This is a genomic window from Sphingopyxis flava, assembly GCF_900168005.1.
Taxonomy (GTDB): Bacteria; Pseudomonadota; Alphaproteobacteria; order Sphingomonadales; family Sphingomonadaceae; genus Sphingopyxis; species Sphingopyxis flava.
In genome coordinates this window covers 137,501-195,171 of record NZ_FUYP01000004.1, presented here as the reverse complement: position 1 = coordinate 195,171, position 57,671 = coordinate 137,501, and the positions used below count along the sequence as shown (strand labels likewise).

The following is a 57,671-nucleotide window of genomic DNA, read 5'->3' as shown; positions in this document are numbered from 1 at the left end:
GAACTGGACGAGCGCGAGACGCTTCATCAGCGGCGGCATCCCTGCGAAATCGCCGACGATGCTCGACAGCATATTTGCCGTATTGCCCCGCCGCGCGAGCGCGATCGCAATCATCGAGGCGAGACCGTAAGCCGCGAGCAACGCGCCGAGCAGCAAAATTTCGCGGAGCAGCGAAAAGCGCATCTGGACGAAGGCGACGAGGATACCGCTGGCGATCCACGCGAGGCTCGCACCATAGTCGCGCGAGGCGAGCGCGCGCTGTGCGGGCGCCGCCGCTTCGGCACGCGCGGCCTCGAACGCCGTCATCTGTTCGGGGCTATATTCGCTGGTGGAGACGACGGTCCACAGCACCGCGAGGAAGAGCGCGACCCCGCCGAACCAGAAAGCGTAGCGTACCGTGTCGGGAATCTGCCCCGGCGGCGCCACATTGGCGACTCCCATTGCCTCCATCAGCGCGGGAAACAGCGATCCGACCACCGCGCCCGCGCCAATGAACGCGGTCTGCACGGCATAGCCGGCGCTGTGCTGATCCTTGCGCAGCATGTCGCCGACGAAGGCACGGAAGGGTTCCATCGAGATATTGAGCGAGGCGTCGAGCAGCCACAGCATCACCGCCGCGAACCAGACCGCGGGGCTTTCGGGCATCACGAACAGCGCCACCGCGGCGAGGATGGCACCGCCCAGAAAATAGGGGCGCCGGCGGCCGAGACGGCCGAGCCAGGTGCGGTCGCTCATATGGCCGATCACCGGCTGGACCAGCAGCCCGGTGAGCGGCGCCGCGACCCACAGGCCGGGCAGTTTCTCGATATCCTCCCCGAGCGACTGGAAGATGCGGCTCATATTGGCGTTCTGCAGCGCAAAGCCGATCTGGATGCCGAAAAAGCCGAAGCTGATGTTCCACAGGCCGGCAAGGCTCTGTCGCGGCTTCTCCATTGCCTCTCCCTCTTTCTGGCCGCCGGTGCGGCTCGCGCTCGGGCGGACTCTGCCGTGCGGCGCGGAACGGGGCAAGCGGGCCGGGGTGGGTATACGAATGCGTTTGCCTGGCCCCTCCCCTTCAGGGGAGGGGTTGGGCGGGGTTCCGAACCCTTGCGCAAGACCGATGGACCCCACCCCGTTCGACCAGGGCGCGGCTGACGCCGGGCCAATCGTTTAAACTGTCGTGCTCTGCCGCCTGATCAGCCGCGCGGGGAGCATGGTGCGGTCGGCCGCCTCGCCGTCGATGCGGCGGAGCAATGCGTCGACGAGCAGTTCGCCCGCGCCCTTCATGTCCTGCATCAAGGTGGTCAGCGTCGGCGAGGTCTGGCTGGCTGCGGGAATGTCGTCGAAGCCGATCAGCGCAACATCCTGCGGGCAGCCCAGCCCGGCTTCGGCGAGCGCGCGCATCGCGCCGATCGCGATCAGGTCGCTGCCCGCGAAGATGGCGTCGAATGCCTTGCCGCGTGCGAGCAGCGCCTTTGCGGCGGCGTAGCCCGAATCCTCGGACGAAACCGCGTCCTGCTGGAGCGTGGGGTCCGCCGTGAGGCCTGCTGCGGCCAGGGCGCGGCAGAGACCGGTGTAGCGGTCCTGAAATTCGGGCGCATGATCCGACGCATCGCCGAGAAAGGCGATATGCCGCCGCCCGATCTCGACCAGATGTTCGCCTGCCAGCTCGCCCGCGCCGAGATTGTCCGACCCGACGGTCAGCCCGATACTGTCGTCCGACACCGAGCCCCAGCGAACAAACTTGGTCCCCATTTCCACCAGATGCTCGAGCTTTGCGCGGTACAGCTGATAGTCGCCATAGCCCAGCAGGATGATGCCGTCCGACCGGTGGCTGTCCTGATAGGCAACGTGCCAGTCGTTGTGCATCTGCTGGAAACTGATGAGCAGGTCATAGCCCCTCAGCGCACACTGCCGCGTGATCGAACCCAGCATCGACAGGAAGAAAGGGTTGATCATCGAATCGTCGGGGTTCGGGTCCTCGAAGAAGAGCAGCGCCAGCGTATGGGTGCGCTGCGAGCGCAAGCTCGACGCATTTTTGTCGACCGTATAGTTGAGCTCGCGCGCGATGCGCTCGATGTTCGCACGGGTCGCGGCGCTCACCGATTTGCTGCCGCGCAGCGCGCGCGACACGGTCGGCTGCGACACGCCCGCCAGATAGGCGATGTCGAACGACGTCGGCTTGGACGAGGGCGGCGGTCCCATGTTCCTCTCCTGCCTCGCAGCCTTTCCGAAGGCTGCGCGCGCCCCCGAATCTAGCGGGTGGCAGGCGCCGCGCAAGGCTTCGCATCGGGACCTGCGCGGCGCGAAGCAGGCTGTGACATTTTGGTACCAAGCACCGCGGCCGCATAATATGCGTATACGTATACCCTATGGCCGCCGCTGCCGATTGGTCTCAATTGCAGGGCGAAGACGGGAACACCCGCGTGTCGGAGAGGAGCCTGGCGGATGAGCGCCGCCCCTCGACCGATGCGCGGCAAGACTGCCCGTCCGAGTCAGGGGAGCCTTTTCATGACCATGCCGACCATATTCCGCCGCGGCGCCAGCGCGATCGCGCTGGGCCTTGCCTTGACCGCTATCGTGCCGGGCAGCGCGATGGCGCAGAACGCAGGAGCCGCGCCGCTCGACGACGCTGCAGCCGGCGTCGAGGGGGAAATCGTCGTCACCGGCATTCGCGGCGCAATCAACAATTCGGTTCAGGCGAAGAAGGAAAATACGTCGATCGTCGAGGTCGTCTCCGCCGAAGACATCGGCAAGCTGCCGGACCTGTCGATTGCCGAATCGCTGTCGCGCCTTCCCGGCCTTGCAACGCAGCGCCTCGACGGCCGCGCCAATGTCGTGTCGATCCGCGGTCTGGCGCCCGATTTCACTACCACATTGCTCAACGGCCGCGAACAGGTGTCGGCGAGCAACAATCGCGGGGTCGAACTCGACCAATATCCCTCGGAGCTTCTGAACGGCGCCATCGTCTACAAGACCCCCGACGCCTCGCTGATCGGGCAGGCGCTGGGCGGTACGATCGACATGCGGACGGTGCGCCCCCTTGCCTATGGGAAGCGGGCGATCGCGGTCGGCGCCCGCTTCGAGATCAACGACCTCGGCAAGCTCAACCCCGACATTTCGGACAAAGGCTATCGCGCCAATATCTCCTATATCGACCAGAATGCCGACGGGACGCTCGGCTGGGCGATCGGCTACGCCCGCATGCAGTCGCCGACCGCCGAGGAGCGATTCAACGCCTGGGGCTATCCCGAGGTGAGCGACGGCACCAACACCGCGTTCCTGATCGGCGGCGCCAAGCCTTATGTGAAATCGAACGAGTTGAAGCGCGACGGTGTGATGGCCGTGCTCGAATGGGAGCCGAGCGAGAAGTTCCATACGACGCTCGACGGCTATTGGTCGAAGTTCAAGGACGTGCAGCGTCTGCGCGGTATCGAATTGCCGCTGGCGTGGGGCAATTCGACGCTGCTGCCCGGCTTCACCATCGAGAACGGGCTCGTAACGCGGGGCACCTGGTCGGGAACCGAGGCCGTGATGCGCAACGACGTCGTCCACCGCGATTCGACGATCATTGCGGGCGGCTGGAACACCCAGTTCAAGCCCAATGAAAAGCTGACGCTCGAACTCGATCTCGGCTATTCGCGGCTCAAGAAAACCGAGGAGAATCTGGAGATCTATCTCGGCACCGGGCGCGGCGCGGGCGTGGGTGCGCGCGAGACGGCGCTGGGATTCGAGATGCGGCCGAAGGGCGGTATCATCCTCGACGCCTCGCTCGACTATGCCGACCCCAATCTGTTCGTGATCACCGACCCGCAGGGGTGGAACAGCTGCGGCGGTGCGGTGCCCAACTGTCAGGACGGCTTCGTCAACATGCCCAAGATCCGCGACGAGCTCAAGTCGCTGCGTCTGCAGGCGACGCAGGAGCTGGGCGGCGTTTTCAGCAGCCTGCGCGTGGGCGCCAATTATTCGGACCGCGAGAAGAGCCTCGACGACCGTGGCTTCGTGCTGACCAGCACCGATTACCCGGCCAACACCCCGGTGCCTTCGGACTATCTGTTCGACCCGGTCTCGCTCGACTTCATCGGCATCCCCGGCATGGTCGCGTTCGACAGCTGGCGCTATTACAGCGACGGCAATTATACGCTGACCGACGAGGCCGGCTGGACCCCGGGGCGCATCTTCAACGACTATAAGGTTCGCGAAAAGGTGCTGACGGGCTTCGTTCAGGCCAATTTCGACACCGACGCCGGCGGCACGCCGGTCCGGGGCAACGTCGGGGTGCAGATCGTCCACACCGACCAGTCGGCCTCCAGCTTCTATGCCCAGGTCGTGAACGGGCAGACCCAGTCGACTCCCGTCACTGACGGCGTCAAATATACCGAGATTCTCCCCAGCCTGAACCTGACGGTCGAGTTTGCCGACAACAGCTTCCTGCGCTTCGGGGCGGCGCGCATGCTGGCGCGGGCGCGGATGGATCAGCTGAAGCCCGGCGGCGGCGTCAATTTCGACGCGTCGAAGCGCAACAACACCGACATCAACGCCTCCCCCTGGTCGCTCGACCTCGGCAACGCGAAGCTGCGGCCGCTGATGGCCGAAGCCGTCGATGTCGCGGTCGAGAAATATTTCGGACAGGGCGCCTATGTGTCGCTGGGTGGATTCTACAAATATCTCGAGAACTATATCTATCGCCAGAGCGACGCGTTCGATTTCACCGGCTTTGAAATTCCCGACGGCGGCACGGTCGCCACCTATCAAGGCATCGCGAATCAGTGGCGGAACGGGACCGGCGGCCACCTCTATGGCGCCGAAGCCTCGCTCTCGCTGCCCTTTGCGACCTTCACCCGCGCGCTCGACGGCTTCGGTGTGCTCGCCAGCGGCTCCTATACCAAGAGCCGCGTCCGCGAAGGCGGTGCCGCACCGATCGCCATGCCGGGCCTGTCGCGCTGGGTCGTCAACGGAACCGCCTATTTCGAAAAGGCGGGGTTCCAGGCGCGAGTGTCGGGCCGCTATCGCTCCAAATTCCTCGCGGAGGTTTCGGGGCTGAGCCTCGTTCGCGACAAGGTGATGGCGAAGAGCGAATTCGTGGTCGACGCGCAGATCGGCTATACGTTCCAGAGCGGTACGCTCGAAGGACTGGGCATCCTGCTCCAGGCGTCGAACCTGACGAACGAGCCGTTCGTTACCTATTACAACAACGACCCCCGCCAGATCCGCGACTATCAGAATTACGGCCGCAACTTCATGGCGGGCATCACCTACAAATTCTGAGTTGAACGGCGGGCCGGATGGCATGTCCGGCCCCCCGTGGCGGGGCGAGCGGTCCCCGGACGGCATGCACGAGAGGGAAGGGGAAGAGTGAGCGACAGTCGCATCACAAAGGTGGTGATCGTCGGCGGCGGAACGGCGGGCTGGATGGCGGCCGCGGCGCTGTCCCGCACGATGGACGGCCTGTCGATCCGGCTGGTCGAGAGCGAGGAAATCGGCACCGTGGGGGTGGGCGAGGCGGCGATTCCGTCGATCCGCCTGTTCAACGCGCTGATCGGCATCGACGAGGATGATTTCGTCCGCGAGACGCGCGGATCGTTCAAACTGGGGATCGAGTTCCAGAACTGGGGGCGCATCGGCGATGTCTATATGCACGCCTTCGGGCAGATCGGGCGCAGCCTCGGCATGCTGCCGTTCCAGCAATTTTGGCTGCGCGGCCGGGCAGAGGGCGTCGCGGGCCGCTTCGGCACCTATTCGCTGAACGAGACGGCGGCGCTTCAGAACCGCTTTGCCCGGCTTCCCCATATCCCGAACACGGGCCTCGACGGCATCGCCTATGCCTTTCACTTCGACGCGGCGCTCTATGCGGCCTATTTGCGCCGGATCGCCGAAGCTGCCGGGGTAGATCGCACGGAAGGCAAGATCGCCGAGGTCCGGTGGGACGGCGAGAGCGGCCATGTAGAAGCGGTCGTCCTCGAAGACGGAACCGCGATCGACGGCGAGCTTTTCATCGACTGCTCGGGCTTTCGCGCGCTGCTGATCGAGAGCGCTCTCCAAACCGGTTTTGAGGACTGGACGCATTGGCTTCCGTGCGACCGCGCGATTGCCGTGCCCAGCGAAAATATCGGCCCAGCGCGGCCCTATACGCAGGCAATCGCACACCAGAGCGGCTGGCAATGGCGCATCCCGCTCCAGCACCGCACGGGAAACGGCCATGTCTTTTGCAGCGACTTCATCAGCGAGGACGAGGCGGCCGCGGTGCTGCTCGCCCATATCGGAGGGCGGCTGCTCGCCGAACCGCGGACGCTGCGTTTCCGGACCGGAATGCGCAGCCGGGCCTGGAGCGGCAATGTCGTCGCGCTGGGCCTTGCCTCGGGCTTCCTCGAACCCCTCGAATCGACGAGCATCCATCTGATCCAGAACGGTATCGCGCGGCTGCTCGCGCATTTTCCGGGCCGCGATTTCGATGCCGCCAATGTCGACGCCTACAACCGGCGGGTTCGCTTCGATTATGAGCGCATCCGCGACTTCATCATCCTGCACTATCATGCCAATCAGCGCACCGATTCCGCGTTCTGGACGCGGTGCCGCGAGATGGCGATCCCCGAGACACTGATGCAAAAGATCGATCTGTTTCGAAGCCAGGGGCGGATCGTTCGCGAGGGCGACGAGCTGTTCGTGGAGATCGGCTGGTTCCAGGTGCTCACCGGGCAGAATGTCGCGCCGCGCGCCTATCACCCTATGGCTGATCAACTGAGCCGCGACGAGCTGTCGGGCTTTTTCGGCGATATCAAAACGATCGTGGCAGGCACCGCGTCGCGGCTTCCCACCCATGACGATTTCATCGCGCAGCATTGCGCGGCAGGAGTGACCGTATGAGCCTTTTTACGTCGCTCGTGGCGCTGAGCATGGCGGGCACCACGCCCGCCGCCGCGCCTGCAGAAGATTATCGTCAGCGGCGGCCGGAAGACGAAATCATCTATTTCCTGCTGCCCGACCGGTTTGAAAATGGCGACCCGTCGAACGACCGGGGCGGACTGGAGGGCGACCGGCTGATGACGGGTTACGACCCGAGCGCCAAAGGCTTTTTCCACGGCGGGGATCTTCAGGGCGTGATCCAGCGGCTCGACTATATCCAGTCGCTCGGTGCAACCGCGATCTGGCTGTCGCCGGTGTTCAAGAACAAGGTGGTGCAGGGGCCGAAGGGGCGGGAGAGCGCGGGCTATCACGGCTATTGGGTGACCGATTTTACCCGGGTCGACCCGCATTTGGGCACCAATGCCGATTTCAAGGCGCTGGTCGATGCTGCGCATGCGCGCGGGATGAAGGTCTATATGGACATTCTCATCAACCATACCGCCGACGTCATCGAGATGGCCGAATGCGACGGCTATGACTGCCCCTATCGCAGCCGCGCCGACTATCCCTATTTGCGCCGCGCCGCCGACGGGGCGCCGATCAACAGCGGTTTCGCGGGCGATGCCGTCCCCTCGGTGGAGAATTTCGCCCGGCTGACCGATCCGAACTTCGCCTATACGGTCAAAATCGATCCGCGCGAAGAGGACATCAAGGTCCCCGCGTGGCTCAACGATCCCATCTATTACCACAATCGCGGCAATTCGACCTTCACCGGCGAAAGCGCGACGATGGGCGATTTCGTGGGGCTGGACGATCTGATGACCGAAGATCCTCGCGTGGTTCAGGGGTTCATCGACATTTATGGCGACTGGATCGACACCTATAAGGTCGACGGGTTCCGCATCGACACCGCCAAGCATGTAAATCCGGAGTTCTGGCGGGTGTTCACGCCCGCCATGCTCGACCGCGCGGCGGAGAACGGCATCCCCCATTTCCATATCTTCGGCGAATATGCGACGGGCGACATGGATCCGACAATCACCGCGCAGGGCACGCGCGTCGCAGGATTGCCTGCGAGCCTCGACTTTCCCTTCTTCGCCGCGGTCCGCGACGTGGTTGGGGGAGACAGGGCGCCCGACTGGCTGGAGAAGCTGTTCTCGGCCGATCCCCTCTACGGCGACGAAGCCGTCGCGCTCCAGCTTCCGACCTTTACCGGAAACCATGACTTCGGCCGCTTCGCTTACTATGCGCGCAAGGCCTTTCCGGCCGCGGACGATGCGCAGCTGCTACGCCGCGTCGAGCTTGCGCATGCGCTGCTGCTCGGACTGCGCGGCGTGCCGGTCCTCTATGCGGGCGACGAGCAGGGCTTTACCGGTGACGGCGGCGATCAGGACGCGCGTGAGGACATGTTTGCGTCCAAGGTCGCGGTCTACAATGACAATGATCTGATCGGCACCGACGCGACGACCGCCGAGAGCAATTTCGACCCCGACCACCCGCTCTACCGCGCCTTAGCGCGTCTCGCGAAACTGCGGCGGGACCATGTCGCGCTGCGCCGCGGCCGACAGATTATTCGCAGCTACGCCGAAAAGCCGGGGTTGTTCGCGGTATCGCGCATTGATCCGGCGTCGGGGCAGGAAATCCTCCTTGCCTTCAACACCGCTAATGCGCCGCTGAGCGCTAACGTCGCCGTCGATCCGGCCAAGAACAGCTACGCGGCGCTCTACGGCGATTGCCCGGCGGCGGTCGCGGCGCCGGGACAACTCTCCATCCAGCTGCCGCCGCTTGGATATATGATCTGCGAAACCCGATGACCGAACTCTCCCCCCTGCCGTCCGCCCCGCGATCGCAGCCTTTGTGGTGGAAGGGCGCGGTCATTTATCAGATCTATCCGCGCAGCTTCGCCGATTCGAACGGCGATGGCGTCGGGGATCTCGCGGGGATCACCGCGCGGCTCGACTATATCGCCTCGCTTGGGGTCGATGCGATCTGGCTCTCGCCTTTCTATCCCTCGCCGATGGACGATTTCGGCTATGACATCGCCGATTATTGCGACGTCGACCCGATCTTCGGCACGCTAGCCGATTTCGACGCGCTCGTCGCGCGCGCGCATGCGCTGGGGCTGAATGTGACGACCGACCTCGTCTTTGCGCACACCTCCGACCGGCACGCCTGGTTCGCGCAGAGCCGTGCGAGCCGGGACAATGCGAAGGCCGACTGGTATGTCTGGGCTGATGCGAAACCCGACGGGTCGCCGCCGACGAACTGGCAATCGGTGTTTGGCGGACCGGCGTGGACGTGGGATGCGCGACGCGGTCAATATTATCTGCATAATTTCCTTGGCTCGCAGCCGCAGCTCAACGTCCATAACCGCGCCGTGCAGGACGCGCTGCTCGCCGTCGTGCGCTTCTGGCTCGATCGCGGGGTCGACGGGTTCCGCATCGATGCGATCAACTTTTCGATGCACGACCCCCGGCTTCGCGACAATCCGCCCGCGCCGCCGTCGAACAAGCCGCGCACTCGGCCGTTCGACTTTCAGCAGAAGATCTACAACCAGTCGCATCCCGACATTCCCTTGTTCCTCGAACGCATCCGCGGGCTGACCGACGAATATGCGGGCCGCTTCACCGTCGCCGAAGTCGGCGGTGACGATGCGGCGCGCGAGATGAAGCTGTTCACCGCGGGCGACCGGCGGCTGCACAGCGCCTATGGCTTCGATTTCCTCTATGCCGATCGCCTGACGCCGCAGCTGGTGCGCAAAGCGGCGGAGGGCTGGCCCGACGCCCCGGGAGTCGGCTGGCCAAGCTGGGCGTTTGAGAATCACGACGCGCCACGCGCGCTGTCGCGCTGGACGCCCGAGGGCGTCGATCCCGCGGCCTATGCGCGGATGAAGATGGCGCTGCTCTGCGCGCTGCGCGGCAACGTCATCCTTTATAACGGCGAGGAACTGGGGCTGGGGCAGGTCGAAATCCCCTTTGAACTCGTCAAGGATCCTGAGGCGCGCAAGAATTGGCCACTGACCCTGTCGCGCGACGGCGCGCGCACTCCGATGCCCTGGACGGCGGAGGCGATGCACGCGGGCTTTTCCAACGTCGACCCCTGGCTGCCCTTGGGGGCGGATCATGCTGCGCTGGCGGTCGACCGGCAGGAAGCCGACCCCACCTCGATGCTCGCGCTGACCCGCCGACTCGTTGCGCTGCGTGCCGCGCATCCCGCGCTGCGCCGCGGGCGCAATGCGCGGTGGATAGCTGAGGGCGATCTGCTGGCGTTTGATCGCATTGCAAATGAGGAGACGATCCGCTGTCTCTTGAATCTTGGCGGCGCTACGATCGACATTGCCGCGCTGGGCGCGGCCGGCGCACCGCTTGTGGCGCTGAACGGCGCCAGCCCCGCCCAGCTGCCACCTTGCGGCGCGCTCTGGCTCCAGATGGAAGGATAATTTCGATGTTTCGTCCTACCCCTTTCGCGATTCTGACTTCCTTCGCGCTTCTCGCCGCGACGTCCGCGCGCGCGCAGGAGGCGCGGCCGCAGCAGACGCTTGCCTCCCCGGACGGCAGCATCATGCTCACTGTGTCGACCGATAACGACGCGCGCCCGACCTGGTCGCTGTCGCGCAAGGGCAAGCTGTTGATCGCGCCGTCGAAGCTCGGCTTCCTGCTGACCGACGGCGTCGGTCTCCAGCGCGGCTTTGCGATCGAAGGCGCCGAGCGCGCGAGCGGGGACGATATATGGGAGCAGCCATGGGGCGAACGGCGCTATGTTCGCGACCATTTTAATGAGCTGCTCGTTCGCTTCCGCCAGGATGAAAGCTGGGGCGGCCGTGCAATGAATCTGCGCTTTCGCTTGTTCGATAACGGCATCGGCTTCCGCTACGAACTGCCGGAACAGGCGGGGTTCAAGACCGCGAAGATCGCCGACGAGATCACCGAATTCGATATCGCGCCCGAGGGCACCGCCTGGTGGATCGCGGGGGGCGAGTGGAACCGCTACGAGCAGATGTATCAAAAAACGCCGATCGACGCGGTCGCAACCGCGCATACGCCGCTTACGATGCGTCTCGACGACGGCACGCATCTGGCGTTCCACGAAGCCGCGCTGGTCGATTATTCGGGCATGTGGCTGAAGCGAGTAGAGGGACGCAAGTTTCGCGCGACGCTTGCGCCTTCGTCGCGGGGGCCGCGCGTCGTGCGCGACCTTCCCTTTCATACGCCGTGGCGGACAATCCGTATCGCCGACGATGCGGCGGGGCTGGTCGAGAATGACCTCGAGCTCAACCTCAACGAACCGAACAAGCTGGGCGACGTCAGCTGGTTCAAGCCGATGAAATATATCGGCATTTGGTGGGGGATGATCCGTGGGCCCTGGAGCTGGGCCGAAGGGCCGAACCACGGCGCGACAAGCGAACGGACGAAGCAATATATCGATTTCGCGTCGAAGCACGGCTTTGGCGGCGTTCTCGTCGAGGGGTGGAACAAGGGCTGGAACAGCAATTGGTTCGGTCACGGCGACGCGTATAGCTTCACCGAGCCCACCCCCGATTTCGACCTGAAAGCGGTTGCCGATTATGCGCGCAAAAAAGGCGTGACGCTGATCGGTCACCATGAGACTGGCGGCAATATCGCAAATTACGAAGCGCAGCTTGACGATGCGATGGCCCTGTACGGCAAGCTCGGGGTTGCGGCGGTGAAGACCGGCTATGTCGCCGATGCGGGCGGGATCATCGCGCCGGGTGCAGCGCCTGGGACGCGTGCGATGGAATGGCATGACGGGCAACGCCAGGTCACGCACCATCTCAAAGTCGTCGAAGTCGCCGCAAAGCATCATATTGCGGTCAACCCCCACGAGCCGGTGAAGGACACGGGGCTGCGACGCACATACCCGAATTGGGTTTCGCGCGAGGGAGCGCGGGGGATGGAATATAATGCGTGGAGCGATTTTGGAAGCGGTCCAGACCATGAACCGACGCTGGTTTACACGCGGATGTTGTCGGGCCCGATGGATTACACGCCCGGCGTTCTGAGCCTCGAAGGGTCGAACAAGGCGCCATTTGCATCGACGCTTGCCAAACAGCTCGGTCTCTATCTGGCCATTTATTCGCCAATCCAGATGGCGGCTGATTTCATCGAAAATCTGGAGGCGCACCCGCGCGAGCTCGAGTTCATCAAGGCAGTGCCCGCCGACTGGGCCGAAAGCCATCTGATCGCGGGCGAAGTTGGCGACTATGCGATCTTTGCGCGCAAGGACCGGAACAGCGCCGACTGGTATGTCGGCGGCGTTAACGACGCGACCGAGCGGACGCTGACCCTGCGCCTTGATTTCCTCGACCCAGGCAAGCGCTATACTGCGACGGTCTGGAAGGACGGGGCGGGCGCTACCTATCTGACCGAGGCGCGGCACAAAATCGCCTATGAGTCCATCGAAGTGAAGAAAGGTGACGCCTACAGGCTGTGGCTTGCTCCCGGCGGCGGCGCGGCGATCCGATTGGAGGCGATACGATAAACCTGGCCCGATGAGCCGCAGAAACCCCATCGTTTACGCGGCCTTTACCACTCCTGAGGCATGACATTGTCCGATGTTTGCCACTGGGGATGATTGATGGACAGCATGCGCGGGTTGCTTACGGGCAGCTACGGCCACGATGACGGCGGCATCGACGCTCCCCCCGCGGTCGGTGTCGACGAGCGGCGAATGCAGGTCCGGGCCTATAATCACTGGGCTTCGCTGCTCGCCGATCGTGCCTATCCCTCGGTGGAAGACCTCGACCTCGACCGCGCGGGCGACTTCGGCCCGCACTCGGTGCTGCTCGACTTCACCTCGGGGATCGAGAACCCCGCCATCGCCTTCCTCGGGGACCGCTTGCGCGCTGAGTCGCAGATCGACCCCGATGTCCAGTATATCAGCCAGATACCGGGACGCTCGCTGCTGTCACGGCTTACGGACCATTATCTCCAGATCATCGCGAACCGCACGCCGATCGGCTTCGAGGCCGAGTTCGTGAACGACCGCGGATTGACGATCATGTATCGCGGCATTCTGCTGCCCTTCTCGTCCGATGACGACACGATCGACTTCATTTTGGGGGTCATCAACTGGAAGGAAGCGGTGCCCGCCGACGAGGAGGAGGAACTCCAGCTGTCGGTCGATCAGGCCATGCGCAGCGCCGCACCGCTCACTGCGCCGATGCCGCTTTGGGCCGACGGCCCCGACTCGGGGCATATCGCCGCCGATGCGACTCCCGGGTTTGCGGCGTTCGACCAGCTCGTCGAAGACCTCGATCCGGCAAACGGCGCGCCGTCCGATCCGGGCGAAGATGCAGATCTTGCCGATTGGCTCGCGGCCGCGCGCGAAACAGCCGAACGGGCAAGCGCCGCCGACAGCCGCAGCCGCAGCGCGCTTTATCAGGCCGTCGGCAAGGCGTGGGACTTCGCGCTCGTTGCCGAAACGCAACCCGAGGCGTTCGCCGAGCTGCTCGAGGACGCGGGGCTGAGTGCGCAGGCGCGCGCGCCGATGACCCCTGTGGTCAAGCTCGTCTTCGGCGCGCATTATGACAAGACACGGGTCGCCGAATATGCGTGCGTGCTCGGCCACGCTCGCGAAGAAGGGGTCGGACGCGGGGAGCTCGCTGCCTATCTCGATCGCTATCCGGGCGGCCTCAAGGGAGTGGTCAAGGACGTGCGAGCGCGCCGCAGGCCTGCCGCGCGCGAGGACGACACGGGCGCGACGCTCGATGTGCTGCGCCGCGCGCATCCGGCAGTGATCCTGGAGCATGACGCAGGCAATGCCGAATTCGTCGTGCTCATCGCGCGTGCGATGCCGGGCGGGCATATCGGCATTGTCGCCAAGGCTGCAGAAGATGCGGCGTTGGTCGCGCGGCTCGCGAAAAAAGCGATTGCAATCGGTCCTGGCGGTTGAAGCATCTTCGCTGCAGCGCAACAGAAAATCCGAATCTTGAAATATTTTTACGCGAAACGCCGCGCGGGTCTTGAGCCCCGCGGGCGGGGGGCGCATATGGGCCCGAGCGAACGGCCCGCCGATCGTCGGCGTAAGGCCCGCTTTTTGGTTCGGGATGCTGCACCCTATGCCTAGTCAATCGGAATCGGACGCTTCCTCCGCCTCCGTCCCCGCTGTTCCCAGGAAAATCCAGACCGCTTATCTTACCGCCCTGCGCGGCAGCGCCCTTCCCGGCGAGGGCGACGACATGAACGAAGCGGCGCTTGCCGACGCGAGCCGGTTCATAGCCGCCGCGGCGCTCGACCGTACGCCGGGGAACCCCGTCCTCGCGCTCGAACCCATGGCTGCGGACGGCACAGACCGGCGGATGCGCCTTGCTATCGTCAATGACGACATGCCATTCCTCGTCGATTCGACCTCGCAGGTTGCCGCGGCGCAGGGGCTGGTCGTGCACCGCATCCTGCACCCGGTCGTTTCGGCGACCCGTGATGCGAAGGGTTCCCTGACCGATGCAGGCGCGCCCGAGCCGGGCACGCAGAACCGCGAATCGGTCATCTATATGGAGCTGGAGCGCGGCGACGCTCGGGCGCGCCGCCGCCTGCTTGACGCGATAGAGGCCGCGCTTGCCGACGTGCGCGCTGCGGTTTCCGACTGGAAGGCGATGCGCGCAGCCATGCTCGCCGACGCTGCGATGCGTACCGAGGGCGAAGGCGCCGAGCTGCTGCGCTGGTTCGAAGGCGGCGCAATGACGCAGCTCGGACACGAATGGCGCAGCCGCGACGGCTCGGCACATGAGCCACTCGGCATTTGCGCCTCGAGCCATAGTCAGCTGCTCTCTACCGAAGCCCTCGCGGCTGCTTTTGCGTGGTTCGACGCTGGCGGGTCGAGCCCGCTGCTCATCAAGTCGAACCGGCTCTCGGCGGTGCACCGCCGTGTCCTTCTCGACCTTATTATCATTCCCGAGATCAAGGACCAGAAGGCCGAGCGGCTGTCGATCCACGCCGGGCTGTGGACCAGCCAGGCGCTTTCGACGCCGCCTGCGAAAGTCCCGGTGCTGCGCGCGCAGCTGTCGGCGCTGATGACGAAATTCGGCTTCGATCCCGCAGGCCACGCGGGCAAGGCGCTCGCACACGCCCTGACCGCGCTGCCCCACGACCTGCTGATTGCCTTTGACGCCGCTTCGCTCGAAAGACTTGCGCTCACCTCCATGTCGATTACCGACCGGCCCCGGCCGAAGCTGGTCATGGTGCGCAGCGCGCTCGGCCGGCATCTCTTCGTCTTTGTCTGGCTGCCGCGCGACGAGGTATCGACCGGCCGCCGGCTGGCGATCGAGGGCATGCTGGCACGCGAAGCCCGGGCCGGGGTCATCGGCTGGACGATGGTGCTCGAAGACGGCGGCGCCGCGCTTCTCCGTTATACGCTCGACCTTCGCAGCGGGGGCGTTATTCCCGACGAAGAAGCGCTGGCCACGACGCTCGAGCAGATGGTGCGCGGGTGGCAGCCCGAAGTCGAGGCCGCACTGGCAAGGCGCGGCGACGCGGGCCGCGCTGCGGCGCTCGCGGCGCGCTTTGCGCCGCTGTTCCCGCCCAACTATCGCAATCTTTATGATCCTGAAGAGGCCGCGCGCGATATATTGCGGCTGCGCGACCTCGATGCTGGGCATCCGCGCGGGGTGCGCCTTGCACTGAAGAGTCTCGACGGCGACGACCGCCTGCGCCTCAAGGCCTACAGTCTCGCAGGGGCGCTTGCGCTCTCCGACGTCGTTCCCGCTCTTGAGCATTTCGGCTTCGAGGTGCTTGAGGAAATTCCGACCGCGCTGAGCTATGGCCGGCCGTCCGCCGACGGCGAGGAGCAGCCCGCCTTCATCCACGATTTCACCTTGCGGGTGCCGGCCGCGGTCGACGAGGCAACACTTCTGCCGCATGCTGAGGTGATCGAGGGCGCCATTGCGGCGGTACTCGAAGGGTCGGCGGAGGACGATGCTTTCAACGAACTGATGCTGGTGACGCAGACCGATCCGCAGGCGATCGTCTGGCTGCGCGCGTGGTTTCGCTATCTGCGTCAGGGCGGGTCGAGCTACGGCATGGACACGGTCGTGGCCGCGCTGCGTCACGCGCCTGCGCTGACCCGGGCAATGATCGATCGGTTTCGCGCGCTGCACGACCCGGCGGCACACGACCCGAAGCGGGCTGCAGAGCTCGACGCCGAGATCCAGGCGGGCTTTGCAGGCATCAAGTCGATCGACGATGACCGGATCTTGCGCCGGTTCAATGCGGTGATCGGTGCGACGCTGCGCACCAATGCCTTTGCGCCTGCCGGTGACGAGGCGCTGGCGTTCAAGATCGACAGCAGCAAGGTCCCGGGTCTGCCCAAGCCGCTGCCGTGGCGCGAGGTGTGGGTCTATTCGCCGCGCGTCGAGGGTGTTCACCTTCGCGCCGGCCCCGTCGCGCGAGGCGGGCTGCGCTGGTCCGACCGGCGCGACGACTTCCGCACCGAGATCCTCGGGTTGATGAAGGCGCAGCGCGTCAAGAATGCCGTGATCGTGCCGACCGGCGCGAAGGGCGGCTTCTACCCCAAGACGCTCCCAAATCCGGCGATCGACCGCGACGCCTGGTTTGCGGAAGGGACCGAATGCTACCGCATTTTCATTCGCTCCTTGCTTTCGATCACCGACAATATCGTCGCGGGGAACGTCGTTCATCCTCAGGACGTGGTCATCCACGACGGCGAGGATCCCTATTTCGTCGTCGCGGCCGACAAGGGTACCGCGACCTTCTCGGATGTGGCGAACGGCCTCGCGATGGAGCGCGACTTCTGGCTGGGCGATGCCTTTGCGAGCGGTGGATCGAAGGGCTATGATCACAAGGCGATGGGCATCACCGCCAAGGGTGCGTGGGTTTCGGTACAGCGCCATTTCGCCGAAATGGGCGTCGACGTGCAGACCGACACGATCCGCGTTGCCGGCTGCGGAGACATGTCGGGCGACGTGTTTGGAAATGGCATGCTGCTTTCCAAGGCGATCCAGCTCGTGGCGGCGTTCGATCATCGGCACATTTTCTTCGATCCGCATCCCGACCCGGCGAAGAGCTGGAAGGAGCGGGAGCGGCTATTCAACCTGCCGCGATCGAGCTGGGACGATTATGACAAGAAGCTGATCTCCAAAGGCGGCGGCGTGTTCCCGCGCACCCAGAAGAGCATTCCGCTCAGCGCCGAGATAAAGGCGATGCTGGACCTTAATGTTGACGAGATCGATCCCGCCGGGCTGATCTCCGCGATCCTTAAGGCGCCGGTCGACCTATTGTGGTTTGGCGGGATTGGCACCTATCTGAAGGCTGCGAGCCAGAACAATGCCGAGGTCGGCGATCCCGCGAACGACGCGCTGCGCGTCGATGCCGAGGATCTGCGGGTCCGGGTGGTTGGCGAAGGTGCAAACCTCGGCGTCACGCAAGCCGCGCGCATCGCCTTTTCGCAGCGCGGCGGCAGAATTAACACCGACTTTATCGACAATAGTGCGGGCGTCGATTGCTCGGACAATGAAGTCAACATCAAGATCGCGCTCAATCGCGAGATGATCGAAGGGCGGCTGAACCAGGACGATCGCGACGCGCTGCTCGTTCGCATGACCGATGATGTCGCGAGGCTGGTGCTCGAGGACAATCGCCTGCAGGCGCTCGCGCTGTCGATCGCCGAGAAGGGCGGCGCGGGCGCGGTGCCCTCACTGGTGCGGCTGATGGAGACGTTCGAGAGCAGCGGCCGGCTCGACCGCAAAGTCGAGGGGCTCGCCGCCAACGATGAACTGCTGCGCCGCGCGCAGGAAGGGCGCGGCTTGGCGCGACCCGAACTCGCGGTGCTGTTGTCGACCGCGAAGCTTGCGCTGCAGGACGCAATCGAGGCGAGCAGCCTGCCCGACGATGCGATGCTGGACGGCGATCTCGCCGCGGCCTTTCCCGCCGAGATGCAGCGCGACTATGCCGAGGCAATCGCCGGGCATCAGCTGCGCCGCGAAATCATTGCGACCAAGCTTGCCAACCGCATCATCAACCGCATGGGCGTCGTCCATCCCTTTGAGCTGGTTGAGGAAGAGGGCTGTTCACTCGCCGACGTCGCGGCGGCGTTCGTGACGGTCGAAAAACTGCTCGATATGCGCGAGATCTGGCAGGCGCTCGACATAGCGAAGATCGACGAGGCGATCCGCCTGTCGCTGTTCGCCCAAGCGGCCTCGGCGATGGCATCGCAGATTGCCGATCTGCTGCGCGTCGCGCCGACGGGAGCGCAGCCGGGCGCGCTCGTGGCGCGGCTCGAACCCGGTGTCGACCGACTTACCGCGCGCGTGGACGGCCTGCTCAGCGAATCGGTACGGCGCCAATGGGATATGCTGAGCCAGCAGCTGCTCGAGGCCGGTGCGCCCGAAGGGCTCGCGGCTGCGGTCGTGCGTCTGTTCAAGCTCGACGGTGCGATCGGCATTGTCGATCTTGCTGAGCGGCGCGGCGATGACGAAGTCGCGGTGACTTATGCCTTCACCCATCTAGGCGAGGCCTTGGGGCTCGACTGGGCGCAGACGCTTGCGGCGCACATGAGCCCGACCGACCCGTGGGAGCGGCTCCTGGTCAACAGCCTGGCGCGCGATTTTCAGCAAATGCGGCTGAGCTTCCTCGCCGGGCTGAAGGGCGACGATCTCGACGGTGCGGTGACCCGATGGCTCGCCGAACAGGCGCCGCGTGTCGCTCAGTTCCGCGCGACCGTCGATCGCGCCCGGACCATTCCGACCCCCAATGGTGCGATGCTCTCGCACCTTGCGGGGCAGGCTCGCGGGCTTCTGGGGCGGTAGCAAGGGCGGCAGGACGATGCCCTACCAGCCGCGCGTCGCGCTCCTCGTTCCGGCGCCCGATTATGTCGAGCGTTGGCAGCCCGCCTTCGCGCGGAAGGCGGCGGCGCTGGCGGCAGCCGGACTCGCGGTCGAACAGCGGGCATGGACTGATCCCGGTGATCTTGCCGGTTTCGACCTGATCATGCCGCTCTTCGCCTGGGGCTATCAGCGCGAGCCGGCGCGCTGGTACGCGTTGCTCGACCGGCTGGAGGCCGGGGCGCTGCCCGTCGTCAATCCGGCGCCGGTATTGCGCTGGAACAGCGACAAGGCCTATCTCGCCGAACTCGGTGCAGGAGGCGTCGCTGTCGTGCCGACGATCGAGGTTTCAGCACTCGACGAGGCGAGCTTCGCCGATGCGCGCGCGAGGTTAGGGGCCGAAGAATTGGTGATCAAGCCTGCGATCTCGGGCGGGGCCGACGGTACCCACCGCATCACGCGCGGCGCCCCGCTTCCTGCCGATGCCCTCGGCCAGCGCCGTCTCGTCCAGCCGTTGATGCCTGGCATCTTGACCGAAGGCGAAGTCTCGCTCTTCTTCTTCGCCGGCCGGTATAGCCACGCCATCATCAAACACCCCCAAGCGGGCGACTTTCGCGTCCAGGAGCAGTTCGGTGGGCGCGAGACGGCGTGGGAGGCCAATGCCGAAGCCTTGGCGCTCGCCGCCGCTGCACTCGCCGCCGCCCCCGCACCGCCCGTCTACGCCCGCGTCGACATGGTCGGCGACGCCGCGGGGCGGCTGCACGTCATGGAACTTGAACTGATCGAGCCTTCGCTCTTCCTCCACTTCGCGCGCGACAGCGGCGCGGCATTCGGGCGGGCCATCTACGCCGCGCTCTCATGGACCGCGGGAAGGTAGCTCGTCAGTGCTCGCCGCGATCGTGCCACAACCACTGCCGGATCGCAGAGGTGAGGTTCGGCAGATTGCCCGCTTCCATCCGTTCGACGTCAATCCGTGCAACGAGGGCGTTGATCGGAAGGTTCAGCCGCGCCGCCGCGGCCTCGAGCGCGTCCCAGAAGACGGGTTCAAGGCTGATCGAGGTCGGGTGGCCCGCAATCGTCACCGAGCGTTTGACGGGCGGGCGAAGAGGGAAATGAGCCATGTCCGCCATCTAGCTCTACGTATCGGGCGAAGTCGAGATGACCTCGCACCGCGCTCAATACATATGCTGGCCGCCATTGATCGACATGGTCGATCCGGTGACGAAACCGGCATCCTCGCTGCACAGGAAGGAGACGCCGCGTGCAATCTCATGGGCCTGGCCGAGACGGCCGACCGGGATCTTCGCGACGATCTTTTCGAGCACCGGCGCGGGGACTGCGGCGACCATGTCGGTGTCAATGTAACCGGGCGCGATTGCGTTCACGGTGACGCCCTTTTTCGCGCCTTCCTGCGCCAGCGCCTTGGTAAAGCCGTGAATGCCCGACTTGGCAGCGGCATAGTTGACCTGGCCATATTGTCCCGCCTGTCCATTGATTGACCCGATGTTGACGATGCGGCCCCAGCCGCGGTCGACCATTCCGGGAAAGCACGCTTTCGCCATGTTGAAGCAACCGCCAAGGTTGATCCGCATGACATCGCTCCAGTCCTCGAAGGTCATCCGCGCGATCGTACCGTCGCGGGTGATGCCGGCATTGTTGACGACGATGTCGATCGGGCCGACTTCTTCGGCGACGCGCGCGCAGCCGTCGCGGCACGCCTGATGGTCGCCCACGTCCCATTTATAGGTCCGAATGCCGGTGCGTTCAGTGAAAGCCTTCGCCTTTTCGTCGTTCCCGGCGTAGTTGGCGACCACAGTGATGCCATCGGCCTGAAGCCTTAGTGAGATTGCTTCTCCGATGCCGCGGCTGCCGCCGGTGACGATTGCGATACGTGCCATGTCTGCTGCTCCCACATGAGTGCTTCGCGCATGGTTAGGGTGCGCGGCAGGGCCTCGCAAGTTGACTGTTACGTCAATCGCAAAGCTATTCTGCGCGCCGCTGCGCGTCAGCGCATCTGCTGCACGCGAAGCCGCGAGAAATCGCCGGCAGCTAGGTCGGCCTTGCGGATGATCAGAGCGATGCTTGGGGCATCGCCGGCATGGCGGCTCATCAGTCCGCTGGCCGGCAGCTCGATCAGCACTGCGTCGCGCTCTTCGTCGAAATCAGGCAGGTAGCGCGATGGGATATGCCCCATGATCGCCGCCTCCTTTTCGCCAAGCGCCCGCCAGAGCGGCTCGAACCAGGCACGCGCGGGCCCCGATAGCCGGTCCGGGTCGACGCACCATGCATGTTTTGCATGGTCGAACAGCAGCGCGCGATAATCCTCAACCCACGTTGGCGCGCCGGGATGGTGGCGGGTGAGGGGCAATTCGAGCGCTTCGACGCGATCCTCGCCGGTTTCCAGATCGGGTTCGCAGACGACATGGACCCAGCGGATGGCGTGGAGCGCCACCATCACCGCGCTCGCATCGTTCGCGGAAAAGGCATGCTGCTTTGCGCTCTCGCGGATAATAGCGATGATCTCGGCAGCGCGTGCAGCGGCTTCGCGATTGGTCTCGGCAGCGTTGGTAAGGGCGAGTGCCAGTTCGTCGCTCGCGTCGGCGGGAATATCTGCTTCGGCGGCGAGCTGCGCTGCGTGCCGCTCGAGAAGTGTGGCCATCGCCACCATGGCGTCCCAGTCGAAGGGATGAAATGCCGGGTCGGCAATGTCGAAGTCCTGACCCGCGAGCGGGTCGTCTGGGCCTGCTTCGTCGTTCGCGGCCTTGTCCGCTGGGACGAGGTCGACCGGCCACTCGGGAAAGGCGCGCACCGCGAGCGCTGCGAGATTGCCGAGGCGCAGCGCCCCATAGGGAGAGAACCACGCCTCGCCGGGGGCGGCCGGCGGCTCGCGCGGCGGACCCGCCTCGGGCAGATGCACTACGGTCACAGCGCTGGCATCGGGATGGCCGAAGATGGCAAGCCAGCCTTCGCGGGGGCCGAGTCCGTCCCAAAGGCCTGTGGGCAGATCAGCGCAGGCGATCTGCGCGAGGAAGTCGGCGCGCATACCCTCGATGCGTGGCCATTCCGCCGTCTCGGGAAGCCTCGGTCGCCCGCCGATCCAGCTTCGGGTGTGGATCGCGTCACGCGGCGGGATGCGCGGAATCAACCGGACCCCGCCGCCCCCGCGCAGCCCGGCCGCTTGACGCACGGCCGCCGCCGCCATGGCTTCGAGGCTCGCGTCCAGCGATGACGCGGAGGGCTGTGCCTCGACGGGCGTCGGAGCTACGACGGGCGCGGGGGTTTCGCTTGCGGCGTGGGCAGGCCCGCTGACGTAATCGTACGCCGGTTTGGCGCTGATCCGCGCGAGGCGCGACGGCGCAATTTCGACGGGCGGCTCAGGATCGCGAGCTTTGCGGGCCAGATTGGGGAGCCCGGGCCCCCTAAACGGGAAAGCTCTTGGCGCGCGGGAGACGGGTTCGGCGCGCGGCCGACGCAGCCGCCAGACCGCGAAAACGGCGAGCAGGAACAAAACCGTGGCGCCGGCGAGCATCATCGCTGCGGATTGAACCTGGCTCATGGGGCAATCTCCCGAACTCATGCCCGGTGACTACCGGGATCGCGCAGAGGCCAGTCTAGGCAAAGGAGCTAAACAGGAGGTAAGCGCGACGGCTCAGATCCACCCCGCGAGCTCGCGCCGGACCATCGTTTCGATGAGCTTCATTCCCGGGGTATCGGCGTTGAGACAGGGAAGATAGGCGAAGTCGCGCCCGCCGGCCTCGGCAAATTGCGCCTTGCCGCGGATCGCCAGCTCCTCGAGCGTTTCAAGACAGTCGGCGGCAAAGCCCGGGGCGAAGACTGCGACGCTCTTCCCCGCGGCGCCAAGCTCGGCGAGCACCGCGTCGGTCGCGGGTTCGAGCCATTTCGCGCGGCCGAAGCGCGACTGGAAGGCGACCTCGACGGGTCGCCCCAGCGCGCTGGACAGGTGGCGGGCTGTGTCGCAGCACTGTTCGTAATAAGGATCGCCGAGCTCGCGCGTCCGCTCGGGCGTGCCGTGAAAGCTCGCGAGCAGCACATCGGGCCGGAAATCAAGCGCGGCGAGAGCCGCTTCGGCCGACGTCCTGAGGGCCGCTATATAAGCCGGATCATCGGGATAGGGGGGCAGGAAGCGCAGTGCGGGCTGACGGCGCAGCGACTTCAGATGATTGCCCACCGCATCGACCACCGTTGCGGTGGTCGCGCCGCTATATTGGGGGTAGAGCGGTGCAACGAGAATACGCTCGCAACCATCGGCAATCAGCCGGTCGATCGTGGGGCCGATCGCGGGGTTGCCGTAACGCATCGCATGGGCAACACGCACGCTGCTTCCCAGCGCCGATTGGAGCGCGACTGCCTGCGCCTGCGTAATCGCGGCGAGCGGTGACCCCGCTTCGGTCCAGACCTGCCGATAGGCATGCGCTGATTTTCGGGGCCGCGTCCGCAGGATGATCCCGCGCAGGATCGGCTGCCAGATCAGGGGCGGGATTTCGACGACGCGGCGGTCGGACAGAAACTCGGCGAGATAGCGGCGCACGGCTTCCGGCTCGGGCGCGTCGGGCGTGCCGAGGTTGACGAGAAGAGCGCCGATGGAAGGAGATGCGGTCATGTGGAGTGCGCCGCCAGAGGAAGCCGGCGAATGCGGCGGCCGGTCGCGGCAAACAGTGCGTTGGCTACTGCGGGGGCGACGACCGGAACGCCGATTTCACCCAGCCCGCCGGGCTCGCGATCGCTGTCGAGAAATTCGACCAGGATCTGCGGGGTCTGCGATAGTCTGGGGAGGCCGAGCTGGTGCAGCTTGCGCGCGGTAGCGACGCCGCCTTCATAATCGGTCGTCGCGCCTACTGCGGCGGCGAGACCGAAGATCAGTCCGCCCTCGACCTGCTGGCGCGCGATCGCCGGATTGACGAGGCGCCCAGCCTCGACAACCGCGACGAGTTGTTCAACCTGAATACCCTTGTCGCTCTGGCGCGCGGTCGCGAGCAGCGCGATATAGCTGCCCCGCATCGCATGGCAGGCGAGCCCCTGCGCGCTCCCGGGGATCCCGCCTTCCCAGCCGCCGAGCGTCGCTGCGGTGAGCAGGCACCGTGCAAGGAGGGGCGCGTCGCCGAGCATCGCCATGCGATAGGACAGGGCATCCGATCCGGCGCGCGTCGCCATCTCGTCGACGAAGCATTCGGTGAAGAAAGCGGTGTAGCTGTCAGCGTTGCCCCGCCAGCGCGCGGTCGGCAGACCGGTATCGGCCGGGCAGTGGTCAACGGCGAAATGTGGGATCGCATAAGCCGGTTGAGCGCCCTCGACCGCGGCGGCGTCGGGCGATCCCGCCGCCGCGCGCTGAGCGACATCATGGGGGATATTGTCGAACAGTCTTGCGCGAACCTCGTGATTTGTGGAAGGCACTGCAATGCGGCTGACGAGCGCGTCGATACCCCCCGCGGCGTTCAGCGTTGCGACCATTTTCGCCCTCGCTGGGGCCCGCGGAGGCACGCGCATGATCTCCTCGGCGCGCGACCAGGCGAGTTGCACCGGGCGCTTCACCTGCCGAGCAATGACCGCTGCCTGCACGGCGACGCTATGATCGAGACAGGCGTCGAACGAGCCACCCGCCATCATCGGGAAAAGCGTGACCGCGCCGGGTTCAAGGCCGGTTGCGGCGGCGATGGCATCGCGGCACTGCGCAGGCGCCTGCGTCGCGACCCAGACGCGCAGCCCGTCGCCGTCGATAGCGGCAGTCGCGGTGCGCGTTTCAATACCCGCATGGAGCGCGGGAGCAACCAGATACTCGGCGGAAATCTTCGTGCGGCCTTCCATCGCCCCGGCGACATCGCCCTTCTTTGCGATACGATAGCCATCGGCGCGCAGTGCGGCCTTGAGCGCGCTGTTGATACCCTTGCTCGACACCGAAGTGCCCTTCGTCTCGAACACCGGCGCAAAGCGGTCGAGCGCGCGGTTCGCTGCCCACCAGTTGCGCGCGACGGCCGCGATCCAGCGCTCATGCTCGACGACGGAGAGCACGCCTGGCGAGGCGAGGCCCGCCTTGCGGTTGATGCTTTGGAGCCGCGTTGCGCCGACCGGCCCTTGACGTATTGCGGCATAGACCATGTCGGGCAGGCGAATGTCGCCCGCAAAATTCGCCGATCCGTCAACCTTCGCGGGCAGGTCGAGCCGTGTCAGTTCCTTGCCGTAAAGCGGGTCGGCGCTTGACGCGCGATAGACGGGGGTTGCGGGCGGTTCCAGCTTCGCCGCACCCGCCGCGAGCTCGCCAAAGCGCAGCCGCTTCTGTCCCAGGATCACGAAACCATCCTGCGCATCGCAATCTTCCCATTTCGCGTCCCAGCGGCGCGCGGCCTCCATCATGAGCAGCGCGCGCGCCTGCGCCGCGGCGTCCCGGCATGGTCCCTCGAACATCCGCACCGATGAGGAATTGGCCGTCAGCATCACGGCGTGGCGCACCGCCCACTCGCGCCGTGCCCAGCTGCGCACGTCCTGCACGAAATCGGGGACGCCGGTCCGCGGCATGAAGACGCTGCTATCCTCGTCGACCACCAGAGTGTTCGCATAGAGAGGGCTGATCGGCGCGGTTTCGACCGCGATCGTCCGCCAGTCGGCGCCGAGTTCGTCGGCCATGATCTGCGGCAGCAGCGTGGTGACGCCCTGGCCCATCTCGCATTGGGAGACGATCGCGCTGATATGGCCGTCGTCCCCGATCTTCAGGAAGGCGTTGAAGATATGTTCGTCGGGGGCGGCCGTCAGGTTGGGGCGGTAATCGCGCGGCCAAACCGACCAGGCGAGCGCAAGCCCGCCCGCAGCGGTTGCGCCAACGAGAAGCGTCCGGCGCGCGACGAGCGGCGCTCGCGTCGATTTGCTCCCCACTGTATCGCGAATGCCGCTCATGCCCGCTGCTGATAGTCGGGGCGATGAAGCGAGGCAAAGCCTATATTGGCCGTCGATGCTGCGAAGCATGGCAGCTTTCGGCGCGGCGCGGCTCCGGAACCCGTCGCTGCCGTCGGGACGACGAGCTTGCCTAGCGCAGCAAGCCGAGCCGCGGGATTTCCACCTTCGGGCAACGGTCCATCACGACGATCAGACCGGCGTCGGCGGCGCGCTTTGCCGCGGCCTCGTCGATCACGCCGATCTGCAGCCATACGGCCTTCGCGCCGTGGACAATCGCGTCGTCGACCGCGCGGCCGGCCTCGGCGCTGTTGCGAAAGATATCGACGATCTCGGCGGGCGGTTCGACATTGGCGAGGCTCGCGACGACCGGCGCGCCGTGGATCGCCCGTCCGGCGTGGCCGGGGTTGACCGCGATGACATCATGCCCCTGGCGGACGAGAAAGGCGAGAACCTCGTTCGAGGGGCGGGCGGGGTTGGGCGAGGCGCCCACCACCGCGATGCGGCGCGGCTGGCCGAGCAGCGCGCGGATCTCGTCTTCGTCGTTGATCGCCATTCAGCCTGCCTTTCGCGCGCCGAGCCAGTCGGCGACTCTCGCCGCCACGGCGTGGAACGGCTCGCCGGCGGGATCGGTTCCCGCCGCAGGGGGCACGCCGCCGTCGCTGGCAAGGCGGATGCCCATCATCAGCGGCACGCGGCCGAGGAAATCGAGCCCCATCGCGGTCGCCGCCGCCTCGGCGCCGCCATGGCCGAACGGATCGCTGGTTCCACCGCAATGCGGGCAGACATAGCCGGCCATATTCTCGACGAGGCCAATGATCGGCACGTCGGCCTGCTCGAACAGGCTGATCGCGCGGGTGGCGTCGATAAGCGCCAGATCCTGCGGGGTCGACACGATCACCGCTCCTGTCGGCTTGTGGCGCTGTATCATCGTGAGCTGAACATCGCCGGTGCCGGGCGGCAGGTCGACGACAAGCGTGTCGATGTCTCCCCAGCTCGCATCGATGAGCTGTTCGAGGGCCTTGCCCGCCATCGGGCCGCGCCAAGCGATCGCCTGACCCGGCGCGGCGATCTGTCCCGTTGATAGCATGGGAACGCCGTAGGCGTTGGGAACAGGAACAAGCTTAGACCCGCGCGCCTCGGGCTTTACGCTCTCGCTGTCGAGCAGCTTGGGGAGGGAGGGGCCATAAATATCGGCGTCGACCAGCCCGACCTTCACCCCGCGACGCTGGAGCGCGATAGCGAGATTGGCGGCGAGGGTCGACTTGCCGACCCCGCCCTTGCCGCTGCCGACCGCGATCACCGTCAGCGCCTTTTTCTCGGCCGTCATCGCGACGCGAACCTCGGCCACGCCTGCCTCGGCGAGGAGCCCGGCGCGCAGCTGATCCTCAAGCGGTCGGCGTGCCTCAGGGGCGAGCCCGGTGACGTCGAGCACGACAGCCAGCGTCCCGGCCTCATCGAGCCGGCGCAGGCCGGAGGCGCGGCCCTCACTGAGTTCGGCGGCGGTAGCGGTCAGGCGCGCGAGGTCGGGAGCTTCGTCGGTCATGCTCCGGCGAAATAGGCATGCTGTGCGCGATTGCCAGCCATTTTCGCGCGAACCCCCTGTTAATCGCGTCCGCCGCCCCTATAAATGCAGCATGAGCAACGACAATGACGGCATGATGGGGCGCCGCGCTCCAGGGGGTTGGCGGCGAATTTTCGATTCGATCAGCCTGATGGCGAACAGCCCGTGGAGCAATGGGCCCAAGGATGGCGACGATGGGAAGGGCGGCGGCCGGAAGCCCGGCCCGCGCAACCCATGGGTGACGCCTGATCCCGCCGATGCCGGGCGCGGGCGCCGCCCGCGTGGGCCCTCTGCGCTTGACGAGCTGCTGCGAAAGGGGCGCGGCAGCTTTGGCGGTGGAGGATCGGGCGGCGGCGACGGCTTTGACTTGGCGGGGTCGGCGCGACGATGGAAATGGGCAATTTTTGCGCTTGTCGCCGTCATGCTCTTCTTTTCCACTATCCATGTCGTTCCACCCGAAAAGGAAGGGGTCGTCACCCGCCTCGGCAGCTATTCGCGAACCGTCGGCCCGGGCGTCAAACTCACGCTCCCGCCGCCGTTCGAGCGCATCCGGCTTGAGGACGTGCGCGCGATCCGGACGATGGCGGTCGGTTCGCCCAATGCGACCGATGAAAATTTCGTGCTGACCCGCGATCAGAGCATTGTCGACCTTGCCTATGAGGTGCGCTGGTCGATCCGCGATCCGGAGCTTTTCATCTTCCAGCTCGCCGATCCGGAGGGAACGATACGGGAGGTTGCAGAAAGTTCGATGCGCGCGACGGTGGCCAATTTCGACCTTGTGCAGGCGATCGGCCCTGGCCGCGTCGAGATCGAAGCGCAGGTGCAGCAGCGCATGCAGGACCTGCTCGATCAGTATCGCGCCGGCGTGTCGATCCAGGGCATTGCGATCCGCCAGGCCGATCCGCCAAAGCAGGTCGACGAGGCATTCAAGGAAGTCACCGCGGCGCGCCAGGAACGCGAATCCGCGATCAATCTCGCGCGTGCCTATGAGCAGCAGGTGCTCGAACGGGCGCGCGGTGACACGGCGGCGTTCGACAAAATCTATGAGCAATATCAGCTGGCGCCAGCGGTAACGCGGCGACGCATCTATTACGAGACGATGGAGGCGGTGCTGTCGAAGGCCGATAAGACAATCGTCGAGCCGCGCGGGGTGACCCCCTATCTGGCGCTTCCCGAAGTGCAGCGGCGTGCTGATTCGGCCCTGAAGGGAGGCCAGTAATGCTCGACAATTTTCTCCGCCGGCCTCTGCGGCTGCTCATTGGGCTGCTCGCACTGCTCGTGCTCGTCTCGATGACGGTGTCGATCGTCCCCGAGGACAAGCAGGCGCTCATCCTGCGCTTTGGCGAGATCCGCGCAACGGTGAACAAATATAAGAAGGGCGAGGATTTCGGCCACTCGGGCGCGGGACTTGTGCTCCGCATGCCCTTCTTCGACAATATCCAGGTCATCGACAAGCGCATCCTCGGCATCAACATGGAGCGCCAGCAGGTGCTCTCGACCGACCAGCAGCGGCTGCAGGTCGACGCCTTTGCGCGCTTCCGCATTACTGATCCGGTGCGCATGTATACCGCGATCCGCACCGAGGACCGGTTGCAGCAGCAACTCGCGACGATCCTCGGCTCCTCGCTACGCAATGAGCTCGGCAAACGCACATTTGCGACGCTTCTGTCGCCGGAGCGCGGCGCGGTGATGGACAATATCCAGATCGCGCTGAACCGCGAGGCGCGCAAATATGGGGCGGAGATCATCGACGTGCGGATCAAGCGCGCCGATCTTCCGGAAGGCGCCACGCTCGATGCGGCATACAACCGCATGCGTACCGCGCGCCAACAGGAGGCAACAGCGATCCGCGCCGAAGGGCAGAAGGAAGCGCAGATCATCCGCGGTAACGCCGATGGCGAGGCGGCGCGCATCTATGCCGCGAGCTATGGCAAGGATCCCGAATTTTATGATTTCTACCGTTCCATGATTAGCTATCGTCAGACCTTCCTTGGCGACGACAGCAGCGGCGCGACCTCAATCATCCTGTCACCTGACAATGAGTATCTGAAGCAGTTCCACGGAGATTGACAGCTGCGCGGGCGGATATGAACGGCACGTGCAAGCGCTGTTCATGTTCAAACACCGTTCAGCCGTTCCGAGGCAGACAGCCCCGCCGGGAATGCTGGGACCCAGAAACGAAGAGGAAATGCAAACGTGCGTTATGTATATGGCATCACTTCGGCGCTGCTCGTGGGCGGGACGGCGCTGGCGCTTGTCACCCAGTCGCCGGTCGGGGCGCAGGTAGCGCAAAATGAAAAGAGCGAGATCGCCAAGGCTGTGCCGCGCTCGGGCGCACCTGAAAGCTTTGCTGACCTCGTCGAACAGCTCCAGCCCGCGGTGGTCAATATCTCGACCAAGCAGGAGGTCACGCTCGGCGTGCGGCTCAATCCCTTCGCGGGGACACGGGAGCCGATCACCCAGGAACAGCAGGGCGGCGGATCGGGGTTTCTGATTTCGTCCGATGGCTACATCGTTACCAACAACCATGTGGTCACTGGCGGCCCGCGCGGCGAGCAGGTGAACGAGGTCACCGTGACGATGACCAACCAGAAAGAATATCGTGCAAAGATCGTGGGCCGTGACGCGACGTCGGATCTTGCGCTCTTGAAGATCGACGCGACGGGCCTGCCCTTCGTACGCTTTGGCGAGAGCAGCAAGGCGCGCGTGGGTGACTGGGTTGTCGCGATCGGCAACCCGCTTGGCCTCGGCTCGACCGTCACCGCGGGGATCATTTCAGCAGTGCAGCGCAATATCGGAAGCGGCGGCCCCTATGATCGCTATATTCAGACCGATACTGCGATCAACCGCGGCAACTCGGGCGGCCCGCTGTTCGACTTGCAGGGCAATGTCGTCGGCATCAACAATATGCTGATCTCGCCCGTTGGCGCAAACATCGGCGTCAATTTCGCAATCCCCGCCGACGCCGCAGCGCCGGTGATCGCCGCACTCAAGGCGGGCGAAAAGCCGCAGCGTGGTTATCTCGGCATCGGTATCGCACCGGTGGGAGAAGATTTCGCCGCTGCGCTTGGTCTGCCCAAGGATCGCGGTGAGATCATCCAGCGCATCGAAGACGGCGGGCCCGCAGCGAAGGCCGGACTGAAGCGTGGCGACGTGGTGACGAAGGTCGATGGCAGGGACGTCACGCCGCAGCAGACGCTGTCCTATTTGATCGCCAATGTGAAACCTGGCGCGCGCATTCCGCTCGAGATCATTCGCGACGGGAAAGCGATGACGGTCAACGCTGTGGTCGGCACCCGCCCGCCCGAGGAGGAGTTGACCGGCAGCAATTTCGACCCCGAAGAAGAGCAGACGATGCCGGACGATCCGAAGGGGAGTGCCGATCAGGCGATCCAGGATGGGCTCGGCATGGCGGTCCAGCCGCTGACCCCCGCGATCGCTGGCAGCATCGGGGTTGAGCGCAGCACCAAGGGCCTCGTCATCGCAGCTGTTGGTAGCAGCAGCGATGCCGGCCGTAAGGGCCTGCGCCGCGGTGACGTGATCCTCAGCGCGAACCGCGTGCCCGTAACGACGAGCGAGGCGCTGGCGAAGACGATCGCTGATGCGAAAAAAGCCGGTCGGACGGCGGTTCTGCTCGAAATTCTGCGCCGCGGCCAGCCACCGGCCTTTATCCCAGTCCGCATCGACGGGAAATAGGCCGTCCGCAAATGACCTTCAAACAGGGCGCCCGGTCCTCGGTCCCGGCGCCCATTTTCTTTGCGCGCGCCGAAGGATGTTCCTATAATGTTCGCATAACCACGAATCGGGAGAGAGATGATGATCGGTTATGTGACGCTGGGAACGAACGACCTTGCCAGGGCGGCGGTCTTCTATGACGCGATTACGACGGAACTGGGGGTGCCGCGGATGATGGAATATGAAGGCTTCATCGCCTGGGGCCAGGAAGGCGGCGGCGCCGGGATCGGCCTCACCAAACCCTGGGATGGCAACGCCGCGAGCGTCGGCAACGGCGTGATGGTCGCGCTTGAGGCGAAGGACGAAGCACAGGTCCAGCGCCTCTACGACATCGCTTTGGCCCACGGCGGCACCGATGAAGGTGCGCCAGGTCCGCGCGGCGAAGGCTTTTACGCAGGCTATTTCCGCGACCCCGACGGAAACAAGCTTAACGCCTTCGTCATGGGATGAGCGAGCGGGGTGGGCGTTTGCGGTGCGAAGTGATTGTTACACTTCCGTCGCCCCGCTCGGGTCACCCAGCCTGATCCAGGTTCCGCTTTCAACGGTGCCGCTGCGGTTCCCGCTCCTCCCTGAGCTGGCACAGCCGGCGGCGAGAAAGATCAAGGGATAGGCAAAGCGTCGCAGGATGCGAGGTATAGCCTCTACGTCAACCTCTGCTATCGGTCGCTTCGCGACGCTCGTCATCGCCGGGCTCGTCCCGCGGTGACGACGCGCGAGGATCGCGGATACTCCCCCAACTGGTCGATATCGCTGCCCCTACGCCGCTTCGAACCGGAGCGGCAGCCGCTTCAGCCCGCCCACGAACACCGATTCGACTCGGGCAGGCTCACCGGCCAGTTCGACCGACTTCAGCCTCGGTAGCAATTCCTCCATCAAGATCTGCATCTCCATCCGGGCGAGGTGCTGGCCCAGGCATACATGCGCGCCGAAGCCGAAGGCGATCTGCTGGTTCTTTTCGCGGTCGGGGTCGAAGGTGAAAGGGTCGGCGAACACCGCCTCGTCGCGGTTTGCCGAGACATAATTCAGCATCAGCCAGTCGCCTTCGCGGATCGTCTGTCCCCCGATCTCGACATCCTCCTTCGCGCTGCGCATGAAATGCTGCACCGGGGTCGACCAGCGGATGGCCTCTTCGATCAGCCCCGCCTTGTCGCTCGCCGCGTCGCGGAAGCGCGCGAACAGCGCCGGGTCTTTGGCCAGCTCCATCATCGCCCCCGCGGTCGAGGCGCTCGTCGTGTCGTGCCCCGCGGTCGCGACGATCATATAATAGCCGGCAAGCTCGCGGTCGGGGATCTGCCCGCCGTCGATCGTCGCATTGGCGATCACGGTCGCAATGTCCGCGCGCGGGCTCGCACGGCGGTCGGCGGTCAGTTCGCGGAAGTAATTTTCGAAATCGGCGATCACATAATGGAGCATCGCGATCACCTGTTCGGCGCTCCTGACCGCCTCACGCCCGCGATTGAGCTCGGGGTCGGTCGACCCGAAGAGCTGCTGCGTCAACATCAGCATCCGCGGCTCGTCCTCGGCTGGCACCCCCAGAATGTCCATGATCACACGTAGCGGATAATGCGCTGCGACATCGCGCGCGAAATCGCATGTGTCGCCGAGCGAGAGCATATGATCGACGGTCTCGCGCGCAATCTCGCGGATCCGGTCTTCCACGATCCGCAGATTCTTGGGCATGAACCAGCCTTGGGTCAGAAGACGGTATTTCATGTGGTCGGGTGCGTCCATCTGAACAAGCGAGCGGATGAGGTGCCCGTCACCCCCGGGTGTCGCGGCGCGCGCGAGCGCTTCGCCGTCGCGGTCGGTCAGCACCGTGGGGCGGATGCCGTTCGCGAAGCGCTGCGGGTCGCGGCTAATCGCCATGATGTCGGCGTGCCGCGTGACCAGCCAGAAGGGATCATGGGTCGGGTTTTCCGCGACCGCCAAGGGTGCGTTGGCGCGCGCCCAGACCAATTGTTCTTGAAGCGGCTCCCACGCGGCATAGGCGGTGGGGTCGATGACCGCGGCGGCAACCTCTCCAGGCAATATAGGTTTTGTCATGAAACGAAACTGCCGCAAGACTGACCGTCTGTCGAGCAGGATTGGACGCCCGTCGAATTGGGGCCGTGACGCCCCGGCGCGCAGAGCGTAGGTCCCTGCAACATTATTGCTCTAGTCTGGAATAACGGGGAAGCTGCGATGAATTCTGCCACGCGCCACCTGCTGCTCGTGACCTTGTCGTCGCTGAGCCTCGCCGCCGCCGCTCCGACGCTCGCCGAGGAGGCGTTTATGGCAGCCCATGCGAACGCCGCCGCACCGCTCGCCAAAAGCGTACCGAGCCAGCTCCCGCGGATTGCGCGCCCCTCGCATTATGACATTGCAATCACGCCCGATGCGAAGGCGCTCACCTTTACCGGACGCGTCGCGATCGACCTTGAACTATTCGAACGCTCGAGCAGCATCACGATGAACGCGCTTGACCTCCGCTTTTCCAGTGCGAGCCTTTCCAAGGCCGACGGGTCGGGTAAGGTGCCGCTCGCCGCGACGCTCGATGCCGCGGCGCAGACAGTCACCTTCACGGCACCTGCCGCGCTCGTGCCCGGGAAATACACGCTGACGGCCGACTATAGCGGGGTTATCAACACGCAAGCGAACGGCCTTTTTGCGCTGGACTATCCCGACAAGGCGACCGGGGAGCCGCGCCGCGGTCTTTTCACGCAGTTCGAGGCGCCAGACGCGCGGCGCTTTGCGCCAAGCTTCGATGAGCCGAGCTACAAGGCGACCTTCACCTTGAGCGCGACGGTTCCCGCGGACCAGCTCGCGGTCAGCAACATGCCGGTCGAACGGGAATTCGCGGCCGCAAACGGCCTTAAGACCGTGCGTTTCGGCGCCTCGCCCAGAATGTCCTCCTACCTTCTTTTTTTCGGCGTCGGCGATTTCGAGCGCTTGGCGATGAAGAGCGAAAGCGGCGCCGAAGTCGGCATCGTGTCGCCGAAGGGTTCGGGCGAGCAGGCGCGCTTCGCGCTCGACAGCCTCGCGCCCTTGCTTGGCTATTATACCGATTATTTCGGCCAGCCCTATCCGCTTCCCAAGCTCGACAATATTGCGGGCCCGGGCCAGTCGCAGTTCTTCGGCGCAATGGAGAATTGGGGCGCGATCTTCACCTTCGAGCGCATCCTCCTCGACGACCCTGCGATCACCAGCGAGGCCACCCGGCAGGCAATCTACGGCGTTCAGGCGCATGAGGTCGCGCACCAGTGGTTCGGCGACCTGGTGACGATGGCATGGTGGGATGATCTCTGGCTCAACGAGGGCTTTGCGAGCTGGATGGCGACCAAGGTCACCGACCATTTCCATCCCGAATGGCAGCCGCTTCTTACCCGCGTGCATGGGCGCGAGAGCGCGATGAGCCTCGACGCTTATCGCACCACCCACCCGATCCTGCAGACGATCCGTACGGTCGAGGACACGAATCAGGCCTTCGACGCGATCACCTACAAGAAGGGCGAGGCGGTCATCTCGATGCTTGAGGCCTATGCGGGTGAGGACGTGTGGCGCAGCGGATTGCGCGGTTACATGGCCGCTCACAAATATGGCAACAGCCGCACCGACGATCTTTGGAACGCCATCGAAGCCGCGGGCGCCAAGGGGCTGACTGCGATCGCGCACGACTTCACCGGCCAGCCGGGCATTCCGCTCATCCGCATGACGGGCAGCCAGTGCAAGGCCGGCGCCAATCTTATCAGCGTGACGCAGGGCGAATTTTCGCGGGATCGCCGCGCCAGCATCGACGGCGAGGGGCGCCGCTGGCAGGTGCCGATGCTCGTGCGGACTATCGGCGGCGATGAACAGCGCGTCGTCGTTCGCGACGGCAAGGCTTCGGTCAAAGTCGATCATTGCGGGCCCACCATCCTCAATGGCGGCCAACTCGGCTACTTCCGCACCCTCTACACGCCGCAAGCTCTTGCCGCCCTACGCAGCGATTTCGCGAAGATCCAGCCGATCGACCAGCTCGGTCTCCTTAGCGACAATTTCGCCCTCTCGATCGCCGGCTATCAGCCGATGGACGCCGCGCTCGGTCTGCTTGCCGCGACGCCCGCCGATGCCAATCCCTATGTGCTGATGGAGGCGGCCAGCCGCTATGCGCAGCTCTACAGAGTCTTCGAAGGCGATGCCGCCACGCAGGCGGCGATCGCGGCGCGCGGCGCGGCGGCGCTGCGTCCGGCGCTGAACCGCCTCGGCTTTGATCCGAAGGACAGTGAACCCGCGCTCGACGCGGTGCTTCGCGCCGACGTGATTCGCGCGCTCGGCATGATGGGCGACCCCGCCGTGCTCGGCGAAGCCCGCCGTCGCTTCGCGCGTCTCGACAGCGACCCCAGAGCGCTCGACGGTCCCGCGAAGGGACTGTGGCTCGATATCGTTGCGACCAATGCAGGCGCCGCCGGCTGGGACAAGCTTCGTCGCCTTGCGCAGGCAAGCAAGTCGGCTGTTGAGCGCAGCACGCTCTATACGCTGCTCGGCGCCGCGAAGGACGATGCGCTCGCGCAGCGGGCGCTCGACCTCGCGCTGACCGCTGAACCCGGCCAGACGACAAGCGCGGCGATCATCGGCCGCGTCGCGGGCTATCATGCCGACGCCGCTGTCGCCTTCGTCGAGGCGCACCAGACCGAGGTGGACAGGCTGATCGACGCCTCCGCCCGTGTCCGCTTCCTTGCTAGCCTCGCGATGAACTCGGACGATCCCGCGATGATCGCAGCGCTCGAAGCGAAAGCAGCTGCTTTGCCCGCCGACGTGCGCAAGCCCTATGAGCGCACGATTGCGGTGCTCAGGGAGCATGCCGAGAGCAACCCCCGCATAAGGGCCGAAAGCAAGGTCTGGCTCGCGGGAGAATAGCGGCGCGCCGCGGCTCAGGCGGGCGCGGCAGCGCGGCCGCCTGGCATCGCGCTCTCCCATTCGGCAAGCGCGCGGCGGATCATGGCTTTCAGGATTTCTCCCTGCCGCAGCCATGCCGCGGCGTGGGCGCCTGTCCATGTGCGTCCCGCGGCGCGGCCGAGTTCGTCGATCGTGAGATCGATGAAGGCGTCATATTCGTCGGCAAGAAGCGCGCCGTAATTTCGGTGCGTCACGACAAGCTCGGCGACGAGAGGCCAGACCCAGCCTTCGTCGGTCGCGAGCCCAAAGAGGATCTGCAGCGTCTCGTCGGTCATGCGCCGTGACGCTGCGTCAAGGTTCAGAAAGGCAGAATGCCGGTTGGGGTAGGCGGACAGAAAGCGCTCGAACAGCGCGTGGCGTATGTCGATTCCGGCGTTGGCGACGGCCGCGAGGGTCGTCTCGATCAGCGCGGCATCGGGCCGCTCCGTCACTTGAACAGGCTGCCCAATATTCCGCGCATCAGCTGACCGCCAAACTTGCCCGCCACCTGACGCCCGATGCTCGTTGCGGCCGAGCGTGCCGCCGACTGGATCATTTTCTCCGCTATGCTCGGCCTCGCGGCTTCGCGCGCGGCCGCCTTTTCAAGGCGCAGCCGTTCCTTCTCCTCGGCCGCCTTGCGCCTTGCCTCTTCTTTCGCTGCGATCGCGGCCTGCTTATCCGCTTCGACCTTGGCTTTCGCCTCGGCGGCGGCCGCCTGCGCCTGCTCGGCCTTTGCGGCGAGCAATTCTTCGGCGCTCTCGCGGTCGACCGGCGTGTCATATTTGTCAGCTACCGGCGAAATCGACTTTATGATTGCGCGTTCCTTTGCGTCGAGAGGGCCTGCGCGCGAACAGGGTGCCTTGATCAGCGTACGCTCGACGGGTGAGGGTGCGCCGTCCGCCATCAGCAGGGATACCAGCGCTTCGCCGACCTTGAGCTCGGTGATCTCGCGCGCGACTTCGACCTTGGGGTTGGGGCGGAAGGTTTCGGCCGCCGCCTTCACTGCTTTCTGGTCGCGGGGCGTGAAGGCGCGCAGTGCGTGCTGGACGCGGTTGCCGAGCTGGCCCGCGACGTCCTCGGGAATATCGATCGGGTTCTGCGTCACGAAATAGACGCCGACGCCTTTCGAGCGGATCAGGCGCACGACCTGCTCGATCTTGTCGGTCAGTGCCGGCGGTGCATCGTCAAAAAGAAGATGCGCCTCGTCAAAGAAGAACACGAGCTTGGGCTTGTCGGGATCGCCAACCTCGGGAAGCGTCTCGAACATTTCGGAGAGCAGCCAGAGCAAGAAGGTCGCATAAAGTTTCGGGCTCGCCATCAGCTTGTCCGCCGCGAGCACGTTCACATAGCCGCGCCCCTGATCGTCGCAGCGGATCATGTCCATGATGTCGAGCGCGGGCTCGCCAAAGAAATGGTCACCGCCCTGACTTTCGAGGCTGAGGAGCTGGCGCTGAATAGTGCCGACCGTCGCCTTCGACACATTGCCATATTTGGTCGTCAGCTCATCGGCATTTTCGGCGCACCAAGCGAGCATCGCCTGGAGGTCTCCCATGTCTAGGAGCAGCATATTCTGCTCGTCCGCGACCCGGAAGGCGATCGCAAGCACGCCTTCCTGCACGTCGTTGAGGCCCATCAACCGCGCGAGCAGCAGCGGCCCCATTTCGGATACGGTGGTGCGAACCGGATGCCCCTGTTCGCCGAACAGGTCCCAGAAGATTACGGGATTGTCATGGTACGCCCAATCGGCGTCCCCAATCTCGGCTGCGCGCTTGGCAAAGGCGTCGTGTGTCTTCGCGGTCGGGCTGCCCGCCATCGCGATGCCCGACAGGTCGCCCTTCACGTCCGCGACGAACACGGGCACGCCGGCCGCCGAAAGGCCCTCGGCAAGCCCCTGCAAGGTCACTGTTTTGCCGGTGCCGGTTGCGCCCGCGATCAGCCCGTGGCGGTTGGCCCGCTTCAGCACCAACGACTGGCGCGGACCGTCCGCGGCGCCACCGCCGCCGAGACCGAGATAGATTTCAGCCGCTTCGCTGCCTTCACTCACTGTCCATTCCTCCAAACCGGGCTTTTTTTTTAAGGTCTAGAGCGGAGCGCGGCGCCGGGCAATCGGCAAAGCCGCGACGGCGAGATCCTACGGCCCTCCCCGTCGCGCAGCGATGGGGAGGTGACAGCTGCGCAGGGACGGAGGAGCAGCGAGTGCGAAGCGCTCGCTCCGCTCGTTCGCCCCTCCACCATCGTTCGGATGGTCCCCCTCCCCATGGCTTCGCCGCAGGGAGGATCCAACCTCATGCCCCCTTTATCCCCATTCGCTCCGGCTCTACGATTGCCTCGATGCGGCGGGATTCGACGATCCGGTGGGTAAGCGCGGTGGCGGCCGCATTGATGCTGTCGGCGTGCGCCGGTGGCAATTTCCGGCCGGTCAGCGACACGTCGGTGCTTATCGGCAAGCCCTATTCGGTCCGCGGGGTCACCTATGTGCCCGCGGCGGCGCCTGCCTATGATGCGGTCGGCTATGCGAGCTGGTACGGCAACGAATCAGGAAATCGCACCGCGAGCGGCGAGAGATTCCATGCCGGCTGGATCACCGCCGCGCACACCACGCTGCCGCTGCCGACCTATGTCGAGGTAACCGCGCTCGATACCGGGCGACGGATCATCGTGCGGATCAATGACCGCGGGCCGTTCGCGCGCGGGCGGATCATCGACCTGTCGCGCGGGGCGGCGGAGGAACTTGGCATCAGGGCGCAGGGCCACTCGCTGGTACGCGTGCGGCGGGTCGTGCCTTCGGAGCAGGACCGCAAAAGGCTGCGCAGCGGCAAGCCCGCGGCGTCGCTTCCCCGCGTGCCCGAACGCGAATTGCAGCAGATTCGTTTGCGGTTCTCAGCGCAAAGCCGCTAAGCGCGGCCGGACCGCTTCTAGACTTTCTCGTTCGGAAAGAAGCGCGCGACGACCTCGCTCGCGAGGCGGGCGGGGCGGAGCGTCTTGGCATCGATGCAGCACCAGCTCGACTTGACCTCAGCCAACACGTCCTCGCCACGCTTGATAACCGTGTCATAAAAGGCCCGCGCGCCCTGAACCTTTTCAAGGATCACCGTTGCGATCACGCGGTCGTCGAGGAAAGCGGGGCGCCGATAGGTGATCTCGTGCTTCAACGCGACCCATAGATGCTGCGCGACCGCCTCTGGTGGTGCGATCTTGCGCCAGTGGGCGAGCACCGCCTCCTGCACCCAGCTCAGATAATGGGCGTTGTTGACGTGCCCCATGAAGTCGATTTGATCGGGGGCTACGGTGATCTTGTGGTCGTGCGGTGTTGCGGCGGCGGTCATGACATTGACACTAGTGTCAACAGAATGTGACGGAAAGATGAAATTTCAGATTCTTTTCGGTGATCAAGCGGCAATATCGGATATCCCGAGCAAGACTAGGCTCCCCGGGGCGGGCGGACATGCTCGCCCCTAGCCTCGACCACGATAGGGTGCGACGCCCTGGTCGGGGAGCCAGAGACCGGCAGGCGGCGGGCCCGATTGCCAGAAGACGTCGATCGGAATGCCCCCGCGCGGATACCAATAGCCGCCGATGCGCAGCCATTGCGGCCGCATTTCGTCGAACAGGCGGCGACCGATTCCGACGGTGCAATCTTCATGAAAGCCGGCATGGTTGCGGAACGAGCCGAGAAAGAGCTTCAGAGACTTCGACTCGACGATCGTCTCACCGGGTGCATAGTCGACGACGAGATGCGCAAAATCGGGCTGGCCGGTCACCGGGCAGAGCGAGGTGAACTCAGGCGCGGCAAAGCGCACGAGATACAGCTCGCCGCGGCGCGGATTGGGCACATAGTCGAGCACAGCGGCCTCGGGTGAGGCAGGAAGTTCGCTCGATTGGCCGAGATGTTTGGGGGCGAGCGGGGGATGGCTGGAATCACTCATGGAAACCGTCTAGTGCGGCGCGCGGCCGCTGTCATCCGTCGATGGCTGGCTGGGTTCAGCGTCCGTTCACGGCGCCGACCGAAGGAAATGATCGGGCCTTGGGCTAGAAATGACGAAGAGGAAAATTGGTCGGACAAAGGGAGCGGTCCGGTTGCCGCTGATCGCGCTGGCGCTGGCGCTCGCCGCGACGGCTCCCGCGCGCGCGCAGCAAGCAGAAGCGCCCGCGCCCGCGCCGACCTCCCCGCCTGCGCCGGGCAGCCTTAGCGATTTCCGACTCCGTCCCGCCGATGACGGGCGCCAGACGGGCGTGCAGGGCCCTGCCGACAATGGCATTGCACCGCTCGCGCCCGGCGAGCGCCGTGGCGTGCCGACCCCCTCGCCACAGCCCGCGGTTCCGCGCGTCGTGCCCACCCAGCCGGCGCCTGCTCCACCCGCGCCGACTCCCGCGCCCGCCCCGGCGCGCGAGATGGCCGCTCCAGCGCCAGCGCGGACCACGCCGGGCAGCGCCCCATCTGCAATGGTCCCCGCGCCTGTCGACACGCCGCCGACCGGCGCTGACCCGGCGCCTCTGCCCACCGAACCCTCTCCGGGGTCTGCGGACAGCATCCCCGCCCCCCCGAACGCCGACGACATTTCGGCGGGTCCGGCGACCGGGAGCGACACTGGCGGCACCCCGATCTGGGCCTGGCTGCTCGCTGCGCTGGCGGCGGTTGCGGCCGGTCTCTGGTACTGGCGGCGCCGTCCTGTGCTGGCGGGGGGGGCTCCGGGCGAGCCGCCGGAGCTGCAAGCCTCGCCGTCCATGCCGCGCGCCGCAGCCCCGCCGGTCGGCCCGCCGCCTGCGCCGCCGCGTCCGTCGGTGGCCCCGCAGCCTGCCATGGCACCCGCAGCCTCATCGCCACTCGTCACGCGCCCTGCGGCCGAGCAGCGTGCCGAGGTTGCGATGACGCTTGATGTACGGGCAATTCGCATGACGGCGGAGAATCTCGTCGTCGGCTTCGTGCTCGATCTCGCGAATCGCGGGCCGGTCTCCGCGACCGGCTTGATGGTTCGCATCGCGCTCAACCAGGGTTCGGCGATGCAGGAGGGCGTGTTGATGCGCTTCTTCGACGGCGCGGGGGGCAGCGTGCTGCGCGACGACATCGAACTGGCCCCGGGTGCAAGCGAGGCGCTGACGACCGAGGTGATGCTGCCGCGCGCGAGCGTCGAACCGCTCGTGGTCGGCGGCAAGCCCATGCTCGTCCCCGTGCTCGCTTTCGATGTCACCTACCACTGGGAAGGGGACGCCGACGCTTTCGGGCAGGTCGCTGGCACTTTCGTCATCGGTCGGGGGCCGCCCCCGGGATCGGGCGACAAGATCGCGCCGCTGCCCCTCGACCGGCTGGCCTATAGTGTTGACCGACCCGCCGCGCGGGCCACCGCCATGCGGCGCAAGCTCTAGCCGTCAGGCGGCGCTGCGATCCTTTTCTGTTGCAGTGCAGCATTGGCTGGGGCAGAGCAGCCATACGCTTGTAAAAGCGTCGGCGGAGGCATAGGCTGATCGTCTTCCCCGGGTAAAGAAGAGCCACAGCAGGATGGCCGGCGGAGGGACAGGATAACAAGGTTCCCCGCGGGTTGTAACAGGAGCATGACATGGACGCCTTGGTGTCAACGGAATGGCTGGAACGCGAACTGGGGGCATCCGACCTGCGGGTCGTCGATGCGACGAAATTCATGCCCGACGCGGGTCGCGACCCGCGCGCCGAATATGAGGCGGGCCACATTCCGGGCGCGGTTTTCATGGACCTCGCTGAGCTTGCCGACACGAGCAGCCCGATCGACAATATGGCGCCGCCGCCCGAAAAATTCGCGAGCCGTATGCAGTCGCTGGGGCTCGGCGACGGGAGCCGCATCGTGATCTATGACGACAGCCCGCTCAAGAGCGCAGCGCGCGCCTGGTGGCTGCTCAAACTGTTCGGCGCGCACGACGTCGCCCTGCTTGACGGGGGCCTTGCCAAGTGGAAGGCCGAGGGGCGCCCGCTTGAAATGGGCAAGCAAACGCTGCGCCACCGCCACTTCACCGTGTGGCGCGACGCCAAGGCGGTGCGCACCAAGGAGCAAATGCTCGAAAATCTGGCGAACACCGCCGAGCAGGTCGTCGACGCGCGTCCGGCATCGCGTTTCACAGGTGAAGAGCGCGACCCGCGCCCGGGCGTCGCTCCTGGCCATATTCCAGGCTCGCTCAGCCTGCCGCACAGCACGCTCTTCAACGCCGATGGCACCTGGAAACAGGGCGATGAACTGAAGGCGGCGTTCGATTCCGCCGGCGTTGATCTGGACAAGCCCCTCGTCACCACCTGCGGCACTGGCATGACCGCAGCCGTGGTTGCGTTCGGCGCCCACCTGCTCGGCAAGGATGATGTCGCGGTCTACGATGGCAGCTGGACCGAATGGGGCGCTGACCCTGCGACGCCCAAGGCGACCGGGTCGGCCTGAGCGGGGGAGCGCGCTGCCGGGCGGGACGGCGGTGTTCGGACTTGTCATGCCCAGCGGTGCTGGATTAATCATCATGCGTCGGGGCAAGGCAACCTCCCGGTCAGGCTCTCGCCCAAGCGTTGCTTTTTCGCCCGGCTTTGCCGGATGGAGAAGCATGACTAATGGCCGCCCCTCCTGATGACGACCCCGAAGTAGCCCTCGTCCACCCAAACTTTGCCGAGGCGCTGCGCGTCTATGCCCGCATCGGCTGGCTGAGTTTCGGCGGCCCGGCCGGACAGATTGCGTTGATGCACCGCGAGTTCGTCGAAGAGCGGCGATGGGTGGGCGAAGCGACCTTTCTTCACGCGCTCAACTTCTGTCACTTGCTGCCCGGCCCCGAAGCGCAGCAGCTTGCGACCTGGATTGGTTGGCGGAAGCACGGCCTTCGCGGGGGACTTGCCGCCGGACTCCTCTTCGTTGTTCCGGGCGCGCTCGTCATGTTCGGCCTGTCGCTGCTCTATGTCACCGCAGCGGGACTAGACTGGTTCACGGCGCTGTTCCTCGGTATCAAGGCTGCGGTCCTCGCAATCGTCGTCGAGGCACTGATCCGTATCGCCGGGCGCGCGCTCAAGACGCCGTTCCTGCGCGGGGTCGCGCTCGCGGCCTTCTTCGCGCTCGCGGCAGCCGGCCTGCCCTTTCCTCTCGTCGTCCTGTCGGCCTTGCTGCTCGGCTGGTCGGCGGCGCGGTGGCGTCCCGATTGGCTGAAGCTCGCGGCGGGCGGAAGCGACGCCTCGCCGCCCGCCGGCTCGGCGTGGCGGCAAAGCCTGTCGGCGGTGATGCTGTGGGGTGCGCTCTGGGCGGCGCCAATGCTGCTGATCCTCGCCACGCTGGGGCGCGGGCATATTCTGTGGGATATCGGCGTATTCTTCTCGCAGCTCGCAGTGGTGAGCTTCGGCGGAGCCTATGCGGTGCTCGCCTATATGGCGCAGGAAGCCGTAAACGGCTTCGGCTGGCTGCGCCCGGGCGAAATGGCCGACGGCCTGGGGCTCGCCGAGACGACGCCGGGGCCGCTGATCCTAGTGACGCAGTTCGTCGGATTTCTCGCCGCCTGGCGCGACGCTGCGCCCTTTACGCCGCTCTTCGCGGCGCTCCTCGGCGGCGCGCTGACACTATGGGTCACCTTCGCACCCTGTTTCTTGTGGATATTCTCCTTTGCGCCTTGGATCGACCGACTCGAGCGTTCGGCGGGCCTCAAGGGCGCGCTGGCGGCCGTCACCGCGGCGGTGGTCGGCGTGATCGCAAATCTTGCCTTGTGGTTTGCGCTGCATGTGCTGTTTCGCCGCCTGGAACGCACGCGATGGGGCGTCGATTTGCCGGTGCTGGAAAGCGTCGACCCCGCGGCGGCGCTGCTCACGATTCTCGCCTTCATCCTGCTGTTTCGCGTCCGGCTCGGGATCATCCCGCTGCTGGCTATCTGTTCGGCGGGCGGCCTGCTACTGGATTTTGGCTAGGGCTCCGCTAACAAGGCGGGCATGAGTACGAGCGACGATCAGGGTGTCCGCCCCGCGACGAAATTGGTGCAGGGCGGGCGGCGGCCCGAGTGGACAGGTGACCCCCGGCTCGGAGGCGGGGTCGTCAATCCTCCGGTATGGCGCGCCTCGACCGTCCTTTATGATTCGATCGCGGATATGAAGGCGCGCGGGCATGCGACCCACGACAAACTCTATTACGGCCGGCGGGGCACACCGACCGTGTGGGCTCTCGCCGACGCCCTCACCGAAATGGAGCCGGGCGCCGAGGGGACGCTGCTCTATCCCTCGGGCGTCGCGGCGATTTCGGCAGGGCTGCTCGCGTTGCTCGCGCCGGGCGATCACTTGCTGATGGTCGACAGCGCCTATGAGCCGACGCGCTTGTTCTGCAACGGGATGCTGAAACGCTATGGTGTCACCACCACTTATTACGACCCGCTCGTCGGAGGTTCGATCGCCGAACTGATCCGGCCCGAGACGAAACTGATCTTTCTTGAATCGCCAGGCAGCCTCACCTTCGAGGTGCAGGATATTCCGGCGATCGCGACAATCGCACGCGAGCGCGGCGTGCTGACGATGCTCGACAATACTTGGGCGACGCCGCTGCTCTTCCCTGCGCTCGCGCATGGGATCGATGTGGCGATGATGAGTCTCACCAAATATGTGGGGGGCCATTCGGACGCGATGATGGGATCGCTCACCGCGACGCGGACGGTGTGGCCCCGTCTGCGGCAGGCGGCCTATCAGCTGGGACAGGCGGTATCACCCGACGATTGCGCGTTGATGCTGCGCGGTTTGCGCACACTCGAGGTTCGGATGCGGCGGCACGGGGAGAACGCTCTCGCGGTCGCGCGCTGGCTCGCCGCCCGGCCCGAGGTCGGGCGCGTTCTCTTTCCCGCGCTGGCCGAGGATGCCGGGCATGCGATCTGGTCGCGCGACTTTTCGGGCGCGAGCGGGCTTTTCGGCTTCACGCTGAAGGGCGCGGACGACGCCGCGCGCGCGCGTTTCATCGATGCGCTCCAGCATTTTGGCATCGGGTTTAGCTGGGGCGGCTATGAAAGCCTCGTCGTGCCCAGCGACCCCGGGACGATACGCACCGCGACGGCGTGGACCGATGCCGATGCGCTTGTCCGCCTGTCGATCGGGCTCGAGGATCCTGCCGACCTGATCGCCGATATCGAACGCGGCTTTGGGGCGATGGCCGAATGAGCGTCGAGAGCGGGCTGCGCAGCGGCATCGCCGAGGTGATCGCCACGATGAAGGCGCTCGGCCTCGACGTTGGCGATTATCGGCTGTCGCTCTATTCGCTATTCACGACCCTGGTGGTCGCGGCGCTGCTCTATGCCGGCGTCCGCCTAGTGCTGCGCGCCATCAAATGGCTGCTCCGCCGCAACAAGCAGATCGACGATACGCAGCGAATCCTGACCGAAAAGCTGATCGCAATTGCGCTCTTCATCTTTGCGATCCTGTTCGGCGTCGACCTGCTTAGCATCGACCTTACGGCGCTCACCGTCTTTTCGGGCGCTGCGGGCCTCGCAATTGGCTTCGGTCTTCAAAAGACGGTAGGCAATCTGATTGCGGGGATCATCCTATTGATGGATCGGTCGATCAAGCCGGGCGACGTGATCGTGGTGGGCGATGCAGCCTCGATGGGAGTGGCAACGCTCGGAGGTGTGCCCAACGTCGGGCGCGTCGCAAAGATCGGGGTGCGCGCGGTCAGCGTCGTCACCCGCGACGGCAAGAAGCATCTCATTCCGAACGAGCTGCTGATGACGCAGGCGGTCGAGAACTGGAGCTATTCGAGCCGTGAGGTCCGCGTCCGGATGCGCGTGCCCGTCGCCTATGACAGCGATATCAAGCGGGCGCATCGCATCATGCTCGACATCGCCCAGGCGAATCCGCGCATTCTCGATCATCCCGAGCCGGCGGTGTGGATCACGGCTTTCAGCGAACGCGCGGTCGAGCATGAACTGCGCTACTGGATTGCCGATCCCGAATCGGGGCTCGGCAATATCCAGGGCGAGGTGTTTCTGGGGATATGGGACGCATTCCAGGACGCCGGCATCCGCGTGCCTTATCCGCGGCAGGATGTGCGGCTGGTCGAGGCCGGAGGCGCTAAGAAGGAAGAGCGATAGGCATCCGCTTAAGGCCCGGTCCTTCGTGTTCCGCCTGGCTGATGGCCGCCCCAGCTTTCGCCGAGACGGCTCTGGTCTCAGACCCCTTTTGCCTTCGCGCGCTCGACGCCCTCGAGGATGATCTTCTTTGCCTCGTCGACATCGCCCCAACCTCCAAGCTTTACCCATTTGCCCGGCTCAAGATCCTTGTAGTGGGCAAAGAAATGCTCGATCTGCTGCAGCACGATCTCGGGCATGTCCTTGTAGGTCTGGACCTTGTCATAATAGGGGAAGGTTGCGCTGACGGGGACGCAGAGCAGCTTTTCATCACCGCCGGCATTATCCTCCATCCGCAGTACGCCGATCGGGCGGCACTTGACCACCGCGCCCGCGACCAGCGACGAGCGCGCGACGACCAGCGCGTCGAGCGGGTCGCCGTCATCGCCCAATGTGTGCGGGATGAAGCCGTAATTGGCGGGATAGCGCATCGGGGTATGGAGAAAACGGTCGACGAAAAGAGCGCCCGACGCCTTGTCGAATTCATATTTCACCGGCTCGCCGCCAATCGGCACTTCGATCAGCACGTTAAGGCTGTCAGGCGGGCTGTCGCCGGCCGGGATGAGGTCGATGCGCATGGGAGATGTCCTTTGGTATGCTTTGCTATCGCGCGCGCCTTTAGCGCCGGATGGCGCGAAAAGTCGAGGGGATCGTGCAACATCGCTTCCTCGCTGCGAAGCGGGGGCAAGCGTCAGTCCCCGTCCCCCGTGGCACGAACCAGTGTCTGACCGTCCCGGTTATGCTGCAGCGAGGCTGAGGAGGGTCAAAGCGAGCGCTTCGCCGCGAACAGGCGGTCGAACCAGTCGGGGCCCGTGCTCGTCCGTTCGAGCCACGGCCAGCGCAGCCCGCCATGATAATCGATCGAAACGTCGCGGTAGCGCCCGCCGCGCTCGACAAGCAGACGTACCGGGGTCTTGCCGTCGGCGGCGGCCTTGATAGCGGTCTCGAGCCGCTCCCTGCTATAGGCGACGCCGTCGACCGCGACGATCTTCGTCCCGTTGACGATATCGGCGCGGAAGGCGGGGCCGTCCCAGAGGATGCCGCCGGCAATGTCGTCCTTGTCGATCGTTAGTCCAAGCGAGTGGGTGAGGTCATAGGATTTTGACATCGCCATTCGCGCCTTGTCATAGGCGTTGGGGGTGTCGCGCCAGACCAGCTTGTAGCCCGCGCGCTCGATCCCGCCCGCAGGGGCTGGCTGGCCAGGCGTCTGCAGCCGCTGGCGGAGGAAGGTTGCCCAGTCATGGGGATGGATCGCGTTCAGCGCCCGGACGACGTCGTCGAACTCATAGGTCACCTCGCCCCAGTCGCCCTCGCGCCCCCCGAAAAAGCTCTTCGCGAAATCGTCGAGACTCTTCTTGTTGTTCGTCGCGGTGCGGATCAGCATGTCGGCGTCAAGCCAGACCAGCGAGCCTTCGTTGTAATAGTCCTCACCCCGCGACCAGCTCGCGAACGGTTTGGGTTTGCGCGCGGCGATCACCGGGTCGAGCGTCGTATCCTCGACCGAGCGCCAGCTTCGCCCTGGCATGGCGGAATAATTGGCGGCGGTGGTCGCCCATTGCGCGAGCGCCATGTCCTTGGACTGCATCCCCGACCGCGCCGCGAGGACGATGTCCCAAAAGCTCGTCTGCCCTTCATAGACCCACAGAAGATTGCCCTCCATCGGGGTGCGATAGTCCGGCGTCCAGAGCTTTGCCGGGCGGCGGTATTTGCCGTTCCAGCTGTGGGTGAATTCGTGCGGCAAAAGCCCGCGCAGCACTTCGCCGTCGCTCCATTTGGTGAAATAGTCAGGCTTGCTGCTGTTCTCGCTGCTGCGGTGATGCTCGAGCCCGATGCCGCCGAGTTCGTCGGTGAGCGCGAGCAGAAACTCATAGCGGTCGAAGTGTCGGATCCCGAAGAGCGCGAGCGCCTCGCTGACGAGCGCGGCATGGGTTGCGATCTGGTCAGGACTTGCCTCGAGATATTGCGCCTCGTCGGCAACGACGTTGAGCGTGACATTGTGCCCAAGCTTCCATTTGCGGAAATAGCGCCCCGCGAACATCGGGCTGTCGATCAACGTCTCGTAGCTGGTGGGGGCGTAACTGTAGCGATTGCCGCTGACCTTCAGTCCGTCGAGCGCGGCGGCGCCCGTCCATCCCTCGGGCAGCGTCACGTCGAGCTGAACCGGAATGTTGCGGGTGAAATAACCGGCAGGATAAAGGCTGACCTGTTCCCATTGCAGGTTGATGATCGATGGTGTGACGACGACGCGGCCCTCGCTTGTTCGGGTCGGCGACAGGAAGTCGAAGGCAAGCTCGATGCTCTTCACCCCCTCGGGCACGTCGATGTCAAAGGCATAGACATCGGTTGGCTGGCGCGTCCAGGCGAGCGCCTTGCCGCCAGCACTCGGGCGAAAGCCTGCAACCTCGGCGATCGCACCGCGTGGTGCATGCTTGCCGGGCAACCATTTGGGATAAAGAAGTGTGAGCTTGCCGCTCTTTGCGACGGGTATCGTCTGGCGGACGCGGAAGATCCCGCGGGCGACGTCGGTCGCGTCGACCTTGAGGCCAATCGTCCCAGGATAAGGCCGGTCGGCAGGCAGCGGGATCGCATGCGGCGAAACGGCCGGTTGCGGCCGGCTGTTGGCATCCTGCGCGTAAGTGGCGGAAACGAGGGCGAGGGGGGCGGCCAGCAATGCCACCGCGACGAACGGTGCCTTTTTCATGGCGGGCTTACTGCCGGGAAAAATTCCGCAGGTCCAGCGCGGGCTCAGCGAGGACCCTTTGCGTTTCGGCGAAAAGCCAGTAGACGCCGCCGCCATGAGCAAGGACAGAAGCGCGAAAATCCCGACGCCGCAGCCGGTACGCGGCACCCAGGACATGCTCGGCGATTCCGCTGACCGCTTCGCACATGTCGTCAGCACTTTCGAGCGGGTGCGGCGCCTTTATGGCTTCAAGCGGGTCGAGGTGCCGGTGATCGAGCCGACCGCGGTGTTCGCGCGCAGCCTTGGCGAGACGACCGACGTCGTATCGAAGGAAATGTACAGCTTCGACGACCGGGGCGGCGAGTCGATCACGCTGCGCCCCGAATTCACAGCGGGAATCGCGCGCGCTTTCATCACCAACGGCTGGCAACAGTTTGCGCCGCTCAAGGTTGCGACGCATGGACCGCTGTTTCGTTACGAGCGGCCGCAAAAGGGGCGTTATCGTCAGTTCCACCAGCTCGATGCCGAGGTGGTCGGCAGCGACAGTCCGCTCGCCGATGCCGAATTGCTCGTTTTTGCCGACCAGCTCTTGAAGGAGCTGGGCATCGCTGAGGGCGTGACTCTGACGCTCAACACGCTCGGCGACGGGGACAGTCGCGAGGCATGGCGTGCAGCGCTGGTCGAGCATTTCGAGAGCCATCGCGACGGGCTGTCCGAAGACAGCCTCGCGCGGCTCGACAAGAATCCGCTGCGCATATTGGACAGCAAGGATCCGCGCGACCGGCCGATTGCCGACAGCGCGCCCGACATTGACACATTCCTCACCAGCGAAGCGCAGGATTTCTTCGGCGCCGTGACGTCCGCTCTCGACGCTGCGGGGGTTGCTTGGGTGCGCAATGCGCGGCTCGTGCGCGGACTCGATTATTATCGCCACACCGCCTTTGAATTTGTTACCGATCGGCTGGGCGCGCAGGGGACCGTGATTGGCGGCGGACGCTATGACGGGCTGATTGAGATGCTGGGCGGCAATGCAACGGCAGCGGTCGGATGGGCTGGCGGGATCGAGCGGCTGGCGATGCTGCTGGACGCGGATGCTGTCGACAGCCGGCTCGATGCGGTGATTGCGGTCGAAGATGACGCCATGTTCGACCTTGCGATGCGCGGTCTGCGGCTGCTGCGCGAGAATCGCCTCGCTGCCGACATCGTCGCGACAGGTTCCCCCCGCAAGCGTTTTGACAAGGCGGCGAAGATTGGCGCTCGCGCGTTGCTGTCTATCAGTTTGCGGAACGGCGTTCCCTACACGAATGCCAAGACCGATGGCAGCGGCGTCGCGGCACAGGCCGAAGCGCTATTCCGCTCGATCGGCTGATGAGCGCCGTTTCCGGAAAGCAGATCGACGCGATCATCGAGCGTCATGCTGCACTGCAGGCGCGGATGGCGACGGGGGATATGGGGCCCGCCGATTTCGTCGCGGCATCGAAGGAGTTTGCCGAGCTTGAGCCCGTCGCGAAGGCGGCGGCCGAAGTGACGCGGCTCCGTGCGGAGCTGGTCTCGCTGAACGAGATGCTCGCCGATCCCGAGATGAAGGCGATGGCGGAAGAAGAAATTGCTGCGGTCGAGGCGGCGCTACCCGCCGCCGAGCACGACCTTGCGATCAAGCTGCTGCCCAAGGATGTCGCTGACGAACGCGCCGCGATGCTGGAAATCCGTGCTGGCACGGGCGGGGATGAGGCCGCGCTATTCGCAGGCGATTTGCTCCGCATGTATAGCCGCTATGCCGATGCGCAGGGATGGAAAGTCGAGATCATCTCGGCGAATGAGGCCGAGGTCGGCGGATACAAGGAGGTCGTCGCCTCAGTCGTCGGGCAGGGCGTCTTTGCCAAGCTGAAGTTCGAAAGCGGCGTCCACCGCGTCCAGCGCGTGCCGGTGACCGAAAGCGGCGGACGCATCCACACCAGCGCCGCGACCGTTGCGGTGTTGCCTGAGGCCGAGGAGGTCGACGTCGCCATCAACGACAATGACCTCAAGATCGATATCTACCGCGCGAGCGGCGCGGGAGGCCAGCATGTCAACACCACCGACAGTGCGATCCGTATCACCCATATCCCCACGGGACTGGTCGTGATCCAGCAGGATCAGCGCAGCCAGCACAAGAATCGCGCAAAGGCGATGCAGGTGCTGCGCGCGCGCCTCTACGACCTTGAGCGCGAGAAGATCCACAGCGCCGAGGCGTCGGCGCGCAAGTCGATGGTCGGGTCGGGCGACCGGTCGGAGCGTATTCGCACCTATAATTTCCCGCAGGGGCGCGTGACCGACCACCGTATCAATCTGACGCTCCACCGCCTGCCCGACATTCTGGAAGGGCAGATGGACGAGCTGATCGACGCGCTGATCGCTGAAGATCAGGCGCAAAGGCTGGCGGGGCTTGGTGAATAGAATCCGGCCCGGCTCGGAGGAGCGGAACGTTCGGGCCGTCCTCCACGACGCCGCTTCCCGCCTGGCCGCAATCTCCGACACCCCGCGCCTCGATGCCGAACTGCTGATGGCGCATGCGCTCGGGGTCGAGCGCGAGACGCTGCTGCTTGATCCCACGCGCTTTGCTGTGCCGGAGACGTTCGCGGGGCTTGTCGCGCGGCGGCTGGCGCGCGAACCCGTCGCCTATATCATTGGCCATCGCGATTTCTGGACGGTGCGGCTCCGCGTCGGGCCGGGCGTGCTGATCCCGCGGCCCGACAGCGAAACCTTGATCGAGGCCTGTCTCGACTTTGCGCAGCAGGCGCGGGGGGAGGGGTGGCCGCGAACCGTGCTTGATCTCGGCACGGGGCCAGGCACGCTGCTGCTTGCGTCGCTTTCTGAATGGCCCGATTCGACCGGGCTGGGGGTCGATTCGAGCGAGACGGCGCTGGACTATGCCCGCAGCAATGCGGCGGCGCTGGGCCTTGCTGGGCGGGCGGAGTTCCGGCGCGGTGACTGGGGGGAGGGGCTGGCAGACTGCTACGACCTCATCCTGTGCAACCCGCCCTATATTGCAGAGTCGGAGGAGCTCATGCCCGATGTGGCCGACCATGAGCCTGCGGAGGCATTGTTCGCTGGTGTCGATGGCCTTGCTGACTACCGAAGGCTCATTCCGGATCTTGCGCGTCTGCTCGCGCCGGGCGGGGCCGCGGTCCTTGAAATCGGGGCGACGCAACTTAAATTGGTGGGGTCGCTGGCCGAACAAGCGGGCTTCGCGGTCCAATGCCGCAAGGACCTCGCCGGTCGCGATCGGGCCGTGCTGCTCACCCCGGCGGCATAACGACCCGCCAATAAATCGCTTGGTTTTGCGTTCAAAGCGCGTTAGGGGCGGCTCACAGACCTGATCGGGGTCCCTTTGGCGGTGCTCATGCATCGATACTGGTCCGACTGGTTTGCTTCCCATTTACGGCGCTGGTGCAGGACCCATGGTCCCGCGCAAGCGGTAGAGGGCAGGGCCGCGCACGAAGGCGCGGGCGCGACGCACATATGTTGCGGTCGGCCAAAAAGGGGTTTGGCATAGCTTTTCGACAGGATGCTTCAGTTGAACATGAACAACCGGCAGAGCGGTCGCCGTCGCGGCCGCAACAACAGCAACAATAACCGGTCGCAGTCGGGTGGGCGCGGTGGCGTCGATCAGGCGAACCGGATCGACAGCCGGGCGCGCGGTAATGCGGTCCAGATGATCGAGAAGTACAAGAATCTTGCGCGCGACGCGCAGCTTGCCGGTGACCGTGTTCAGACCGAATATTATTTGCAGTTCGCGGACCATTATTTCCGAGTCCACAGCGACTTTCGCGCTCGACAGGAAGAAAAGGCGGCGCAGAGCGGCCAGGAGCGCCACGACCGTGGCCGCGATGTTCGCGGGGTCGAGGATTTCGACGGTCACGACGATAGCGACCTCGACACCGAAAGCGAAGGCGAGCGCAGCGAGGAACGCGACAGCCGCTCCCAGGGCGGGCGCGATCGCCGCGATGAGGATGACAATCGTGGCAACCGTCAACAGCAGGGCCGGGGCCGCCGCGAGCGGGAGCAGACGCGAGCCGAACGCGAGGAACCGCGCGAGAGTGAAGCAGGCGATGGCGAAGAGGCTGCCGCGGAGGCGGCGCCTGCGCCCAAGACCCGCCGCCCGCGGCGCGCGCGTCAGCAGGACGAGAGCGAAAATGGTGCTGGCATTGATAGTGCCGTGCTACCGCCGGCGATCGGCCGCAGCGCCGACGCCGTCGAGGCCGAGGCGGAGGAAACTGCGCCCGCTCCCAAGGCACGCCGTCCGCGCCGCACGCTCGCCGCGCGGGGCGCTGGGGTTGAAGCGGCTGAATAAGCCCACGATTTCGCGCTGGTTTTCAGCGCAGACATGACATAGCCTTCCCGCAGGGACATCGGCGGGAGGGTATGATGCGCGCAGCAATCGAGGCTTGGGTAGCGCTTTGCGCCACGGCAGCACTGAGTAGCGCTTTCCCGGTTGCCGGGCAGGAATCGGGCGGCAGCGCGCAGGGCGACGTTGCCGTCACCATTTATAATAATGGCCAGTCGCTGGTGCAGGACGAGCGCCAGCTCAGCGTCAGCGCCGGGCGCAATCGCATCGAATTTCCCGATGTGTCGGCCCGTATCCGGCCTGAAACCGTGACCTTGTCGGGACCCGGCCTTTCGATCGTCGAACAGAATTTCGATTTCGACCTGCTCACCCCTGATAAGCTGATGGACAAGGCGGTCGGACAGACGATCACGCTCGTTCGCACCAATCCTGCAACCGGCGCCGAGCGTACCGAGCGCGCGAAGGTGCTCGCGGCCAATGGCGGCATCGTGCTGCAGATCGGCGAGCGGATCGAAGTTCTCCGCGATGATGGCCTGCCGGTGCGCGCGGTGTTCGACCGGCTGCCGCCCAATCTGCGCGCTCGCCCCACGCTGTCGGTCATTGTCGAGGCGGCAAGCAGCGGTACCGTCCCGGCGCGGCTGTCCTACCTCACCCCCAACCTTGGCTGGACTGCCGATTATGTTGCGCTGTTCGACGCGGCGAAGGGGGCGATGGACATTCAGGGCTGGGTGACGCTGACCAATTCCACCGGTACGACCTATACCAGCGCGCGAACGCTTCTGGTCGCAGGGAGTCCTGGTGGTGGAGGGGGCCTTCGCCGGCTCAGCGGGGCGATGGACAGCGCAGGCACCGAGTCGAACGGTCGCGAACGGCTCGGCGACTATTATCTCTACCCGCTCGCGGCGCGCACCACGATCGCCAATGCGCAGCAGAAGCAGGTTAGCTTCCTCGACGTGAAGGGGGCACCTGCGCGATCTACCTATGAATATGTCAACCGCTGGCTCGGCAGCAGCACCGACCCGATCAGCACCGCGAGCGTTCTGCGCTTTTCGACATCGAGACAGGGCGGGCTCGGCGACCAGCTCCCGGCGGGGACGATTCGCGTCTATATGCGCGACGCGCGCGGCGATCCGCAGTTCATCGGCGAGAATCGCATCGACCACACGCCCATGGGATCGGCGATGTCACTGCGCACCGGCGATGCTTTCGACGTCAAGGTGCAGCCGACCGTCGTGTCGCGCACCCGCAAGGGCGACTCGCGCTGGGTGACCAAGATGCGCTACACCCTAAGCAATGCGCGGCCTGAACCGGTGACGGTGCTGCTGGCGCAGGACGGTCTTTATGGCGACGTGCGGATCGGCGACGAAAGCCTGAAGAGCGAACGCGTGTCGGCCGACCGCGTCGAATGGCAGGTGCCGGTGCCCGCAAATGGCAGGACCGACATTACCGCCACCTTCGATACACGCTATTGAGGAGGGCGCGTTGCGGGCCCTCCGGCGGCTGATTGGCATCGCGGCGCTGCTGGCGCCCTTGCCGGCGTTCGCGCAGCAGGCGCCCGCCGTCGTCGTCTCGTCGCGAATCGATGATGTCGCGGTTACTGTCTATCGCGCGCCATCGCGGGGGAGCGGGCCAATCAACCCCAATTGGCCGCAAGGTTTTGCCTTCATCACCGAAACGCGCACGGTCGAACTGCCCGCCGGACTTTCGGTTCTGCGCTTCGAAGGAGTCGCCGAGGGCCTGCTTCCCGAAACCGCGGTGGTGAACGGTCTGCCCCATGGAGTGATCGAAAAGAATCGCGACGCGCGGCTTCTGTCGCCCGCGGGGCTGGTCGACGCCAATCTGAAGCGGAGCGTCACGCTACAGCGCACCAACCTCAAGTCAGGCAGGATAGCCGAGCAGGAGGCGGTGATCCAAGCCGGGCCGAACGGTGGAGTGATTCTCCAAACCGCCGATGGCTTTGAGGCACTCGGCTGTTCGGGGCTGCCCGAGCGCATGATCTATGCCCGCCTTCCCCGCGACCTGTCGGCAAAACCGACGCTGTCGATACTGGTCGACGCCAAGGTGGGGCGCGCCGTGACCGTCCAGTTGCTTTATCTTGCCGAAGGTTTCGACTGGGCGGCCAGTTATGTCGCCGACCGCGCTGCCGATGGCCGGACGATCGGGCTTACCGGCTGGGTCACCGTGGCGAACGGCGGCGTCACGAGTTTTCCGAAGGCGCAGCTCAATGTGATCGCCGGAAAGTTGAACAAGGTCTATAGCCCGCCGCTGCCCCGCAGCACGCCGGGGCCGCTCATCCTCAAATGCTGGCCCATGGATAATACGAGCACCCACCCCTATTGGGAACTTCCGCCCGTCATCGCGTATGAGGACGCGGCGCGCGATGGTCTGGAAGAAATGGTCGTCACGGCGCAGCGCCGCGCGGAATATGCGATGGCGCCGCCGCCTCCGCCTCCGCCCCCGCCGGCCCCGCCGCCCTCCGAAGACCTCGGCGATCTTAAATTCTATCGCGTCCCCTTTCGCGTTGATGTGTCGGCGAAGGGACAGAAGCAGGTCGCGCTGCTTGCGACAGACAATGTGCCGGTCGAACAACTCTATGCCGCGACGCTCTCTTTTTCCGCAACCGGCCGCGCGCAGCCGCTGATCTTGCGGCTGCGCGCGCAGAACGAAGAGAGCAATGGGTTGGGGATGGCACTTCCGGCGGGGCTGGCGAGTGTTTTCGAGATGGTCGGAGACCGCCGCCTGCTCGTGGGGGAGGCAATGATTGCTGACAAGGCGAAGGGCGAGCGCGTCGATTACGACATCGCAGCGAGCCCGGCCGTGCAATATAATGTTCGTAGCCTGGCCGATTCCGATCCCAAACACTATCGGCAGTGGGAGGTAACGCTGACAAACGCCCGGTCATCCGACGCGGAGGTCGAGATGCTGATCCCCTTTGCACTCGACCCTTCGCCCCAGGGCTGGGAGCGACGCGGCAGCGCGTGGGTCTGGCGCGTGACGGTGCCGGCGAACGACCGGCTTATCCAGACTTTCCGGCAGAAGCTGAAAGGCGACTGAATCGCACGCCGTCCTATCGTCGTATTCAGGCCGGAGGAAGTGGCCTTGGACGATGATTCGCGTCGAGCGCGACGAATGTGAACAGGCCCTCGGTCACCTTGACCTCGGTCTCACCTTGATCGCGCGTCGCGATCACCTCGATACGGATGCCCATCGAGGTGCGGCCCCGCCTTTCAAGATGCGCATAGACCGAGATGATGTCGCGCAGCAGGATCGGCGCGATGAACTCCATGGCCTCGATCGCAACGGTCGCCGTCGGACCCTGGGCGATTCGTGCGGCGACGATGCCGCCCGCGATATCCATTTGGCTCAGCACCCAGCCGCCGAAAATATGCCCATTACTGTTGATATCGGCGGGCGCCGGAACGACGCGCAATATCGGGTCGGGGCGCTGGGGCAGATTATGGATGCCGTCGATCATGGCTTGAGATCCGGATCGTCCTTGAAGGGGTCGTCGATCGCCTCGTCATGGCCGCTTCCGCTCGACAGGAAGACGAGCCCCATCAGCGCGGCACCGAGCATGACGGACAATCCGACTCCCGCCGCGGTGGCGATGATCATGTGAATGGTCAGCGCCTCTCCCATTGCCCATCGCAGATAGCCGAGCGCTCCGACGACCGCGAGCAGTGAGACGATCGCCATGCCGCGCATAAGCCGGCGATAACGGTTCCATGCGATTTTCGACGCGCCATCGTCGTCGAGGGGGGAGCGTTTGACCATGATCGAGCTTCCATGAACTATGCAGAGGCGAAGGCCAAGGGCGAATGCCCGCGGGGCGTGTTTCGGCTTCGTCGCGAATCATGGTAGGATGGGCACGGATATCGGATGACAGGGAAGAGGGAGCCGTAGCTTATGACGATCGCAGCGATCTTGCACGGGCGCACGGGGCCGGTGATTTCGGCGCGGCCAACCGATTCGGTGCGGGCCGTGGTCGATTTGCTTGCGCAACATCGGATCGGTGCGGTGCCGGTCGTGGAGGGCGACGCGCTCGTCGGGATTTTTTCCGAACGCGATCTTGTCCGGCTGACATCCTCCTACGGTCCGGAGGCGCTCGACCGCACCCTTGACGAGGTGATGACCCAGTCGCCCGTCACCTGCGATTCGAGCATGGCGGTGATTGGCGCCCTGTCGCAGATGACGCAAAAGCGCATTCGCCACCTGCCGGTCGTCGATGGTGGCCGGCTCGTGGGCTTTGTGTCGATCGGCGACCTCGTCAAATATCGCATCGATATGATCGAGGCCGAAGCGGCGGCGATGCGCGACTATATCGCGTCATGATGATCGGCTGCTGAGCCGAACCCTTCAGCCACCCCGCTAGGCAGCGGGTTCAACCGCCGATCGCCGGCGCAGCACAAGCCGCCTCACCTCGGCGAGCGCCTCGCGCTCGAATAGCCACAGGAGCGTCCCATAGAGGATCGCACCGAGCATGACGAGCAGCGCGAGCCGTATCGGGGCGGCGAGACCGTAGCCTGCGATCGCTTCGCTCACAAAACCGACTGCGATCGCCATCACCAGCGCGGGCACAAGGCCGGGCAGCATCGCGCGCCCGATGTCCGCGAGCGACACGCCGTTAAGCGGTGCCGACAGGCGAGCGGTGACCAGCAGGAGCAGCGGCGCCGCCCCCAGCCACGCCCACGCCATGCCGATGAGCCCCCACTGTGCCCCGATCAGAAAGGCGGTGGGAAAGAGAATCGCCCCGCACAGCGACACGCGCATCGACACCGACGGGCGGCCGAGCGCGTTATTTACCGGTGCGAAGAGAATCTGCACCGTCATGAAAATGAGAGCGAGCGCGATGAGCTGGATATAGGGGACCATTCCG

The 57,671-nt window shown here is 65.3% G+C and carries 45 protein-coding genes (2 of these 45 running past the window's edge); 26 read left to right on the top strand and 19 right to left on the bottom strand.

Going from position 1 to position 57,671, the window contains the following annotated elements; genetic code table 11:
• Both B5X69_RS04925 and B5X69_RS04920 read right to left on the bottom strand, forming a co-directional pair.
• On the bottom strand, positions 1 to 933 hold the 5' portion of the coding sequence (locus tag B5X69_RS04925; RefSeq protein WP_079637578.1) for an MFS transporter. 576 nt of this gene lie to the left of the window's left edge; only the first 933 of its 1,509 coding nucleotides appear in the window; the start codon lies at positions 931 to 933; the stop codon falls past the left edge of the window.
• Between the two features lie 216 nt (positions 934 to 1,149).
• On the bottom strand, positions 1,150 to 2,184 hold the full coding sequence (locus B5X69_RS04920) for a LacI family DNA-binding transcriptional regulator (RefSeq protein WP_079637577.1): 1,035 nt from the start codon (positions 2,182 to 2,184) through the stop codon (positions 1,150 to 1,152).
• A 306-nt stretch (positions 2,185 to 2,490) separates the two neighbouring features.
• Here B5X69_RS04920 and B5X69_RS04915 point away from each other — a divergent pair, with 306 nt between their 5' ends.
• The 8 genes from B5X69_RS04915 (at position 2,491) to B5X69_RS04880 (ending at position 19,493) form a co-directional block, all read left to right on the top strand.
• Positions 2,491 to 5,247: a TonB-dependent receptor gene (locus B5X69_RS04915; protein ID WP_217699097.1), complete on the top strand. Its 2,757-nt coding sequence runs from the start codon at positions 2,491 to 2,493 to the stop codon at positions 5,245 to 5,247.
• Between the two features lie 87 nt (positions 5,248 to 5,334).
• Entirely contained in the window at positions 5,335 to 6,843 is a 1,509-nt protein-coding gene (locus B5X69_RS04910; RefSeq protein WP_079637576.1) for a tryptophan halogenase family protein, read from the top strand.
• Positions 6,840 to 8,636, top strand: coding sequence for an alpha-amylase family glycosyl hydrolase (locus tag B5X69_RS04905; RefSeq protein ID WP_079637575.1), 1,797 nt, complete (start codon positions 6,840 to 6,842; stop codon positions 8,634 to 8,636). The genes B5X69_RS04910 and B5X69_RS04905 overlap by 4 nt, the downstream gene beginning before the upstream one ends.
• The gene (locus tag B5X69_RS04900) at positions 8,633 to 10,261 is read left to right on the top strand and encodes an alpha-amylase family glycosyl hydrolase (RefSeq protein ID WP_079637574.1); all 1,629 of its coding nucleotides are present in this window, start codon (positions 8,633 to 8,635) and stop codon (positions 10,259 to 10,261) included. The genes B5X69_RS04905 and B5X69_RS04900 overlap by 4 nt, the downstream gene beginning before the upstream one ends.
• 5 nt (positions 10,262 to 10,266) lie before the next feature.
• Positions 10,267 to 12,321: a glycoside hydrolase family 97 protein gene (locus B5X69_RS04895; protein ID WP_079637573.1), complete on the top strand. Its 2,055-nt coding sequence runs from the start codon at positions 10,267 to 10,269 to the stop codon at positions 12,319 to 12,321.
• A gap of 96 nt (positions 12,322 to 12,417) precedes the next feature.
• Positions 12,418 to 13,734: a PAS domain-containing protein gene (locus B5X69_RS04890; RefSeq protein WP_079637572.1), complete on the top strand. Its 1,317-nt coding sequence runs from the start codon at positions 12,418 to 12,420 to the stop codon at positions 13,732 to 13,734.
• Between the two features lie 166 nt (positions 13,735 to 13,900).
• Complete coding sequence (locus B5X69_RS04885) at positions 13,901 to 18,601, top strand: NAD-glutamate dehydrogenase (protein ID WP_079637571.1); 4,701 nt, start codon at positions 13,901 to 13,903, stop codon at positions 18,599 to 18,601.
• A gap of 16 nt (positions 18,602 to 18,617) precedes the next feature.
• Positions 18,618 to 19,493: an ATP-grasp domain-containing protein gene (locus tag B5X69_RS04880; RefSeq protein WP_079637615.1), complete on the top strand. Its 876-nt coding sequence runs from the start codon at positions 18,618 to 18,620 to the stop codon at positions 19,491 to 19,493.
• Between the two features lie 4 nt (positions 19,494 to 19,497).
• On the opposite strand, the gene B5X69_RS04875 is transcribed toward B5X69_RS04880, so the two are convergent.
• The 7 genes from B5X69_RS04875 to B5X69_RS04845 form a co-directional block, all read right to left on the bottom strand.
• Positions 19,498 to 19,737 carry a ribbon-helix-helix domain-containing protein gene (locus B5X69_RS04875; protein ID WP_079637614.1) on the bottom strand — a complete coding sequence of 80 codons (240 nt, stop codon included), beginning with the start codon at positions 19,735 to 19,737 and terminating at the stop codon, positions 19,498 to 19,500.
• A 54-nt stretch (positions 19,738 to 19,791) separates the two neighbouring features.
• Complete coding sequence (gene phbB, locus B5X69_RS04870) at positions 19,792 to 20,514, bottom strand: acetoacetyl-CoA reductase (protein WP_079637570.1); 723 nt, start codon at positions 20,512 to 20,514, stop codon at positions 19,792 to 19,794.
• Between the two features lie 107 nt (positions 20,515 to 20,621).
• Positions 20,622 to 22,172: a DUF1963 domain-containing protein gene (locus B5X69_RS04865; RefSeq protein WP_176141517.1), complete on the bottom strand. Its 1,551-nt coding sequence runs from the start codon at positions 22,170 to 22,172 to the stop codon at positions 20,622 to 20,624.
• 93 nt (positions 22,173 to 22,265) lie between these two features.
• A complete protein-coding gene (gene hemH, locus B5X69_RS04860; protein ID WP_079637568.1) occupies positions 22,266 to 23,237 on the bottom strand; it encodes a ferrochelatase in 972 nt (323 codons plus the stop codon).
• Complete coding sequence (locus B5X69_RS04855; RefSeq protein WP_079637567.1) at positions 23,234 to 25,522, bottom strand: xanthine dehydrogenase family protein molybdopterin-binding subunit; 2,289 nt, start codon at positions 25,520 to 25,522, stop codon at positions 23,234 to 23,236. The genes hemH and B5X69_RS04855 overlap by 4 nt, the downstream gene beginning before the upstream one ends.
• A gap of 130 nt (positions 25,523 to 25,652) precedes the next feature.
• Entirely contained in the window at positions 25,653 to 26,075 is a 423-nt protein-coding gene (locus B5X69_RS04850) for a CoA-binding protein (protein ID WP_079637566.1), read from the bottom strand.
• Complete coding sequence (locus B5X69_RS04845; RefSeq protein WP_079637565.1) at positions 26,076 to 27,065, bottom strand: Mrp/NBP35 family ATP-binding protein; 990 nt, start codon at positions 27,063 to 27,065, stop codon at positions 26,076 to 26,078.
• Between the two features lie 91 nt (positions 27,066 to 27,156).
• Here B5X69_RS04845 and hflK point away from each other — a divergent pair, with 91 nt between their 5' ends.
• The 4 genes from hflK (at position 27,157) to B5X69_RS04825 (ending at position 31,268) form a co-directional block, all read left to right on the top strand.
• Positions 27,157 to 28,302: a protease modulator HflK gene (hflK, locus tag B5X69_RS04840; protein ID WP_079637564.1), complete on the top strand. Its 1,146-nt coding sequence runs from the start codon at positions 27,157 to 27,159 to the stop codon at positions 28,300 to 28,302.
• Positions 28,302 to 29,153, top strand: a complete 852-nt coding sequence (gene hflC, locus B5X69_RS04835; RefSeq protein WP_079637563.1) for a protease modulator HflC — start codon at positions 28,302 to 28,304, stop codon at positions 29,151 to 29,153. Before hflK ends, hflC begins: the two co-directional genes overlap by 1 nt.
• A gap of 126 nt (positions 29,154 to 29,279) precedes the next feature.
• Complete coding sequence (locus B5X69_RS04830) at positions 29,280 to 30,779, top strand: trypsin-like peptidase domain-containing protein (RefSeq protein ID WP_079637562.1); 1,500 nt, start codon at positions 29,280 to 29,282, stop codon at positions 30,777 to 30,779.
• Positions 30,780 to 30,899: 120 nt separating this feature from the next.
• Positions 30,900 to 31,268: a VOC family protein gene (locus B5X69_RS04825; protein WP_079637613.1), complete on the top strand. Its 369-nt coding sequence runs from the start codon at positions 30,900 to 30,902 to the stop codon at positions 31,266 to 31,268.
• 306 nt (positions 31,269 to 31,574) lie between these two features.
• Here the strand turns inward: B5X69_RS04825 and B5X69_RS04820 are convergent, their stop codons facing one another.
• On the bottom strand, positions 31,575 to 32,861 hold the full coding sequence (locus B5X69_RS04820) for a cytochrome P450 (RefSeq protein ID WP_079637561.1): 1,287 nt from the start codon (positions 32,859 to 32,861) through the stop codon (positions 31,575 to 31,577).
• A 138-nt stretch (positions 32,862 to 32,999) separates the two neighbouring features.
• Between B5X69_RS04820 and B5X69_RS04815 the strand changes: the two genes are divergently transcribed.
• Positions 33,000 to 35,693, top strand: a complete 2,694-nt coding sequence (locus B5X69_RS04815; protein WP_079637560.1) for a M1 family metallopeptidase — start codon at positions 33,000 to 33,002, stop codon at positions 35,691 to 35,693.
• Between the two features lie 14 nt (positions 35,694 to 35,707).
• On the opposite strand, the gene B5X69_RS04810 is transcribed toward B5X69_RS04815, so the two are convergent.
• Both B5X69_RS04810 and B5X69_RS04805 read right to left on the bottom strand, forming a co-directional pair.
• Positions 35,708 to 36,163 (bottom strand): globin family protein, encoded by a 456-nt coding sequence (locus B5X69_RS04810; RefSeq protein ID WP_079637559.1) that lies wholly within the window; start codon positions 36,161 to 36,163, stop codon positions 35,708 to 35,710.
• Complete coding sequence (locus B5X69_RS04805; RefSeq protein ID WP_079637558.1) at positions 36,160 to 37,755, bottom strand: helicase HerA-like domain-containing protein; 1,596 nt, start codon at positions 37,753 to 37,755, stop codon at positions 36,160 to 36,162. The genes B5X69_RS04810 and B5X69_RS04805 overlap by 4 nt, the downstream gene beginning before the upstream one ends.
• 287 nt (positions 37,756 to 38,042) lie before the next feature.
• On the opposite strand from B5X69_RS04805, the gene B5X69_RS04800 reads away from it, so the two are divergent.
• Positions 38,043 to 38,609: a septal ring lytic transglycosylase RlpA family protein gene (locus B5X69_RS04800; RefSeq protein WP_079637557.1), complete on the top strand. Its 567-nt coding sequence runs from the start codon at positions 38,043 to 38,045 to the stop codon at positions 38,607 to 38,609.
• 17 nt (positions 38,610 to 38,626) lie between these two features.
• Here B5X69_RS04800 and B5X69_RS04795 read toward each other — a convergent pair whose 3' ends face one another.
• Both B5X69_RS04795 and queF read right to left on the bottom strand, forming a co-directional pair.
• Positions 38,627 to 39,037 (bottom strand): acyl-CoA thioesterase, encoded by a 411-nt coding sequence (locus tag B5X69_RS04795; RefSeq protein ID WP_079637556.1) that lies wholly within the window; start codon positions 39,035 to 39,037, stop codon positions 38,627 to 38,629.
• Positions 39,038 to 39,166: 129 nt separating this feature from the next.
• Positions 39,167 to 39,637, bottom strand: coding sequence for a preQ(1) synthase (gene queF, locus B5X69_RS04790; protein ID WP_079637555.1), 471 nt, complete (start codon positions 39,635 to 39,637; stop codon positions 39,167 to 39,169).
• A 109-nt stretch (positions 39,638 to 39,746) separates the two neighbouring features.
• Here queF and B5X69_RS04785 point away from each other — a divergent pair, with 109 nt between their 5' ends.
• The 5 genes from B5X69_RS04785 (at position 39,747) to B5X69_RS04765 (ending at position 45,752) form a co-directional block, all read left to right on the top strand.
• Complete coding sequence (locus B5X69_RS04785) at positions 39,747 to 41,075, top strand: hypothetical protein (protein ID WP_079637554.1); 1,329 nt, start codon at positions 39,747 to 39,749, stop codon at positions 41,073 to 41,075.
• A gap of 191 nt (positions 41,076 to 41,266) precedes the next feature.
• The gene (sseA, locus tag B5X69_RS04780; protein ID WP_079637553.1) at positions 41,267 to 42,109 is read left to right on the top strand and encodes a 3-mercaptopyruvate sulfurtransferase; all 843 of its coding nucleotides are present in this window, start codon (positions 41,267 to 41,269) and stop codon (positions 42,107 to 42,109) included.
• 161 nt (positions 42,110 to 42,270) lie between these two features.
• Positions 42,271 to 43,599 (top strand): chromate efflux transporter, encoded by a 1,329-nt coding sequence (gene chrA, locus B5X69_RS04775; protein WP_079637552.1) that lies wholly within the window; start codon positions 42,271 to 42,273, stop codon positions 43,597 to 43,599.
• Positions 43,600 to 43,620: 21 nt separating this feature from the next.
• On the top strand, positions 43,621 to 44,826 hold the full coding sequence (metC, locus tag B5X69_RS04770; RefSeq protein ID WP_079637551.1) for a cystathionine beta-lyase: 1,206 nt from the start codon (positions 43,621 to 43,623) through the stop codon (positions 44,824 to 44,826).
• Entirely contained in the window at positions 44,823 to 45,752 is a 930-nt protein-coding gene (locus tag B5X69_RS04765; protein ID WP_079637550.1) for a mechanosensitive ion channel family protein, read from the top strand. Before metC ends, B5X69_RS04765 begins: the two co-directional genes overlap by 4 nt.
• Positions 45,753 to 45,829: 77 nt before the next feature.
• Here the strand turns inward: B5X69_RS04765 and ppa are convergent, their stop codons facing one another.
• Positions 45,830 to 46,366, bottom strand: coding sequence for an inorganic diphosphatase (gene ppa, locus B5X69_RS04760; protein ID WP_079637549.1), 537 nt, complete (start codon positions 46,364 to 46,366; stop codon positions 45,830 to 45,832).
• Positions 46,367 to 46,551: 185 nt separating this feature from the next.
• Positions 46,552 to 48,489 (bottom strand): M61 family metallopeptidase, encoded by a 1,938-nt coding sequence (locus B5X69_RS04755; RefSeq protein WP_079637548.1) that lies wholly within the window; start codon positions 48,487 to 48,489, stop codon positions 46,552 to 46,554.
• 94 nt (positions 48,490 to 48,583) lie between these two features.
• Here B5X69_RS04755 and hisS point away from each other — a divergent pair, with 94 nt between their 5' ends.
• The 6 genes from hisS to B5X69_RS04725 all read left to right on the top strand — a co-directional run bounded on the left by hisS (position 48,584) and on the right by B5X69_RS04725 (position 55,849).
• Positions 48,584 to 49,837: a histidine--tRNA ligase gene (gene hisS, locus B5X69_RS04750; RefSeq protein ID WP_079637612.1), complete on the top strand. Its 1,254-nt coding sequence runs from the start codon at positions 48,584 to 48,586 to the stop codon at positions 49,835 to 49,837.
• Complete coding sequence (gene prfA / locus B5X69_RS04745; protein WP_079637547.1) at positions 49,837 to 50,904, top strand: peptide chain release factor 1; 1,068 nt, start codon at positions 49,837 to 49,839, stop codon at positions 50,902 to 50,904. Before hisS ends, prfA begins: the two co-directional genes overlap by 1 nt.
• Entirely contained in the window at positions 50,894 to 51,763 is an 870-nt protein-coding gene (prmC, locus tag B5X69_RS04740) for a peptide chain release factor N(5)-glutamine methyltransferase (RefSeq protein WP_245798592.1), read from the top strand. The genes prfA and prmC overlap by 11 nt, the downstream gene beginning before the upstream one ends.
• Positions 51,764 to 52,030: 267 nt before the next feature.
• Positions 52,031 to 52,801 (top strand): DUF4167 domain-containing protein, encoded by a 771-nt coding sequence (locus tag B5X69_RS04735; RefSeq protein WP_079637610.1) that lies wholly within the window; start codon positions 52,031 to 52,033, stop codon positions 52,799 to 52,801.
• A 74-nt stretch (positions 52,802 to 52,875) separates the two neighbouring features.
• A complete protein-coding gene (locus tag B5X69_RS04730) occupies positions 52,876 to 54,267 on the top strand; it encodes a DUF4139 domain-containing protein (protein ID WP_245798591.1) in 1,392 nt (463 codons plus the stop codon).
• Positions 54,224 to 55,849 carry a DUF4139 domain-containing protein gene (locus B5X69_RS04725; protein WP_425441496.1) on the top strand — a complete coding sequence of 542 codons (1,626 nt, stop codon included), beginning with the start codon at positions 54,224 to 54,226 and terminating at the stop codon, positions 55,847 to 55,849. Before B5X69_RS04730 ends, B5X69_RS04725 begins: the two co-directional genes overlap by 44 nt.
• 25 nt (positions 55,850 to 55,874) lie before the next feature.
• On the opposite strand, the gene B5X69_RS04720 is transcribed toward B5X69_RS04725, so the two are convergent.
• Positions 55,875 to 56,270 carry an acyl-CoA thioesterase gene (locus B5X69_RS04720; RefSeq protein WP_079637545.1) on the bottom strand — a complete coding sequence of 132 codons (396 nt, stop codon included), beginning with the start codon at positions 56,268 to 56,270 and terminating at the stop codon, positions 55,875 to 55,877.
• A complete protein-coding gene (locus tag B5X69_RS04715) occupies positions 56,267 to 56,569 on the bottom strand; it encodes a hypothetical protein (RefSeq protein WP_079637544.1) in 303 nt (100 codons plus the stop codon). The genes B5X69_RS04720 and B5X69_RS04715 overlap by 4 nt, the downstream gene beginning before the upstream one ends.
• Before the next feature lie 132 nt (positions 56,570 to 56,701).
• Here B5X69_RS04715 and B5X69_RS04710 point away from each other — a divergent pair, with 132 nt between their 5' ends.
• A complete protein-coding gene (locus tag B5X69_RS04710) occupies positions 56,702 to 57,127 on the top strand; it encodes a CBS domain-containing protein (RefSeq protein WP_079637543.1) in 426 nt (141 codons plus the stop codon).
• Positions 57,128 to 57,163: 36 nt separating this feature from the next.
• Here B5X69_RS04710 and B5X69_RS04705 read toward each other — a convergent pair whose 3' ends face one another.
• Positions 57,164 to 57,671 carry the final stretch of a lipopolysaccharide biosynthesis protein gene (locus B5X69_RS04705; protein ID WP_079637542.1) on the bottom strand. Its footprint extends 1,010 nt past the window's final position, so 508 of the gene's 1,518 nt are visible here — the last part of the coding sequence; its start codon lies beyond the right edge, outside the window; it ends in the stop codon at positions 57,164 to 57,166.

What these genes read in the sequence shown, in the direction of transcription:
- B5X69_RS04820 (WP_079637561.1), bottom strand. Translation starts at nt 32,861, where the DNA reads ATGACAAAACCTATATTGCCTGGAGAGGTTGCCGCCGCGGTCATCGAC.
- B5X69_RS04915 (WP_217699097.1), top strand. Translation starts at nt 2,491, where the DNA reads ATGACCATGCCGACCATATTCCGCCGCGGCGCCAGCGCGATCGCGCTG.
- B5X69_RS04895 (WP_079637573.1), top strand. Translation starts at nt 10,267, where the DNA reads ATGTTTCGTCCTACCCCTTTCGCGATTCTGACTTCCTTCGCGCTTCTC.
- B5X69_RS04815 (WP_079637560.1), top strand. Translation starts at nt 33,000, where the DNA reads ATGAATTCTGCCACGCGCCACCTGCTGCTCGTGACCTTGTCGTCGCTG.
- B5X69_RS04795 (WP_079637556.1), bottom strand. Translation starts at nt 39,037, where the DNA reads ATGACCGCCGCCGCAACACCGCACGACCACAAGATCACCGTAGCCCCC.
- B5X69_RS04885 (WP_079637571.1), top strand. Translation starts at nt 13,901, where the DNA reads ATGCCTAGTCAATCGGAATCGGACGCTTCCTCCGCCTCCGTCCCCGCT.
- B5X69_RS04880 (WP_079637615.1), top strand. Translation starts at nt 18,618, where the DNA reads ATGCCCTACCAGCCGCGCGTCGCGCTCCTCGTTCCGGCGCCCGATTAT.
- B5X69_RS04710 (WP_079637543.1), top strand. Translation starts at nt 56,702, where the DNA reads ATGACGATCGCAGCGATCTTGCACGGGCGCACGGGGCCGGTGATTTCG.
- queF (WP_079637555.1), bottom strand. Translation starts at nt 39,637, where the DNA reads ATGAGTGATTCCAGCCATCCCCCGCTCGCCCCCAAACATCTCGGCCAA.
- hemH (WP_079637568.1), bottom strand. Translation starts at nt 23,237, where the DNA reads ATGACCGCATCTCCTTCCATCGGCGCTCTTCTCGTCAACCTCGGCACG.
- B5X69_RS04920 (WP_079637577.1), bottom strand. Translation starts at nt 2,184, where the DNA reads ATGGGACCGCCGCCCTCGTCCAAGCCGACGTCGTTCGACATCGCCTAT.
- B5X69_RS04905 (WP_079637575.1), top strand. Translation starts at nt 6,840, where the DNA reads ATGAGCCTTTTTACGTCGCTCGTGGCGCTGAGCATGGCGGGCACCACG.
- B5X69_RS04800 (WP_079637557.1), top strand. Translation starts at nt 38,043, where the DNA reads ATGCGGCGGGATTCGACGATCCGGTGGGTAAGCGCGGTGGCGGCCGCA.
- B5X69_RS04890 (WP_079637572.1), top strand. Translation starts at nt 12,418, where the DNA reads ATGGACAGCATGCGCGGGTTGCTTACGGGCAGCTACGGCCACGATGAC.
- B5X69_RS04875 (WP_079637614.1), bottom strand. Translation starts at nt 19,737, where the DNA reads ATGGCTCATTTCCCTCTTCGCCCGCCCGTCAAACGCTCGGTGACGATT.
- B5X69_RS04900 (WP_079637574.1), top strand. Translation starts at nt 8,633, where the DNA reads ATGACCGAACTCTCCCCCCTGCCGTCCGCCCCGCGATCGCAGCCTTTG.
- B5X69_RS04755 (WP_079637548.1), bottom strand. Translation starts at nt 48,489, where the DNA reads ATGAAAAAGGCACCGTTCGTCGCGGTGGCATTGCTGGCCGCCCCCCTC.
- prfA (WP_079637547.1), top strand. Translation starts at nt 49,837, where the DNA reads ATGAGCGCCGTTTCCGGAAAGCAGATCGACGCGATCATCGAGCGTCAT.
- B5X69_RS04725 (WP_425441496.1), top strand. Translation starts at nt 54,224, where the DNA reads ATGGCAGGACCGACATTACCGCCACCTTCGATACACGCTATTGAGGAG.
- B5X69_RS04715 (WP_079637544.1), bottom strand. Translation starts at nt 56,569, where the DNA reads ATGGTCAAACGCTCCCCCCTCGACGACGATGGCGCGTCGAAAATCGCA.
- phbB (WP_079637570.1), bottom strand. Translation starts at nt 20,514, where the DNA reads ATGGCACGTATCGCAATCGTCACCGGCGGCAGCCGCGGCATCGGAGAA.
- B5X69_RS04845 (WP_079637565.1), bottom strand. Translation starts at nt 27,065, where the DNA reads ATGACCGACGAAGCTCCCGACCTCGCGCGCCTGACCGCTACCGCCGCC.
- B5X69_RS04855 (WP_079637567.1), bottom strand. Translation starts at nt 25,522, where the DNA reads ATGAGCGGCATTCGCGATACAGTGGGGAGCAAATCGACGCGAGCGCCG.
- chrA (WP_079637552.1), top strand. Translation starts at nt 42,271, where the DNA reads ATGGCCGCCCCTCCTGATGACGACCCCGAAGTAGCCCTCGTCCACCCA.
- B5X69_RS04785 (WP_079637554.1), top strand. Translation starts at nt 39,747, where the DNA reads ATGACGAAGAGGAAAATTGGTCGGACAAAGGGAGCGGTCCGGTTGCCG.
- B5X69_RS04720 (WP_079637545.1), bottom strand. Translation starts at nt 56,270, where the DNA reads ATGATCGACGGCATCCATAATCTGCCCCAGCGCCCCGACCCGATATTG.
- B5X69_RS04730 (WP_245798591.1), top strand. Translation starts at nt 52,876, where the DNA reads ATGCGCGCAGCAATCGAGGCTTGGGTAGCGCTTTGCGCCACGGCAGCA.
- B5X69_RS04865 (WP_176141517.1), bottom strand. Translation starts at nt 22,172, where the DNA reads ATGAGCCAGGTTCAATCCGCAGCGATGATGCTCGCCGGCGCCACGGTT.
- B5X69_RS04850 (WP_079637566.1), bottom strand. Translation starts at nt 26,075, where the DNA reads ATGGCGATCAACGACGAAGACGAGATCCGCGCGCTGCTCGGCCAGCCG.
- ppa (WP_079637549.1), bottom strand. Translation starts at nt 46,366, where the DNA reads ATGCGCATCGACCTCATCCCGGCCGGCGACAGCCCGCCTGACAGCCTT.
- sseA (WP_079637553.1), top strand. Translation starts at nt 41,267, where the DNA reads ATGGACGCCTTGGTGTCAACGGAATGGCTGGAACGCGAACTGGGGGCA.
- hflK (WP_079637564.1), top strand. Translation starts at nt 27,157, where the DNA reads ATGAGCAACGACAATGACGGCATGATGGGGCGCCGCGCTCCAGGGGGT.
- B5X69_RS04735 (WP_079637610.1), top strand. Translation starts at nt 52,031, where the DNA reads ATGAACAACCGGCAGAGCGGTCGCCGTCGCGGCCGCAACAACAGCAAC.
- B5X69_RS04765 (WP_079637550.1), top strand. Translation starts at nt 44,823, where the DNA reads ATGAGCGTCGAGAGCGGGCTGCGCAGCGGCATCGCCGAGGTGATCGCC.
- hisS (WP_079637612.1), top strand. Translation starts at nt 48,584, where the DNA reads ATGAGCAAGGACAGAAGCGCGAAAATCCCGACGCCGCAGCCGGTACGC.
- hflC (WP_079637563.1), top strand. Translation starts at nt 28,302, where the DNA reads ATGCTCGACAATTTTCTCCGCCGGCCTCTGCGGCTGCTCATTGGGCTG.
- metC (WP_079637551.1), top strand. Translation starts at nt 43,621, where the DNA reads ATGAGTACGAGCGACGATCAGGGTGTCCGCCCCGCGACGAAATTGGTG.
- B5X69_RS04825 (WP_079637613.1), top strand. Translation starts at nt 30,900, where the DNA reads ATGATCGGTTATGTGACGCTGGGAACGAACGACCTTGCCAGGGCGGCG.